Here is a 57671-nt window from a genome sequence, read left to right as displayed (position 1 = left end):
GTTTATTTGCCAAATCATTTAAATCAACATGATTATTTTTCATTTTACATTTAATTATATTTAAATCAGGATTATTAGAGGCCTTGCAAGTTGCTATATAAGTTTTTTTATCACTTTTTAAATTAAAAATCTTATAAGACATATAATCTTTTTCAATTTCAAGATTAGTATCCACAATAATTCTTACAGGATCAACTCCGTTTTCAATCCTTGAATTTAAAGATGGATTGTCCTTAATCAAAGTATTTTTTCCAACAATTATTGCATCATAATCACTTCTTAATTCATGAACATAAGCTCTTGATGATTCATTAGAAATCCACTTAGAATCATTAATATTAGAAGAAATTTTACCATCCAAAGTTTGAGCAAATTTTAATGCAATAAGAGGTCTGTTATATTTTATATTAAAGAAAAATTTTTCATTTAATTTTTTTCCTTCATCTTCAAGTAAACCCGTAACAACTTCAATATTGTTATCTTTTAAAACTTTAAGACCATCGACCTTTGGATTAGTATCAATATTTGAAATAATAACTTTTTTAATATTTCTTTTAATAATTTCCAAAGTACAAGGACCTTGTTTGCCCCAATGAGAACAAGGTTCCAAATTCACATACAAAATCGCTCCATCACAATCACTTTTCAAATTATTAAAACAATCAACTTCCGCATGAGTTTTTCCATACTCATGATGAAAACCTGTAGAAATAATTTTATTATCTTTTACAAGCACAGCACCAACAAGAGGATTAGTTAAAGTTTTTCCTCTCGCTTTTTTTGCAAGTTCAAAACATTTTCTCATATAGTATTTATCATTCATCTTGCCTCCTCCACAATTCTTGGCAAAAGAAAAAGTCCCTTCCAGGGACCTTGATTATTTCAAAAGAAAAATTAAAAATCTTCTCTCATCCAGACTATACTGTCGGTATAGGAATTTCACCTATTCAGCAAAAAGCTCGCGGACTTTACCGCCGGTGGGGAATCACACCCCGCCCTGAAGAATTGTGTTATTTTATTTACACTTTTATTATAATACAAATTTTATTTTTGTCAATCGTTTACATAAATAAAGTAAATATTACTATTATCTTAAAAATGAATTAATTTTTATTCCACATTTTCTATGAAAGGAAATTTCAACTGATCATTTACAAGAATATATACTCTAGATTCATCTTCATCAATATATTTTTTTCTGCTTGGAAATCCTATCCATTCATTTACAGTATCTTCCATTTGACTTCTTTTCTTAAAAGGAAGGTAAAGAGTGTAATCTCTACAAATTTCATTTTCACTCTGATCATTTGTTTGAAAACCATAAGGAACTTCAACAGATTCATATTTCTTCTCATCTTTGTCGCTAAATGGTACATTGCCTATATGCAGATAGTCTACAAGCTTTAAACTATAGGTTAAATCATCTATTTTTTGACTAACTTCAAATTTACCCAAACCATTTGTCAAATAAATAGTGCTTTCATCTTCGTATTTATAAGATAAATCAAAGGTTCCCGCTTCTTCTCTAAAGTGTATTTTTGTAAACCAATTACCCCCTTCTTCTTCTTCTTGTAAAATAAGTTCTTTACCTATTAAATCTTTAAGAAGATCTTGATTTTCTAAATTTTTGCTATAAGTTTCTGTAGACTTATTATTTCTTTTAGAAAAATCTCCTACAATAGAAGATCTTGATTTAAAAACCCTATCATAAAAATAATTTTTTTCGCCTCTTATTTCTTTTATAGAAATTAAATCCTCTTGCCCATAAGTTTTTATAGGTAAAAATATAAGGCCTAAAATAAATAATATTATAAGTTTTTTCTTTTTCATAAGTCACTCCTATCTTACATATTCAACCATAAAATTTTCTTCGCTCGCATCTTTTTTTCCTATTGCAAAAACTTTAAGCTCTCCATCTTTTATATGTTCATCATTAATTTTTGCAATACTTCTTTCATGATCTTTTATGTCATTAAGCTTTCTATGCGGTAGATAAAGAATATATAAATTATCCTTATCATCTTTTCCATACATTTTAGATTCTATATATTCTAGGGTAAAATCCATACCTTCAATATTTCTCATCTCACTTTCTCCTAGAGGAAGTTCATAATCTATCCTCCTTAAACTTATAAGATAGGATGTCTCATCAAGTTTTTCTTTTATGTCAAATTTCCCATTATAAAGTGAAACTTTACCTTGGTTATAATCTCCACTTCTAAAGGCTCCATCAAAATACCCATCTTTATAAAAATATATGACTTCTGCTTGACTTTGATAGGCATAGAAAAATTCTTTGCCCTCAAGCTCATCATATATTTTCTTATACTCATCCTTTTTTATATTTTTTACTTTCTTTGTTTCTTCTGATTTTTGGCTGCTTTCTACTTTCGAATTATCAACTTTTGTATTTTCCTCTGTGTCTTTTTTATTACACGCAGAAAAAATTAATAATATAGTTAGCACTATTAGTATTTTTCTTTTCATAAAAACTCCTTTTTGTACTTAATAATACTATGACAGAATAAATATTTTATTATATCTTCGATAACATCTATCTTATACCTATCTTAATTGTATTTTATTTGGAAATCCTCATTTGTTTTATGTATACAAAAATTTCCATCATTTGCAAGATATTTTTATAAGAAAGGTTTTCCTTATATATAAATTTTTTGCTAAAAGCAAATTTAAATATCTAGCATAAGCAATAGTTATATTTCTCTTTTCTATATTATATCATCAGTTTAGAATTTAGACTAGAAACCCTTTTTTGAATAATCATTATCCTTTTTCATTACTTTTATAATCTACTATCTTGTTATGGTATATCTTATAAGTGACTTGAGAGTTAAGAATGAGTAGAATTTTATTAAAATTGTACATAAATCCCAAAAACTTCCTATATATTTACTCTAAATCTTTTTTAAGCATAACTATATCTTTAGTTCTGTAATCTTCAGTAAATCCACAATCTAAAAAAATTTTTATAGCACTATTATCCAAAGCTATACTATCATACAAACTTCTTAATCCATTATTTTTTGCCAAACAGCATAACAGTTTCAAACCATCACGCCCATAACATTTTCCACGATATTTTGAATAGATAATTACATTTGCTAAATATTTATTCTCTATTTCATCTAAATGATAAGCTATCTCCCCAACAAAATTATTATTTTCATCAATTAAATATCTATAAAGCCTTTTTCCATCTGGCTTTTCAATCCAATAATTATACCATCTTTGCCACTTGGATTCTGGAAAATCAATAGTTCCTCCCCATGCATTATTATAAGACATAGTGTCTGAATCTGATAGTAGCCTTTCTCTAAACCATAAGTCCTCATATTTTGGAATATAAATCTTAACCATTTATTTTACTCCTTCAAATAAAAATTCATTTTTAAAACGCATTTGATAAATCACTTAGATGTAATACACAAAATCCTTGAATTTTTTATATTATATCATTTTATCAAAGCATTATTAAAAATAGCAATAGCTTATACACCTTATCGGAATAATATCCCTTATGATATAAACTTAAATTCATTATCAAAAAAAATAATTTTCACATAAAAAGACTTCTAAAGTTCCTTTTAAAACCTTAAAAGTCTTATAAATTATTTATTAAATTCTTTCGAGCAAATCTATTGATTCTGTATTCGTTATCTTAACAAACATATTTATCAATTTAATATATCCAATCTCGATATCGTTTTTAGTTGGTATCTTCAAATATCATGCTAGTGTTGATATGTCACAGGATATTTAGACGAATTTTTGTGTGATTGATTTTATTATTCCATAGACGACTTTAGAATCATTCCTTTTCGTTGTGTACAAAATAGTATGAATCCTAAGTATTCTTTTGTTAGTTTCCTATGATGTTTTTTGATTCTTCTATAATAAAATGAACGCTTTCAAAGTTGTCTAGTTTTTTGTTTTCGATGACATATTTTACTGCATCTTTTGCGACTCCAGCTCTGATTGTGTCGTATTGATTTACTTAGGAGAAGTATTATTTATGGCTTATTATAAATGACAAATCTGAGATTTTATCTACAAATTATTTTTTTATACTAAATCGATGTTTTTATTTTTTACATAAATTTCCACGATTTTATCCACAGATTGTAGATTTCCTAGGATTGCTTTTATTATACAATATCGATATGCTTAATACATACGTGCCGTTTTGCTAATTTATTCTTTAAAAATTTAGATATTATATCAAATTGACTTATTTTATAAATCTAAATCCATTTATACTCATATGGTATACCATCTAAAATATAATTAGGAATTTTTCAAACACGTCTATACTATAATGAAATTCTATCATATAATGTAGCTCCCCTTTATAGTAAAGTCGATTCTAGACAACAAATATCAAATCTTTTAATATAAATTCCGCCCTAATTATTTTTCACTTCACAAATTATTTCACATTTGCTTGATTACACAACATTTAATGCTCCACTATCTAGATATTTTGATTTTTTACTTTGTATGTAAGCAATGCTTGATCTCTGATAATAACAGCTGTGACTCTCACTATATGTCGTCATTTCTCTATTATCATTATAAAATCCATAAAACTCTTTAAGCATAAAACACGGGTACATAGTTATTAACTAAACCTTCTTTTAAATCATCTAAAATAAAATTTAAATTTTGAATATTAAAACTATAAAGTCTATCTAAAAAAATACTGATTATCATATACATAGTTATCATCCATTAATGAAGATTTTCTAAGTTTAAAGTAGAAAGTTGTCTTTAAAAGTTTATCATCAGTATAAGTGAATGAAGAACCAAAAACACAAGCTTTATTATAATCAGAATTTTCATTTATTCTTATAGTAGATAATAAATATATTAAATCCTTATTTTGTTGTTTAAGATTTGCTATAGTCGAGATTAATTCAATATAACTTTTAACTTGCTTATCTTTTAAACCAATTGGCATTGAAATAATTTTTTCAAAATTATTGTTCTTAACATACTCAATTTTATTAAAAATAATACTCTGATCCAAAAGAGTTAAATATTTAAAAAAATCTGTAGAAAAGCGGTTAGTTGTAAGCGAGTCTTTCAAATCTATTAACTGGTAAATTTTTTTATCCTCTAATCCATCTATGTCAATATTTATCCCTCTGTGAGGATTATATTTAAATTCTATCTTTTCTAAATCTTTCAACATTTACTTCACCCTTATTCGACTATAATAATTCTATTAAAATTATATATATATATATATATATTGTCAAATATTATTTCATTACGTAAGTTTTACATATAAATCTTAATATAGTAAATTATTTATAGATATAAATATAAGATAATTATTATATTAATTATGTGTTAATTTTTATTATTAATATAAATTACAATTGCAAAACAACATTATGTCTGCTATTATTATATATAATGAGTTAATATACGGAGGATATATGCGCCTTAATATAAATGATAAAGAAAAAGTAAAAAAATATTGGGATTTTTTTTATAATCACCCATCTTCAAGTTTTTACCAAGATAAAATTTGGGCATTAATAAAAAACGGATGGAATAGTGACTATTTTTATATAGAAAAAAATAATGAAATAATTGCTGTCGCACAAGTTTTATCTATATACAATTCAGAAGCAAAAAAAAATTTATTCTATTGCCCTCGTGGACCAGTATCAGATCTTTATGATATAGAAACAAATATAGAATTAATTAATGAAATCAAGAATTTTGCAAAGAAAAATAATGGATTTCTTGTGAAATTTGATCCTAATTATGAATATGATGAAAAGCTTGTAAATGAATATAAAAAACATGGCATAGAATTTTGTCACAAAATGTATTCTTATGTTCAATTCCCTTTTTCAATGATGTTAGATATTAATGGAAGAAAATTCGAAGATGTCATCCAATCTTTTTCTAAAAACGGAAGAAAACAAGTAAGGAAATCTTATAAACAAGATTTGGAGCTATATGTTGGAAATAGAGATGATATTAAAATTTTTCATGAAATAACTGCTGATATGTGCAAAAGAAAAGGTATAACATATAGACCTATAGATTATTATTATCGACTTTATGATAATTTTAAAGATAAGGCAAGGATGACTTTTGTAAAGTATAAAAATGAATTTTTATCTTGTTCTTTTTTGATAACATTCAAAGATTATGCAATGGCTCTATATGGTGCAGATAATCTCAGTATTGATTTAGGTCAATCTTACTTTTTAGATGCTGAAGAAATAAGATATTGTTGTGAAAATAATATAAGATATTATGATTTAGGTGGTGTTAAATCATTAGACATAAACGATGGTCTATATAGGTTCAAAAGAAAATTTACAAATAATAATATAATAAAATGGATTGGTAATATAGAATGTGTTATTGATGAAGATTCTTACCAAAAATTTATAGAAAATAAAGATGATAGAGACTATAGTCCTGAGCTTAAAGGAAATATTTCTGATTAATTTTGTCAGTAAATATTAATCTTTTTCTATAGATATTTAAATAATTTCTTTATTCAATTTCTACTTATAATTTGATTTTTAATCAAATTATAAGTAGAAATTTATAAATAGTTTTTTTCTCGTTTATAATTAAAATATAAATTTCCTTTCATAATTTTCTTATTTAGCATTCTCAGATGATAAAGCTAAGTTTAAAATATCAGATATTCTAGTTTTAAATAGTTTATGATTTATTATTAGAAAATTTTAATAAAATCCCCTTAATTTGTATTATTTTTTAATATAATGTTTTTGAAATCTCATCCCAAATCTCATTAAAACTTTTACCATCAAAAAGTTTATATCTAAACGCTTTATCTATGCTATTAAATACTTTTTCTTTTTTTAGAAATCCAATTGCTATATCCCCTGATATACTAACAATAGCATCTTTTTTATGATAAATAAATTCATATCCGTCTTTAAATTTTTTCCAATCAAATGGTGTAAATCTAGACTTTCCACTGAATATATCATGTAAATCTTCTATAAGATACTCTGTAAAATATTCATCATCAGAAATAACAAAATTCGTAGATTCCGGTTTCAAAGTCGCCAACATAGCAAGGTTATAAGACATACTCATTCTATCAATTTTGCTTGCCTCTACTTGTATTTGTCTTTTTTGGTTTTCTTTCGTAATTATAACTTCTGACCATAAATCAGCATGTTCTCCAAAAATATTAAAATAATCAAAGCCTGCTGTTACAAGTCTATCGATAGCATCTTTTAATATAGATTTATCTTTTATATGATGTCCAATAATAAAACAGTGTTCTCCCGAGCAAATTTCAAAATTCATATCATTGATATCACTTATACATATATTATTCCAAATCCATTTATTTTTATAGTGCATACTTTATTAGCCTAACTTTCATGGAGATAAATTTTGATTTTTATCTTAAGCCATTTACCTCGTATTTCTTTATCAATAACTTTAGCAAAAAGAATTTTTCCAGCATCCATAAGTCTAGAGAAAATAATATTATCTTGACGAGGGACATAGCCGATTTTATCTTTTTTCAATGTTTCTACTCTAATAGCTTGAGGATCATGTTCATTTTCTGGCTCACGATAAAAAACTAGTTTATCACCATCTTTGATATAAGATAAAATATTTTCAATTCCTTCAATGTGTGTTGTCCCAGCAACATAAGTATCAAAAAGATAAATATCACGCTCAAAAGGTTTTGGTAAATCAATTACTGCTTCCTTATTCAAAAGATACTCAATTATTCCTCTCTGATCTTTTTTTTCTAAATTATTCATATCTCATCCCTAATTAAATTATTTATATATTCTTCTTGCGTTCGTACTGCATCATCAAAACTTTTTAAATCTTTTTCTAACTGACTTAACCTCTCTGATTTTTTCTTCTCATCTTCCACGTAAATACTCCAAGTATAAGGAGGCATAGATTTAGTTAACTCAATGTCATTTTTAATTAGATTTACTAAATCAGTTAGTCTTATTACCTCTTCTTCCAAAGATTTACCATCCAAACCTATATCATCTTTCACATCTTCACTGCAAACTATATCAAAAATAATTTGTAAAGATTTTAGATCCCCATTTTTATAAAATTCAGTAGCATTATAAAATAACTCTTTCTCAGAATTTGTTATCGATAGATTTATGTCTGGGTGTAATTTCTTTACAATAGATTTATATAATTTTTTTAGGCGTTTTTCATCATCATCAGATAATATTTCAGATTTTGAACGTCTTAATGCAGTATTAATTTCTTCAATTTTTTCATTTAATTTTTTCTTATATTCTGTAAATTCTAAGTCTAACTTTTTATCGATAACTTCCATATTTATTTTTTCTTGACGATTCTTTTTCGCTTGAATCATATCTTTTTTTCTTTTCAAACGAAGATATTTACAATAAGCTTTGTAGATTTTGTACTCAAGACTTCCAAAAATAAGCATATATTCAGTTTTTATATTTTCACAAATTATATATTTAAGATTGTCCCTTTCAAAAACAAGATTTTCCAAAGTTTTTTTAAGCTTTCGGATTTTATCCTTTGATTTTTTATCATTTGGAAACTCAATAATTTGCCCCATATATACGCCTCCTAATATAATTATGTTTTTTAATAATAACTTTATACGAAGCTATTATAATAACATTAAGATGATATTAATAATTAGCATAATCAGTTACAATAATATATAAATTCCAGTAGCCAATGCTACTGTCTAGACGTAGCTCAATACTTGCTGATTAATTACGTTCCGCTACAGGACTAACAACTAATTTTGTGTAAATAGCTCTTAACAACAGGAATAAAGACATAATACGCTGCTGACCATCAATTATTTCTTGCTCACCATCTTTATTTTCATATGCAACAATATTACCAAGAAATACGAACCTTCACGTTCAGTTTCTCTACTAGCAGCCATGAATTCTCATAAATCTTCAAACAGCATTTCTACCTGTTCATCAGTCCAAGCATAAGAGCGTTGATATTCTGGAATAACAAAGGGTTTTACTCTTCCACTACCAAGTAATGCCTCCATGCTTTGTTTGTTAACTTCTATTGTTGTTGGAATAAATAGTCTTCCTCACTTCGTCACCATATCAAGGAGTGTCTTGTAGCTATCAACAACATCGTAAATAACCTCACCATTGCTGATTGCCTTAAAGTGTTCTCTTGCACAGTGAATCTTTGATTCTTCGATTAAACGAAGCTGCATTGAATCCATGGAACCTTTTGTCTCTGCAACAAAATAAATGTGCTTAACGGTTCCTTCATAAAATGCAATTGCCCAGTCAGGATTATAATGTCCAACTGGAGTTGAAATATAAAATCCGTCTGGCAATTTAACGTATACTGCTACATTTGTGTTTGTATCCAATTCAGTAGCAAACACCTGCTCGTTTGATGAATCATAAACGATATGGTCATACAAATGCTTTTTTGCTTTCATTGCATTTACACCTAAGCGCCCTTTGAGTGTAGGATCAGTAAATACGTCAGTTCCATATTTATCATCCATAACATCGTAAGTAATATGTTCAATTATAGCAGTTGCTTTTTCATCATTAATAAGTGCTGCTGCCTTAATGATGAATTCTTCTGGATTGTTCTTAAACTGATTAAAGGTTTCTGGCTGAATCCCCTGAAGAATCTGGATTACAGCTTTTCTTGTAAGTCCAATCTCATCTACAAGCTTTCCAATCAAGTCATATTTAACATTAGAATATGCAGCAACCACATTACCGTAGCTTGCAGATTTTTCCTTAACAAAGGATTCACCACTCACAAGGTCTTCTTTTGATTTAATCTGTTCCATAGCTCCGGTTTCAACCTTGAAATAAATCTTTGAAACGCGAAGTTTTCTATCTAATGAATCAATAGATTTTCTGACCAATTCATCTGTATCAAAATCAACAACATATACAGACTTAGAATTAATCTTTGCCCACAAAGCCTTGAACTCAGGCATAGCAAGTTTACCCTCATCAACCTCAAGTTCAACATTATTACTACGAGCATTTTCAGGCTTTATAGCTCTGCCGTCATAAATGGAATCAATAATTTCAATAACAGATCCTGCAGAATCAGCTACTTCTTCAGCAACCTTTAATTCACCATTAGCCTTATCCTCATAATATTTATCAGTAAGAACACCCTTCCTATCAATGTAGCCATTAACAATAAGATCAAAGTGGATTGCTCTACCTATATCACCATCAATAACCCGTTCATTGCCCTTGTCGTCCTTGATTACCTTACCAATGAACAATTCTGCAGTAACTGCCTTTGGTCTGTCAGAGATTGCTTCTGCGATTTCATTCTGAAGACCTTTAGCAAAGCTATCATAGCTTTCACTGGCAATTACAGTAAGCACATTTACGCTATGTACATCATTGCCGAGCACATTTGTATCCATACGTTCACCATCTTGATTAACACAAAGACGGAGACCACGTCCTACTTCCTGACGTTTGCGAACGTCACTTCTGCTTTGCTTCAAAGTACAAATCTGAAATACATTAGGATTATCCCATCCTTCACGAAGTGCAGAATGTGAGAATATAAAACGCACCGGAGACTTCTTCGGATTTCTATCAAGAAGAAGCTCTTTGTTTTTCATAATAAGGTCGTAAGCATCAACGTCATTCGACATTTTTTCTTTAGAGTTTTCTCGCTTTTCATTTGCCTTACTATCAATCATCTTTCCTTTTTTATCGATAGAAAAATATCCAGCATGTGTCTTATCTTCAGAGATAGCAGAAAGATACTTCATGTAGTCGTCTTCTCCCATGCCAATTTGAAGATTACTGATAACATCCTTGTATTCTTCTTCGAACATCTCTGCATAAATACCATTTATCGGCTGACCAATTGAATCATACTGCTTATACTTAGCAACCTCATCAATAAAGAACAGTGAAAGCACTTTAATGCCTTTATAGAACAATTCTCTTTCCCTTTGAATATGAGAAAGGATTGTTTCTCTAATTTGAATGCGGCGAAGCTGGTCTTCTGATACCTTACCAATTACGTCGCCTGCATAAAGTTTAATACCATTAATAAATTCTACAGAATCATCACGCCCATCAATTCTTGAAACAACAAATCCATGCTTGTACTCTTCCATCTGACCAGAATTATCATAAAGGTTATAACCCTCCGAAACAATACGAGTAATCTTTCTAATGCTAGTTGCACCTTTAAAATCAAACTGTATTGTCGCTGTAGGTGCAGCCTTTGAAAGATTTATACTTTCCAAGTAAATATAACTTTCAGTTGCATTACTACCAGATTCTGTAATCCCCTTAACAGCAATTTTTTTAACAAGACGCTTGTTGTAGGCTTCCATAGCATCCAAACGGTAAATCATATTATAAATACTATCTGACTTGTGAGTTGCAGAATAACGAAGAGTCATTAAAGGATTAAACTGTTTTAAATTTTCTTTTGTTTTCTTACCCTCTACAGATTGCGGCTCGTCAATGATTATGATAGGATTTGTTTTTGCAATAACATCAATTGGACGACGAGAACGAAACTCATCCAATTTCATATAAATTCTTCTTGCATCTTTTCCTCTTGCATTGAATGCCTGTGAGTTGATAATCATTACGTTAATAGAACTATCTGATGCAAAGCGGTCTATTTCGGTAAGTTGTGCAGAGTTATATATAAAGAAACGAATCTTTTTTCCATACTCTTCAGCAAAATGATTTTGTGTCACTTGAAATGACTTATATACACCTTCACGGATAGCGATGCTTGGTACAACAACTATAAACTTACTCCAGCCATAAGCATGATTAAGCTCATACATAGTCTTAATGTAAGTATAGGTCTTACCAACACCAGTTTCCATTTCAATTGTCAGATTATATTTACCTTCTAGTTTCTCTGAAGGCTTAATCTGATTTGCTCTCTGAATTGTATTTATATGTTCCAGAATCAATCTATCATTTAATTCTGGTACAATCTTTTGATTGCTCCAACCAGTGAAATCATCTTCATCTGTTAATGATTGCTGGATATGTCCTAAACCTCTATCCATCATATAAGAAGGAGTCAAATAAGGCTGACCAGCAAATACATCAACTACAGCTTTTGCAGCATCTGCTTGGAATTTCTGACGCCTAAATTGTAGTTTCATAGCTGAATCTCCTTAAATAACCTTTACTCTTGTGTCAGGTGCCATCAATTTAAAGATTTCTCCAACATTAATCTTTGAAGGACTGTTTTCAAAACTGCTGTCACGGAATACTGCACGAAGAGGCTGTCTCCTTGCAATTTCCTTAATCACACTATCCGGAACATTTTTATCAAAACAAGCAATAAGGTCGCCTTCGTTATAGTTATGAACTGTACATCCATCAATCTGCTCAGAGCTGTATGGAAGCGATAAAGGAAGTCCCCATTCAAGAAGACATCCGAACAATAAATCAAGGTCATTACGATCAGATTTAACATTAGATTCAAGAGTTGAAAGTATTTCTTGACTGTATTCTGATGGGCTGTAGTAAACATCATTCATATTGGTAGAATCGAGAATAAATGTTCTGTATCCATCATCAATATCTTTATTAATGGTTTCAGCGACTAAACTTATTCTATCTCTCCCCACATCACACAACGTTTCGTAACCAGCCTTATAAGCTCCTTTTTTCTCATCAACTTGTTCCTGTAATTGCACCATAATAAATTTTCTATTTCCTCCGTCCGCAGCATTTTGCTCCATAACAGCTTGAGCAGTTGTAGCACTTCCCGAGAAGAAATCCAATATAATAGATTCCTTGTCTGTTGCATACTTTATCAATTTTTGTATAAAAGCAACTGGTTTAGGATAGCTAAATACATCATTTCCGAAAAGCTTTTTTACTTCAACTGTTGCTGCTTGATTCATATACTCATTTTCAATGCCAAACAGGCTATTAACTGGTTCAAATAAGCTAGTAGCATCTTTCTTATAACGCTTAAATATGAATCCTCTTTCTTTTTCTCGATAATTCTTCTTAAATTTGATTTTTCCATCACTTATATATCGCTGTAATGTTTCTTTTGAGAAAGCCCAATATCTACCCATAGGCGGAAAATCCTTTTTATGAGTATATGGATTCTCAATCTCAAAATAAGTAGATGATCCACCGCTTTTAGCACTTGGGTCGCCCGCACACCATTCTCCATTCGGATCATTATCTGGATTAGAATAATTATCAAATGCCTTGGGTTCACCTTGAAGAACAACCTGATTTTTATCCTTAGCATATACTAATAAAACTTCATGTTGCAAATTTAAACCACTACCATTATCAGCTGTCATTGACTTTGTTTTTCTAATGATTTCTCCCACATTATTAGACTCGCCAAAAACTTCATCGCATATTTTCTTAAGATTAGCCTGTTCGTTATCATCAATAGAAATAAAAATTACACCATCCGATGCTAGAAGATTCCTAGCTATCATAAGACGAGAATATATCATTGAACACCAGTATGAATGAAATCTTCCATTTGATTCAGTGTTTCTATATAATTTTAGTCCTTCATCATCATGTAAACCTATAGATGAATTATATTCTTCAATATCGACAACAAAGTCATCTATATATATCAAATCACTTCCTGTATTATATGGAGGATCTATATATATCATTTTAATTTTACCAAGATAACTTTCTTGTAGAAGTTTTAATACCGATAGATTGTCTCCTTCAATATAAAGATTTTCTGTATCATTCCAATTTTTACTATCTTCTATACAAGGTCTCAAGGTCATTCTTATTGGTTTATTTGCTTCGACAATGGCTCCTCTTTTTCCAGGCCATGTAAATTCATAACTCTCTGAAAAATCTTCCATATCTGCAGATAACATTTGTTTAAGCAATTCGAAATTAACTTTTTTTACAAGATTTCCACTTTGGTCCATTCCTTCAGTTACACAATTTGGAAATAATCCGGCAAGCAATGCTATATTTTTTTCTTCGCCTGAAACGGTTTCAAAATTCATTTTTTCCATGATCCCCCCCTATTTTCTTGCTCTAGTAAACCAACCTTGTTTTTGACATATTTCTTTTTCAGTACCATAATTTCCACCCACATGAAACTTTCTGCAAGCTTCTCTTACGACTAAACCTATCTCATTTTCATTACCTATTACCCAAAGACATCCTCCATTTGGTCTTTTATCAACAATTTCAAGACCTTTACTCTTAAAAAAATCAACAAGCGTCTTCGCATTACTCTTTGATTTTGCTTCGTGTGATGATAACTGTTTTGTTTGAGGCATATTAGTTCTAGAGACAGCTATCCCACTATTCATTGTTTCAGTCATTATTTTAAATATTTTAGATGAATATTCTTGAAGTCTCATTGCACTTGCAACCATATTCTTGAATAAATCTATCTTAGAAAAACTATATATTTTAAATTTATTAGTATACCTTATTGAAGCATTTTCCTTCCATGAAGAATCTGTCCTTAATGCTCTTCTTTCTCTTTCTTCCTGAAGCCAATCTTCATGCCATCCAACAGCAATTCCTGTCTCAGTCGAGTCACACTGTAGTGATATCTGGATCGATTTTTTTTCGAGTTTTCTTTCATATTGACCTAAAGTATCGAATTCCAGTTTACAATGCTCGAAATACCTGTCTCGATACTCCCAATCGTAACCTATTGATTGATTCGTATAAATATCTATGAATATTCCATCGTTATCGTAAGTTTCAACTTTGTTTGGGCGCATTTCTATATTTTTGCAAACCAAACTTCCATTAAATTTTTCTACAAATTTTAGCATTGTTTCATCATGCTTGTCATACATTGACGGTCTATACATCAATCCCCCTCCAATTTTTTTAATTTCTTAATTTTAGCATTTAAGTCTATCTTTTTATTAAGCTGTTTTTCTTTACTAATTTTATCTTGAAGTGTTGCTATCTTCTTTTGAATCGCCTGCTTCTGTTCATTTCGTGCAACGTACTATTTCCGTAATGTTATCAAATACTTTTACTTCCATAGATTTCATCCTCTTTAAATAGTATGAATAATCAGGCTAATTTATATTTTCGACTGTCTACACAGCCACGCATTCTGTTATAGTCGTTCAGACATCCATTTATTTGGGCTCTTTTGATTCATCTGTTGTATCATCTGGAACAACTTCGACAATATCTCCTATATCACATTTTAAATACTCGCATATTTTAAGTAGCAAATCCGTTGTTATATTAGCTCCTTTACCTAGTTTTGCCAACGAAGCCGAACTAATGCCTGCATTCTTTGCGAACTCAGTTTTCTTCATGTCTTCTTCTACAAGTTTTACCCATAATTTTTTATATGATAGTTTCATTCCATCTCCTTCGGGAGGTATTTCCTCCAAATTGAATTAAATACTTAAACGTGCCTATACTCACCATAATATGTAGTCAACCTTTATGAATGATAAATTATTAATATAATCCATTCTTCAATGTATCCTCTTTAATTCGATCCTCTTCACGATAACTTGTCAAAAATAAAAACTTATTCTTATCAAAGCTAAATAAATAATAAACATATCTTAGCGTCAAAGTTTTACCCGTATTAGACATACCTTAAATAGCCTTAAATTTATATAAAACTCAATAGTTTCCCAATCAATGATAAGTTTTCCATCTTCAAAGTATACTCTATTTCAGCAAGGTTATTTAGACTAGGATTCGTCTCATAAATATTAATCTGAATATCAACATCATATATACCTTTGGATAAGCGACGAAAAATCTGATTAATAATATCTTGCATGGTCATCTCTATTTCAACTGTAATATATCTTCAAGCTAGAAAGCTTTGTAAATGATCTTTATCTAAATTATAAATATCCTATATTTCTTCAGCAAAATCAGCCTCATCGTACCTACTACAAATCAATCCATCCCTGTTCTTTAAAATATACTTTTTGCCTTTAAAAATTTGGTATTGCATATTTAAGAACAATTTAGTTACTTGATTGAACTTATCACTCACATACATTTTTTCTTCTCCGTCAGTCATCAGGTCATATAATGTGTCTCCAACAAGCTGCAAAACAAAAATCCCACCGCGTTCTGACAGTGACATATAAGTCTTTAATTTTCCAGCTATCTAATGAAAATACACTATCCACCCCCTTTAACCTTTTTGGTCAAACCACAGTTACGCACGGTCAAACTTAAAAATATCAGATTTTCCATAATTGAATCATACTTAAAAGAGTTAAAATAGATTTTTTAAAGTATAACACACTTTTTCGCGTTTTTCAATATTTTACAAGTTAACGCTTATAAATTATTTACGAATGCAAAATATTTTTTTATTACTGATTCAATGAAGAATATAGCATTCCCTTGGCAAGATATTAAACTGTTTAGATCAGATATTAATACTAGCTACCACATCGTTTGGAACTGAATCAGCAGTCTAGAATCCTACAGCCATAAATACAATGCTAGAATTATCAATGAGCTTGACCTGAAATTAATTATACTTGTATCTTTGAGTGAACTTCTTAGTGATAAAACAAAATATCAAAAACAGTTACAGCAAAACATTGCATCAGTCATCAAAATTTCTGCTACTATATTCACTGATGATATTTATAAGAAGCTTATGTAATTTCAGCATGAGCTTGTTAAAAGAGCCACAATAAATAAACCTATGATGATATTGCAAACCAGATTTTTGCGCTCAGAAAAAAATGCCAGCAAGCTTCAATGAATACGGTACAAGATAATAAACAGCTAAACCTCATAACTGAACTACAATACTTTATTAAAAAAAGGATACTTATCTTAAAGAATTTGATAAAATACTAGTAAGGTGATGGTTTAAACATATTATAATTTACCTTGACTACTGCACTATTGAGTTAAAATCAGAACTCAAGGTAAATGTTAAAATGATATGTATAGGTACAAAAAAATTCCCAAACACTGAGTTTTTTTCAGTGTTTGGGAATTTGGGTCTGTAAATAATTTTGTGTATCAACCTAAATCCTGATATAAGGGTAAGGGTTGATACATTTTTTATGTATCAATATTTGTCCATTCCTAAGAAATGGAGCTTTTCTTAATTTTACTTGAGCTTAATAAACTGTCAAATTTTCATGAAAATTTGCAGCTGATTTTACATGATTTTTCTGTTTTAATTTTTAGAACCTCCCTTCAAAAATATTGATAATTGGTATAGGATTTGATCCCAACCACGTATTCTACTTGTCCATTTACTTGAGGCATCTACCATTGCAAGGTACAAGCTTTTTTGTAGGGCATAGTCATTTGGAAATATTGTCTTGTTTTTAGTAACTTTTCTTAGTTGCCTATTGAAGTTTTCCATGGCATTCGTCGTATATATTAGTTTTCTTATTCCTTCTGGATATTTAAAATATGTGGATAGTTCTGTCCAGTTGTTTTTCCATGAGCTTACACACATTGGATATTTTTTACTCCATTTTTCTTCAAAGATTCCTAGATTTGTTAAGGCTAAGTCTTCTGTTGATGCTTTGTATACTGCTTTTAGGTCTTTCATTAATTCTTTTATGTCTTTGTAGGATACATATTTTGTTGAGTTTCTTATTTGGTGGATTATACATGATTTTCCCAACGCTTTTTGGGTGGATTTCTGCTTTTGGATATACTGATTCTATAACTCACTAAATCCTGGCAGATTGTCTGTTGAGAATATTAATACATTTTCTAATCCTCTTTCTTTTAGACCGTTTAATACTAAAAGCCAGTATTTGCTTGATTCATTTTCGCCTACCCACATGCCTAGGAGATTTCTTTAAAACCTTCTAGGTTGTAGCCTAGGGCAATGTATACTGCTTTTTTTACTACTATGTTGTTTTCTCTTACGTGATAGTGTATGGCGTCTAAAAAGACAATTGGATAGATTCTCTCTAGTGGTCTATTTTGCCACTCTTCTATTGTTGGTAGGATTTTATTGGTTATTTTACTTAACATTGTTTCTGATATGCCAAAGCCATAAATATCTTTGATGTGACTTGATATGTCTCTTGTTGTCATTCCTTTGCCATACATTGATATTATTTAGTTTTCTATGTTTGATATGTCTTTTTCATATTTTCTTAATGCTTGTGGTTCAAATGTTGCTTCTCTATCTCTTGGTATGTTTAAATCTATGTTGCCATATGATGATCTAACTGTTTTTTTACTAGTACAATTTCTTGTATTTAAGGAAAGTGGTTTTTCTCCATATTCATAGTCTAAATGTTCATCTAATTCTGCTTTTAAAAGTTCTTCCATTGTATCGCCTAAAAGGTCTTTTAAAGCTTCTTGTATATCTTGTGCATTTTGAGGCTGATATTCTTCAATTAACATTTTTGCTATTTTGCTTCTTCTTGTTTCTGGTCTTTTTCTTGGCATAAAAATTCCTCCTGATTAGTTTTTCTTTACCCTAACCAGGAGGTTATATACACATAATTTTACACATACTCTTTTTCCTAGCATGTTTCCATACAAAAAGGTACGTTTTCTAAAATCTAATTATTCATATATTTTTTTGTAACATTCTTAACCATCATTCTATACATGAGTACACCTCTTTCTTCCTACATAGTTTTGATCGCAACAAAACTTACTACAAATATGAATAATATAAATAATAGAATATTTCATTCTTACTTTTAAATTTTATATGAATACCCAATATTATTAACTTATTTTAAATCCCACAAATATATAATCTATTAAAAGTATTGCAGACGTAATTTAAAATGTGAATATAGCTCTTTAAGCATTGATGAGCCAAGTAGTTATTTATTTCATTCTCTAGATAGATTTCTAATGGCTCTGCTTCTTTTAAATTCATCTATATATTTTCATTAGGGATATAGACAGATTTAATTTAATTGAATTTTTCAGTACACATTGATACATTCAGACAAATGTTCTTCTATCATTGCCTTACTTTCTTAGCTACATACATCATCTATATATAGGGGAAGAAGATCTTCAATAATTTTAAAAGAAATTTTCATGATATTACTCCATTAACTTTTTTTGCCCTATAAAATATGCTCTTTGTCAAATCGTGTTGGTAAACAATAATTAACAAATTCATTTATCAGGGGTAGAAATTTCTACCCCTGATAAATTTTTCTAAATTATCTACTCAATAAATTCCTAGTAATAAAAATTCTAGTCCTAAAATTCACAAATCTCTTAAAACCAAAAGAAATTCGCTTTAAAGCCTTTATGAAGTTGTTAATACCCTCAATAACTCCATTAGAATACTCATATTTGAAAGAATTTTCGATTAAATCAATATATTTAAAACAAGTATCAATAGAAACTTTCATTATGTCACTAACCATATCCTTGAAATACTCCAAATGATTTTTAAAAAAATCAAAATCTCTCTTTTCAATATCTTCCCTAATTAACTGATAACAATCATAAGAACACTTTAAAATCTCATTACACCCAATACTTTCTTCAACAATATCCACACTAGAAACCATCCTATCAGGAAAATGAACCTGTTTTAAAAAATGAATAGGATCAAGTAACCTAAAAGGTTTTAAAAAGCATTTCCAATATCTCTTAAGTCTTTTGTATTCAAAAGAATAAGTAGAAAAACTGTTCATAGTATTAATCCTAGTATGATTAAAAGACCTAGTAAAGAGATTAACAATATGAAACCTATCAATAATAATCTTAATTAACAAATAAGTCTTTAATCAAAGAAATATAAGGGCTGTAGATATCAATACAAATAGATTCAACCTTATCCCTAACCGACTTATTAAAAGAATAAAAATATCTCTTTAAAAAAGAAGCTGCCTGTTTTCAACAATATCAATAATCTTATGATTATCAGCATCACAAAAAATGAAACTCATAGCCCCTTAGCATCACGAGTAGATTTAAACTCATCAAAACACAAATGCTTAGGTAAAAGATTAAAATCAACATTAAAAGAATTATCAAACTTAGCAAGTATTCTAGCAACAGTATTAGAAGAAACAAAATTATCAAAAGCAATGTCTTTCATAGAAAGTTTCCTAGTAAGATCACTAAAAATAGATTTTTTAAGTTGATTAGAAATACAAGAAAATAATGCCCACACTTCTTGCAAAACATCTTTTGTTTCTTTAAATCAATGATAAGAGGATAATCACCTACCTTAGAGAATCTAACATGAGATAACTTAAAACCATATTTAATAATCAAAGACTCATCCTTACAACCACAATGAGGACAAGGCTCATTTGAATACTTGAGTTTAGCATTAACAACAGAATAATTAACGCCCTTAATAAGTTTATGATGTATACCATCCAAAAAAGTTAAGTTATCATCTTTAATATTTAGTAAATTTGTAATAAAATAGTTTATAGACATATTTAATCTCCTTTCTAGATTTTACTTAATTTAATTGTAAGGTAAATGATTAAATATGTCTTTTATTTTACAAAAAAAATCGTATTAGTAAAAGTATCATTTACTTTCACCAACACGATTTATTATAGACCCATAAAATACTACTCTTGCTACTCATCTGATTTTCCAAATATTTCTCCAATTTTTTTAAAAGATAATTCTGCAAAATTTCTTAGCGTAAACACTTCTTTATAAGGCTCTTCTAATTTGTGCAAGATCGAGTGTAAATTTATTAATTGTTCTTTTTTCAAATTCTAGTACAAAATCTATTTCACAAATCAAATTATCATAGTTCTCATTATAGTCTTTATCCGTTGAAAATATCTTATCTTTACTGCAGATAACAGCAGAAACAACTCTAATTATCTTCACTAAAGTTAGCCTCGTAAATTAGAAGATAAATCACCTGTGTTTCAAGAATCTCAGACACCTTAGCAAAAATCTCAATCATTAAGTTCTATTGCTTCATCACTGGAAGATATGCTTAGAAACATTCAAGTTTTACTTTATTTATTTCATCTTCATTTGAATAGTCAATATTCTATATAATTATTCTCTTTCCATTAAAGATAAAAAAGGTTTTCATCCCCATCACAAGAACCATTATCTATGTGTTCATCAAACGCATTAATGTCTAATTAATAGTAGAGAAAACTTCTAATATGCTCTCTGCAGAATTTGAATCTATTTTGAATTTTCTGTTTGTTTTCTCTATTTCATCAAAAATATATGTTTTATAGACTAGCCTTCCATCGGAATAAATAGCTACAGAAAATCCATCGTCGTTGTCTCCAAGGCATCTCTAAGATGGTGTATTCATTTATACAAACATAATCTAAGAATAGTTTTCTTTTTTTATTCATTGTGATACCCGTAAATTAAATAAACTCCAACAGTTTCTTTTACATGCGGAATTCATATCCCATCTTCTTTATACCTACCTTATCAAACTGTACCGCAATTGAAGTTCCTTCGATGGCAGAGATAACTCCAATATCGAATGTTTTATGTTTCACCTGATTTTCAACAATATCTGCTGGAATCACAACTTGAGGCTTTGTTTCCGGTTTTTTAACTATGTGAACTACAAAGACTGAGTTCTTAATACCTTTCTTTTTTCTTCCGCCATCATTTTTGTATACTCAGCATCTACATTCTTTCCGTGCGCCTTATAATCTTATATATCCTTAAAGACAAGCATGGTAGGTCTTTTACATCATTATCGGGAATCGGACGGATATAAAACATCCAAACCTTACAGTCATTACCATCTTCATCTGGATAAATATCCATTTACGATTTCGATACCAATTCAATTCTTCCACAATAAATGTATTCACCGGCATCCATAACCTCAAACAGATGAATATCAACACCATTATAACCATAACCAGTAAGTGTCGTGTTCTGGGACCAATGAATATCCTGATCACCATTCATACACATACCTGTATAGTGAAGAGGACACCACCGATTCATTTATCATGATAAATACTCTTAGTATATCAGATATCAAAACCAGTGTATTAGTCGTTTTTGAACGACGCATCCCACCCATATTGCCACATTTGAAGGTGTCTATAATATCTGAGTTTTTTAATATCTCTCCAATACTTAATCCAGGATTAAACATATAGCTTTCTTACTCTGACTCTAAAAGTTTCTTATCTACCCAGTCATATTCTTCGTTATATTTCTTTATAATAAATAAAAGTAGTGCGTCCAAATAATCCATATACGTCTAATATCTCACATCCGGCTGCGGATGAATCATCCACTATTCACTTGAACGATCTCCTGCTTTTTTAAGTTTTTCATGTTTGCGAATGTATCGAATCATACTATCACGCTCTTTTATCATTTCTTGATAAGATGTGTATTTAAAATATTCCACATACATTTCCGGGCTAATCATCATAGACGTGAATCTCCTCTACTTTAAGCCTAGCAGCATTACCTCTTCGCAAACCTGGAGAAATATCTCATATAGCTCCCCATAATTCACATAATTTTTATGTGCTGCATAGAATACCGCAGTGCTCACCTTCTTATTTCCAACCTGGTCATATCGGAATGGTTTGATTTTAATATCCTTTAAATGAGGATATCTACCCTCCTGAATACCCAAGATAATATTTCCATTCTCAGGAAGGTAGTATATCCGATACAACCCACTAATTCATATGAGGTGCTGCACTTGGAGTACCTTGACCATATTGAGCTTTAAAATATGGCCCATCGCAATTTGGTCTCTCTTTAAAACCGTATGGGACCTTCGATCCTTGTGCCTTCTTTGATTCTGTATTTCTATCTGCCTGCTCAATAAAATGTGTATATGCATTTTCAAAAGCCTTAGCAGAAACCACCTGACTCAATTCACTTGTATGGTTAGTAGCTTTTGCAGACTTGCCAAGTTTTTGAATTTTAAATGATACAAAGACGTTTAACTTCACAAATACTCTATTCAATTGTCTCCAAATAGTAGAACCACGTATCATCTGATGCTGGTTTACAATGATACGAAGTCTTTTGAGACCACTCTGTCGTCGCATTGGATATTTTATATACTTTTTCCTCGACACTAATTCTGCAAAATAACAACTCTTGTAAACGTATCGTAACCTCATTCTTCTCTATCGATACGTTTACTGGTGTTATCTTAAGCGCACTTTTAATGCCCTCAAATAAATCACTATGACGAAGTGCTGTAATATCTACAACTGCAGCCCCTTATTCATATAAACCATTTGTCCATAATCCACTTATACTGCCTTCTGTTTCACATCTACATCTGCAATATACAGGACCAGAATATTGATAATTTTCACCTAAAACGACATAGCTTCCATCATCATCTTTTTCAAAAAGATGTGAGTGCTTTTCAAAATCTATGCCTTCATTAGTTCTGTTGTAGCAATAATCTGCTGGAAAAACCATTTCTGATCATAGGATATGTAGCAGTTACAAGACTATACAATTGATCAGGCATCATTTTCGATACAGTTACGTTTGAGCTGACATAGTCATTAATTACCTCTGTTACTTTTTCCTCGATTGTAATAACTCAGTCACCTCCAACTTATCTCTCAACTCTTCCAACGTTTCTGGCATACGTGTCAGATCAACAAAATACAGTCTAACTGTCGTTCCATCACCAGATTCAAATACTATATCATAATGATCACGCATCTCATCATTCAATGGATATAGAAGCCATATCTCTGATGTTTCATATTTCTTAGAGTACGCGTACATCTGATACATGTCACTATGAGAAATACCATAATTGGCACGCTCACTATTAATGAGACTTTTCCATTTTGTATCCATGATTACTGTTCTATCACCTCTCTTACAAACTATATCTGGCCTAAGTGCAAACTGACGTCTTGGCTCCATAAACAAATAGTATCCTTTGTCCTGGCTTGACACATCCCACCCTGCCGGTCTTAACACATTCTTCATCTGCTGCGCAACATAGCTTTCGTATACACTCTCCATTGGGAATAACAGAGCTCTTGATGTATTCTTGCCGGAAAATGTTGTAAATGATTTATTCATCAGAAATACCTTAGACCATTGCAAAAGCATTTCATAGTCTTTCGTATTTCTATCAATTTTCACCTGTGAAAAATCCTTCATATGATTCGTTGAGGGTTCCACCATTTCAAACGCTGTTAACAACTGTCTAATCTCTTTTGAGTTTTCAGCACTCGTTGTCAACTTCTGTAATTTAAGCAATGTCGCTTTCACTAGTTTGTTCTCTGATCTATTAGGATGGAATTCATCATAGGCTACATAGAATCTTTCCTTATGCGCAATGTTTGTTTTTATATGCTGACATGTAAGAAGCTTCCCTTTATAGAATTTGAGGTTATCTTCTTGTACAACATATGCAAATTTAATGCCACGCTTAACTAGCTGTCGTACTTCCTGTAGATACATGTTTATAAAAATCTCGTAGAGATTCATGCGTTCCACTTTTAAGTTGCCGTAGTTAAATACCTTACTAGGAAAATCCTTCATACTTTTTAGCATCTTCATGAAGATTCTTTTTGTTTCCTTATTACCGGCGTCTTCGCCAGAATCAAAACTAATCTTAGGAAGCACATGTACCTGGTAACCATTATTCATCTGAATCAGGCCTACGTAATTCTTGATAGTTATGACATCACCAACATTACGTTTATAGGAAATGCGCATGAAATCCAATGCATCAGCATCTTCTTCATCTCCAGAGAATTCATGGATAAATTCCACAAGGTCATGGAATATCACTACATCAAGATATTTATATTTTTCATTATTTTCAAAATCAGCATTTCCAGTAATTGTATCGAACTCTCGCACCTCTAGCAATTTATCCATTTATTTCACCACGATTTAAATAATCTGTTTGTAACTTTCAAGGTTTTCAAATGCCTCAGTGTTGATGGTGTATTTCTTGTCAGGAAGATCAATAACATCATCTGCATTGCCCTTGAATATATTTTTTACTTTAACCTCTTCATCAAGAATGAACTTTATTGAAGGATCTGTCTTTCCGTTATCTCCAAGAACCAATTGAATCTTCTGATAATCCTCATAGAAGTATTCCTGAAGGAGTGGAATAACAGATTTTTCAAAGATTACCTTTAAGGTTTCAATTGTTGGAGCTTTTGCAAGCTTCGTAAAGAATGCATGACCAATTGTGTGCTCTCTATCATAAAGGAAGGTAATACGTTCATTTATCTTTTCAAGCATAGCTGCAACATCAAGATCGTCTACCTTATCTGCACCGATATCTCTAAGGACATCTGCATCAGGCATCATTTCCACAAACTGAAATCTTCTACGAAGGGCAGTATCCATCAATGCGATAGAACGGTCTGCGGTATTCATTGTTCCGAGTATATACACATTAGATGGAACACTAAATGACTCACCAGAATAAGGAAGAACCGCCGCTACCTGCTCATCCATACTTTCACGTTTTGTATCCTCTATTAAGGTAATAAGTTCACCAAGTATCTTAGAAATATTACCTCTGTTGATTTCATCAATAACAAATACATGGGGTTTGGCTTTTTTATTTTCAGCATTAATCAGTTTGTAGAAGTTCTGAACTTTATATTTTGATTTTGCGATTGCATAATTGGAGAAACATCCACCAACAATGCCAATATCAGAGAAAGTAGCTGATAACCCGGTTACTAACCAGTTGACCTCACGTTTCCAATGGAACGGTTCACAGTCGATCTCTGATACTTCTTCATCATCAATCACACCCAGTGCTGCGATCTTATAGCCTCTTCCCAGTACAACCCAATCTCCCTTTTTCATTTTTGAAATCATGTTGCAATGACTCTTATCGTATTCATCGTTTGTTTCTACCATGATTACACCATTCTTTAGTAGATAATCTTCATAATCAAAAGGCACGTCTGAATCTCCAGCTCTATTTCTAATTATCCACAAATCTCCAAAACACTGAATATCATTATTCTCTGGTATACGAGCATCATCACAGAACTTTTTAAACACACCATCTTCAATGGTGTACCCAATATCAGAACCGTCATCTAATACCGGTTTGATACCTTCTATGAATTCTTCATATCCATAAGACTGATGGAATGTAGTAAACGCAACTCGACCCGTTGCTAACAACTCGCGATAACGAAGCATCACTTCGCCATAATCCATAGCTTTTACAATATCCAGAGCAAGCTGATCACAGATAGCCACAGCGTAAATTGCAGCGCTGTATGTTTTACCTGTTCCTGGGGGTCCATACAGGATCATATTTTTATCATATGCAATTACTGATTCTTCCTCCGATGTAAGATCAATGTGAGATAAATCCATTTCCTTTAACGCCTCCTCCAACTCACTTCTTAATTTCCAAGAATATCTAGTCTTATCCTTTTCAATTATATATCTTCCGACATACGGAATCGCATAATAGTGATGACGATCGCCATCAGATAAAAGTGGGCAATTCGTCTTTCTATGTACTCTCTCGCCAAAGTTACGGCCCCAGTTATTATATGAAACATCTGAGCCACCATAGATTTCAGATAGATTAATACATGTAGATTCACCGCCTAGTTCAATTATCATCTTAAACATTCTTAGGTTATCTTCATTTGTAACATTTGGATCCTTAAGCAATTCCATCCATTTTTCTTTTGTGATTCCCGGATCATATTCTTCTAAGCTTGGCCAGTATATAACGTCTTCGGCTTTCTTACCAATTAGTTCTAGCCACATCTTTTTCAACTCTGGTAGAACACTTGATTTGATCTCAATACCAGATCCCATTGGACTCCACTGCTGGTCAGGAAATTTTATTTTAAGGTCATCCTGCATCAACAATGGTTCTGTATCATAATCTTGAATCCAGTCGTATTCTGCATCTATATGATTAGCTTTAACTCCTGCTGCAGCTTTTTCAGGATCGTAGTGATCTGCTTCATAAGCTCCCTTTGCCACATATCCATGAGCAAGAATTCCTCTAGGTTTGGAACCTGTCTTTATTAAGAAAATTTCATCACCAACAACAGGTTGCTTACTTGCACAAGCCCAAGGCTCAATAAATTTATTTCCAAGCTTTGTATCTTTACACCATGCTTTGTAGTTTGCCCAATCCCAGTTTGCATGATTCCAGGTTAACAGCCATGCACGCCCAGTTGATGGTGTGGAGGATTTTCCAATAACATGTTCGTAATATGGAATGATCTTTTTTACTGCGGCCATTACATCAGCATCGTACTGTTCGTTTATTTTTTCCTCTACAGACTCAACATATACACAAAGCTGCACCTTTCGAATTTCGCCTGAATCAATCTTTGCTTTAATCTGGTCAACTGAATCTGTGATGATTGCTGGATTTCCCCACTCGTTACTTCCAGACACGTAAACCATTCCATCTTCTTTAGGAATATCTAAATGAGAATGGTATGATGCCATCGTTTTCTTATTGGCACCATCATTCTTTATTTCTAAACTGATGCGGTATCTTGTCATGCCATTGTTTTTCTCAACAAACAAAGAAATACTAGCAGGATTAGCTGTGTAATCCTTATATTTTATCTGCGCCCAGAGATACTTTCTGGTCTTCGTATTTGAGCCATCGAGCCATGAAATAGGCAAGCATTTATCCAAGCCAAACAATTGCTCGCAACGCGCTGCCATCTTCTTCATTTCAGCAACTGCTGCTTGTCCCTTTTCTTTAACCTTTAGAAGTCTATCCTTTTCTACTTGATCTACACCGGCTTCCTCTGGATTAGAGTATGGAACTTCCTGGTTATTATCCAAGTAATCTAATACTCCTTTGTAATCGATATTAATAGTTGTCATTTTCTTTATCACCTCTGGGTATTGTCTCCTTAACAAAGAAGAATAATTCTTCCATTGTCATCTGGAGACCGTTTATATCAAATTCATCTAAAATGCTTCATCCTTATAGGATATGATTTGTCAGAAAACTCATCCATGATTGAGAGTCGTCTTACAGTAGGATCAACCGCCGAATCAGCTCTCAAATAATTTTTTGTATGCTTTTCGTTATCAACATTAACCCACCGCGAAACTCTGGTAGAATCAACTTCACATGTTATCAACGATTGAGCTTTTTTCACTATATCTGACTGCTTAAGGAACATGTCTTCACGTATTGAATTCTGATTTATAGTATACTGTTCTGCAGCTAATAACGCTGCAGCAATCAAGACCACATCATTAACACTGTATTTATCCTCGGTGTCATCATTAGTTACCTGTTTAACTGTATATCAATATTTCTTAAAAAAATAATGGTATCTGTTCCTCCGCCAAATCCGCAAAGATAAAACTCTTCTCCGGTAACAATTGAGTAAGCCATAGCTCGAATATAAATAGACAAAAATTTCTCCCCTTCATAGATCAGATAATATGAACGTGGTTCCAGCTGTTCTTGATTTTCCTCTATGAACTTTTTAATCGCCTCTTTGAAGCGTTCTTTTTTACTTTAGACCATCCACATCAAACCCCTTATTTCTCTTACTAATATTAAAAAGTTTGCTATCCGTTTTTTTTAACTCACTCAAAACAGCCAACTTTTACCATTTCCCCAGGATATGTGACTGTTCAAAAACTACATCTATCTCATTTGCAATTAACATTAGCTCCTTTGTGCTTACTGTTTCTCGTTTCAAATTTTTATTTAAATTCTTTGGAGTATAACCGATTCTACGTGCCAAATCTTCAACACTTTTTCCTTTTTCTTTAGATAGATTTTTAATTAAATTAGACGTAATCATAATTCCATCTTATCTATCTAAAATTACTCTCTGAGAACATAATAACGTTAAATCATATTATAAACCAAAAGGTTGATATTTTCAATGTGCAACATGCAATGTTTGCACATCGTTAAAGGAAAAAAAGTAGAGCGTTTATGCCCTGCTTCCAAATTTCATTTATTCTCTTGCAATATCAATATCAATTCCTGCTTTAAAAATTACCTAAACTGGATCATCATATACTAGGATTTCCTTGACACATTTTCTTACTAGCTTCTCATCGTATTCGGCTAGTTTCATATCTGATTCATTGCAAATTCGATCAGCTCATCTATCTCGTTAGCAAGGATGTTATAGTCTTTTTTCGCATGAAAAAGTTTCACCAGTTCCTTCTGCTTTACCTTAAGTGTAATATTAATTTCTTCGAACTCTCCAGAATTGTCATATGCTAGAGCTTTGGAAATGTTCTCAATAAAAATCTCATTAATTAATGAGCATCTAATCAAAAGATTGAGCGCTTTAATCTTTGCCTCCTGAAGTTCCGTTTCCTTTACAGTAGGTGCATTGCAAGCTTCAAGCCCATTATCTACTCCGGTGCAGCATCTACATACATTAGATTTTTTGCATATATTGTTCCAAGTGATGCGTCTGTAGTATTCTCCGCTTATTTTTATACGCTAAATCTACAATTGCACAGAAATGCAATCTGCTATTTTATCTGGATGATTTGGATTTACTTTTTCAAACATTTTCTTTCTCTCTTTCTTTAAACAATGAAAATGCACTCGTGCCCAACGATAGAAACAAAGAAATCTATGATTTCGTCTTGTTTCATCGGAAGGGTGCAATATAATTACCTCCTTTGCCTTAGTAATTTCTCCATCATATCTTCTCCATAGTCTTCATAAACTTCTGTGCAGTTTTCTTTGACTATGTCATAAATCTCATACCATAGAAGATTAGCTGTTTTTTGAAACTGACTAGACATCTGTACAAATGGTGATGCAATAACTCCTCCAGTAGTAGGATGCTTTCCCAATAGTCCAAATTGACTTATTGCTTCTTCACATTGAATGTATCTTGCAAAAGCCTGGGAGTAGGATTCTAATAATCTTGGATTTACTAAGTTTTCACAGTTTCTCTGTTTTAACCATCCCCAAGTCTCTTTATATATTTCATCAGCACCAAGTGGTATACCATTCTTTTGCTTTGCAGATAGATAGTCACTAGGTGTAGGCATATCTGTTCCATCAAGAACTGCTCCATCTGGTAAGTCAACTGCATCTATTTCTTCTGGAGTAAATGTTGGAATATCATTCATTAGTATTTCTACTTTTTTACCTTTTTCTATTTTTTCAGCAGCAGGCTGTGGTTTCCCTCCTGCTTTTACTCTTCTTCCACCTCTGTATGTTCCGTCTTTAGCGATAGTATCACCTCCTAATACTTAAATATAAAATCTCCCTTCAATAAACAATATTGTTTACTGTAGGGAGATTTTAGTTTAACTATGTTTGTCTAAAAATAGAAAAGATCCTCAAATTTCTTTTCTAAAGCAATGCAAAGTATCAATGCTAATTTAGCAGTGGGGTTAAATTGACCAGTTTCAATTGAGCTGATTGTGTTTCTTGAAACACCCACCTCATCAGCTAACTGTTGTTGTGAATAGCCTTTTTCTTTTCTGACTTCTTTTAAATGATTTTTGAGAACTAGTTTATCATCCATAATCCATCACTACTTTAATGTTATAAGGTTAGCTACAAATAAGGCAATTCCTATAATCGCCATAAGTATCCCCATTAACAATTGCTTTCTTTCTTTTAATTTTGTATACTTAACAAGTTCTTTCGTTGCTTCAATACTAAAATAAATACTTAGTATTCCATAATTAAAGGAATTGAAGAAAAAAGCTTCAATTCCAAATAGGATGGCGGCAACAGCTAATCCGATTTGACTGGAAACTTCACCTGCTTTTTTAAAAATATCAACCATCATCTCATCGTGATATTTATACTCCTCACGACTTCTTGCTAAAACTTCATCTCTCTTCATATTTATTCTCCTTTATTCTTTTGACAAGTTTACTTGGTATTTATATTATATCATGCCAAGTTTTATTGTCAATAGATTAGAATAAATATTTTACTTTTCTAATGATATTCTTTAATATCCCCTTTGAACCCGTTTTTTTGTGAGTGAGAGGTCGGAACCATGGGTGTTAAATTTTGCTATATAGAAGTTGACTCCACCTCCCCTCAATACTTTTCATTATAAAATCTGTCTCTATCTCTGCATGAATTTTAGAGTGACAATACTTACAAACACTCATCAAATTAATTTTATCATGACTTCCACCAACTGATAAAGGTTTAATATAATGGACGTGTTCAACTTTTTTCATTATATTTTCTTTTAAACATCTTTCACGAATAGGATGCTTGTTTATATATCTTTTACGAATAATTCTCAATGCTTTACCATAACACTTATGTGTTTCTATGTTTCTTTTATATCGTTCGTAGTTTCTGTTAAATTCTTTCTTATTTTCTTTACAGAATCTTATATCATATAATTCAGGATAACCTAGATAGGAACATGTCTTTTAGGTTTTCTTGGCATTATATCACCCCATAGAAAAAGCCCTGGAGATAGAATCTCCAAGGCTTGGAATTATTTTTCTACTATAAACATACTACATTTTTATACTGACTTTCAATGACATATTCTATTCGATTGTTAATTAATCTCACTTAAATTAACTTCGTATTTATATTTGTCAGATTTATAGAAAATTTCAACATATTCTACAATATTATTTTTTCTATCCTTTGTTAATCTTTCAATATACAATAAAGGAGAATCTTCTTCAACACTCAATATTAGAGCTGTATCTTTGTCTGATTTTATTGCCTCTATACTTTCTTTTGCATTGTTTACGATAATCCCATTTTTTTCAAAAATCTTATATAGAGATGAATAGCAATCATAAAAATCATCTTTCTTCAGTCCGATAAATTTTAAAGGTATATAAGCTATGTTTAACCCATAAATCTCCCCCTTTATAAATCTCTGTCTAACTAACCTATAAACTTTATCATCACTATTTAAATTCAATTCTGATTTTATCTTTTCATTTGGTATTATTGTGCTTAAATCTATTAACTTAGAAGTTACATTATGATAAAAATTATCCCTACTAAATCCTCCATAAACTTTAATCTGAAGTATTTCCTTATTTGATTTCACAATTGTTGGCTTTCCCGATGACTTTTTTATTAATCCTTCATTTTCAAGTCTATCCATGGCTTTTCGTGCCGTTATTCTACTAACTCCATAATTCTCCATTATTTCTTTTTCTGAATAAAACACGTCACCTTCATAAAACTTTTTAGATAGTATCATTTCACGAAGATCATTGAAAATATTATTGTATAAAGACATAATCCTCCTATTTTTATAGATTTATTTTTTCTATTTCTCTCGCTAGTTCTCTAATTCCCATTTTATTTTTTTCTTCTAAAATATCAATCATATTCTCAATTTTGTCATTGATTTCATAACATATTGAACCAGCCATAGTACCTGTTATTATAGCCACAGTATCAGTATCATAACCAATATTTACAGCATCAATAACTGCTTCAAAAGGATTATTTTCATTAGCCTTTAATATGCCAAAGGAAATAGGTACTGCTTCTGAAACATGCAAGCCACTTCCTATTATATCATATAAATCCTTCATAATTGAATCTTTATCTTTAGATTGTGATGCAATTTTTAATGCTAACTTTATTCTTTCAGTCACACTAGCACCACCAACTTCTCTTGATACTAGTATTCCTTTCTCTTCTCCTATTATAGAGCCTTCTATACCTGACTTTATTATATCATTAATGTTAGAATTTTCTTTAAGCCCAGTGCTAATAGCAGACGCTACAGCACACGCTCCAGAAATCGCTAAATGATTATCATGCGTAACTCTAGTTATTGTTATGGCATCTTCAATAGCTTTATTTGGATTTCCCGGATTAAAAAGCCCAGCTGGTGAAATTTTCATTGCTGATCCATTTGTAGCTTTAGAAGAATAATCTACAGTTACAGCTCCAGGTGCTTTCTCTAATTCCTTAGCACCTGTTTTAAACATTTTTACTGCACTTCTAGTTGTTGGGCCTGCAAACCTATCAAAATATTGAGGCATATCTGACCATTCCAAAATTGCTAATTTTACAATTTTTTCATTTATAACACCGTTATTTTCTAAGATTTTTCTGCACAATAAATAAGTTTGAGAAAAATCATCTGTAACTTGTCCAGCTTCATTTCCTAACGCAAAATTTGCTTCATCTGGTTTTAAAAATTCTTGAACTTTGCCATTAAATTTTTTTCTTATTTGATTAAAAGATAAATTTTCAGTTGCAGCACCCATCGCATCGCCTATTGCCCCATATGCTAAGCTATTTAATATTTTACTCATCTATTTCTCCTTTAACTTTATTTTCTTCTTTCCAACCTAATAATAATGTCAATATCATGCCACCAAAGAAAGCTATAGCTAATCCAATACAATAAGCCCACAAAGTTGGTCCAGCAAATGCAGGTATTGTAGTTAAACCTCCGAAAACAAAGGCATATCCTACTACATTGAATGCTCCCATAAAAGCTCCACCCATCGCTGCTCCTAAACAACCAGCAATTAATGGTGTTTTAAAAGGTACTCCTAATCCATAGATTGCTGGCTCTACAATTCCAGATAAGAATACCGACATTATTGATGAAACTGAGAAATTCTTTAATTTTTTGTCTTTACTTTTTAGAAAGATTGCAAAAGCTGCCCCTGCCATACCAAAATTAGCTGTAGCCCCATATGCTATCAATGGAGAAGATCCAGTAGTTGAAATTTGTGGTATTATAACTGTTGTATTAGGTGCCCAATGTACACCAAACATTATTAAAATATTCCATATACCACCAACAATTGCGCCTGTAATTATGTTATTCCAAGATGTAATTACTTCTACAAATTTTGCAATTCCAATACTTATATAATTTCCAACAGGTCCTATAACTACTGTTAATAAAGGAATCATTGTGATTATTAATATAGTTGGGATTGCTACAAGATGTAAACTACTTGGTAAAACCTTTTTCAACTTATTCTCAATTTTACTCTGAACAAATACTAATAGTATTGGTGGGATCACTTGACCAGAATATTCAAATACTGGCACCGGTAAACCAAATAGTGAAACAACTGTACCTGGATTGCCATTCATTAAATTCAGAAATCCTGGCATTGATACTGCAGCCATAATTGCTGCTGCAATTGGCATACTACATTTAAGTTGTTTAGCAGTTGACATAGCTACTAAAATTGATAAAATACTAAAAACTGATGTTGCTGCTGATGTCAAAATAATATCAGTAGTACTTCCTCTTTCTAATATTCCTAATTCAATAGCTAAAATAGTAAAACCTCTTATCAAACCAGAACCAGCAAATAATGGTAATAAAGGACGAAAAACACTCACAACAAACGATATGAATCTATCTAATATACCTTGTTTTGATTCCTCTAATTTCAAATCATCCTCTATCAATATATCAACTTTCTTCTCTGAATTAATATTTGAGTTGTCTATAATTTGATTATATATACTTTCTACATTTGTTCCAATTATTATTTGAAATCTATTCTTATCATCAACGACTCCAACTACACCATCTAATTTCTTTATTTCATCAACTTTAACCAAATCATATGATTTAAAAGTAGGCCTAAGCCTTGTTGCGCAGTATGTCAATTTGATTATGTTATTTTCTCCGCCCATTAAATCAAGTATTTTTTTACCTAGAGAATTCATAGATACCTCCTAAATATAATAATGTTATAACGTTATAATCTTTATTTAAATGTAACATATTCAATCACTAATGTCAACGTTTTCAAAAAGAATATTTAATTATATATCTTTTCTAATTTGTCTAAAGCGATTTTGTATAGCCTATATATATGTCTAACATTATAATTCATATTCTGTGCAATTTTTCTTATGTATTATAGTTTAGATATCTTTTCTCAAGTAGCAATTTTAACTCTTCATCATTAATATCATTTATTAAACTGTAAATATTAGATTTTAACTCCATAAGTTTATTGATATCATTATTAATATCTTTTTATAAATGTAATATTTTACATATCAATTCTTCATGTTTAAATATTATACTAGTATTACTTGGTATATATGAAAATATCACCGTTGCTTTTGTCAATAGTTTATCTAAGGTTTCTGCAAGTTCCAACATTGAATTTATCATCTTGTCTAAATAAAAAGCTTGCTTTAAATATTCTTTTATATTCATTTCTTACCTCCATAAGTTTTGAGGTAAGTTATCCATATAACTTCTACTCATTTTAGATTTTCTTTTACTGCATCGATTAATGTAGCTTGAGTTTTATTTTTTCTTTCTAATGCTTTCTTCACGTTTTCATCAATTGTATCCTTTTCTAAGATGTGATGAATTACAACTGTTTCTTTCTGCCCCTGCATATAATGTCTAACATTGGTTTGCTCATATAATTCTAAGGACAAAATAAAAGAAAACCAAATTAATATTTATACACCTACTTGAAGGTTAAGTCTATGACCTACTGATGCTGGATTAATAATAGATAATGGGACTATATACTGATTCCATTCTTTAAAGTCCTTACTTGTTTTAAGATCCCTTACATCAAACCTATCTTTATTCTTTTCAAGTCTGACTTATACCAATAGGCTATCGGAACAGGTTTTCCATTTGCACCCTCTATTAAATTTTCTAAAGCATCAATTTTTCTATCATGAATACGGATCATATTTTTATCTTCATCATAAACTGAGCCTGATGCCATTTGCAGTAACTTATTAGAAAGGGCTGCAGAATTAACTGCATCTATATCTTTTTCCTTAATACTAACAACCAAGTCTTTTTTAAGGTCTCTAAGATATCTCTTTCTTTATCTGATAGATTTACAAGACTTCATTGTTTATCTTCTTTGGCATTTTTAGATAATCTTCAGCTTTCATAGAAACTGTTATATCTGATATCTTTTCATAGATTGCATCTTCAGCAAAAGGCAGTGGTTTGTAAGAATAAATGATTGGTCCATTTCTCTTATCTGGTTTGAAGTAGATTTCCCTGTACTGACCAATAAATCTTCCAAGTCTCTCTCCCATATCAAGCAGTCTAAACTCAGCCCATAAGTCCATTAGACCATTAGATGATGGAGTTCCAGTAAGACCAACTATTCTTTTTACCTTTGGTCTTACTTTCATCAAGGCTTTAAACCTCTTTGACCTATTAGACTTAAAAGATGATAGTGGCTTGAAAACAAGACCATCCAGCTACTTGATAAGCTAGGTTTATTCAAGTGTTAAATCAACCTAATCCACCTTCTTATCTTTTAATGAGTCAGTAATAACATTGACTTCAGGAATGTACTTCTCAAACTTCTCCTTTTTTCCCACTTACATTATTTCTTATTGCTGCAATAGATCTTTTTATTTGTCAAATTAAGCTTGGCATAGACCACTAATTCCTTAAAACATATAGATATATTTATAGTTTAAAGATTTTCTTGGATATTATTTAGACAAGTCATCCCTTATTAACAAGTTATTAGAATTTTCATTCATCACTCTATATCTTTGTCATTATGAATCTATGAGAATAAGTATATAAAATTATCTCATATATTTTCCAATATAAAAATTATTTTTAGTAATCTACTAGAAAATAATTGCAGATATGTATAATTCTAATAATTTTATATATGTACACCTTCTTATATAGTCATCATTCTTGCTATTATATCAAAGTTTGCATAGCAAGATATATCTTGGTAAGATTGATTTAGCATTATCTTAAATTTAGTTTTGGTGATATTAAAAATAAAATATCCTGGGAAAGTTACAATAACTTGTCTATTCTGTCCACTCTTCCTAAAAACATCTATACTGTCTACATGCCTCTATAATTCTTGATATTGATATGTTCCCACAAGGTATTTTCCAAAAAGAAAAATTGCTTTTAGGATTTCTTTTAAAATCCTAAAAGCCATTTATTTCAACACTTTTATAGCCTGTCATCTTATTTTCTTGACATCAATACTACAGTCTCCACATGTGTTGTCTTTTGCTTGGGAACATAATTTATTATCCTCGTCATTCTTGTAGGAGCACAATTTATTAATATCATTGTCTTTGGCATTTTTTCTTTTATCTTTAAAATTATTTGAATCTTGACTATATTTAACTCCTGTTTTGAAATAGAATGTTAAGTCATAAGGATGAACGATTCCGTCTTTGTCGATTCTGCCAACCACGACTTTATCAACTATGCTTTCAAATACTGTTCTGTTAAATTCTTCTATAATTTCTCTATTCTCTAACACCTTTTTAAATTGCTTTAGTCTTTCTTTAATAGAATTTTCATCTTTTATTGTTAGTTCCAGTGTTTTCTTTTCATCAAGTAATTCTTCTTTTTGTTTTGTCAGTTTTTTATACTTTTTAGCATAAACTTCTTCGTCTATACTATCTTCTAAATGAAGATCAACTAACTTTCTTTCTTGACTAATGATTCTGTTTAATTGGTTTTCTAACTTTTTCAAATCTTTGACTAAAGTATTATCATTTATTTCTTCTTCTACAATTTTTAAAAAGTCATCTATTACTGTTGAATCTGCATGGCATAATTGCCTATAGCTTTCAACAAAAGCTTTTTCTATTGCCGCTTCTTGTATTCCTTTTGAATGAGGGCAATATTTTTTACCTTTTTTTGTTGACCTTACACATTGCCAGTTAATTTTTTTGTAAATTGAACTTGTGTGCCAGGTTCTTCTTGAAAGTATTTCTCCACAAAATCCACATTCCAGCATACTTGAAAAAGCGTATTGTCTTGATAGTTTCTCTCTTTTTCTATCCTTATTAGCAATGGTGTTTCTGTTTTGTGCTCTCCTGAGTCTAATCTCTTGTGCCTTTTCAAAATCTTCTCTTGATATAATTGGCTCGTGATGATTTTCAATGTGATATTTATCAGATTCACCAAAATTTGCTAGTCTTCTTTTTGTTATGGGATCAACTGTGAAGGTCTTTCCCATTAGTATATCTCCAATATACTTTTCATTTTTAATTATTCCTAACACTGTAGTATCAGACCATTTTGTTTTACCTCTAGGGGTGAGATATCCTTGCTCTTCTAGTTCCCTGCCAATGACTGAGCCACCATTGCCCTCTAAATATCTTTTAAAGATGTATCTGACAATTTTGGCTTCTTCTTCATTTATAGAGATACTTTTTGTTATAGGGTCATAATCGTATCCAAGACAACCTTGAAAACCAATAAGCTCCCCCTTTTCCATTTTCATTTTCAGTCCTTTTTCTACATGGGCTGAGGTATTTTCTACTTCTTGTTGAGCTACTGAACTTAATATTGTTAATAATAGCTCTCCATCCATTGTCAAAGTATCTATATTTTCTTCTTCAAATACTACACCAACGTTATTTTCCTTTAGCAGTCTTACATATTTCAAAGTATCTAATGTGTTTCTTGCAAATCTTGATATAGATTTTGTTATTATCATATCTATATCTCCATTTTGGCAATCACTTATTAGTCTCATAAAATCTGCTCTTTTTGTTGCGGTTGTTCCTGTAGTTGCTTCATCTGCATATATACCAGCCAAAGTCCAGTTCTTATTATTTTTTATTAGATTTGTGTAATAATCAACTTGCGATTTATATGATTCAAGTTGGTCTTTACTATCTGTACTTACTCGACAATATGCTGCAACTCGTTTTAATTCTAAATGTAGTACCTTTCTATTTCTTGCTCCTGTATTTGAAGCTTTTATTAATTTTACTTTAGTATTCATTTTACCTCCTTCCCATTTTGTGTCTTTCTACAGTGTTAGTATATCACAAGATTAATTACTTTCTATCCATCTTCTTATAATCATTTTCTATTCTATTTTTTATTTTTGTATATTCCTTATCATTAATTAATTTAAGATCATAAAGTCTACATAACATAGCAACTCTCATACTATAAATCTTTATTGCTTGCATTTTACCTCCTATGTAAGTTATTTTTTTACCTTGATAAGTGGATTAAATTTGAAATATGCTAATCTCACATAATCAATTTCAAGAATATTCACACTTCAAAGTATTTTGATTTTTATAGAAAGATGACAAAATACCCCTCACTTTATAAAGTGAAATTTGCCCTCTTTGGTAACCAGAATTTTTATTTTTCTATAGTATTTTTGAGTTTTAATGTTAAATTGAACATAAAAAATGAGGACTTATGCACATAGGCATAAATCCTCTAATCTAAATTTTTCTATTCAAAGACTTTAAATCTTTCTTCCTATCAATTATTTAATTTCCATGATTCCGCCTTAGCTTTTGCATTTATAAGGTCAGAATAAAGTCCATTATTTTTAATCAGTTCTTCATGATTTCCACGTTCTACTATTTCTCCATCTTTTAAGACTAAGATTTGATCTGCATTTCTTATGGTTTTTAATCTGTGGGCAATCATAATTACTGTTTTGTTTTTTGTTAATGATTCTATTGCTTCTTTAAGTTTATCTTCATTTTCTGGATCTATATTTGCTGTTGCTTCATCAAAGATAATTATGTCTGCATCTTTTAGCATGGCTCTGGCTATGGAGATTCTTTGTTTTTCTCCACCTGATAGACTTGCTCCACCTTCCCCAATAATAGTGTCATATCCTTCTGGTAAAGCTTCTATAAATTCATGACATCTTGCTTTTTTTGCAGCTTCTACAACTTCTTCATGGCTTGCATTTTGTTTTCCAAATTTTATATTGTTTTCAATTGTATCTTCAAATAGATATACATCTTGAAATACCATGGAAATAGAATTCATTAAGTTTTCTATCTTATAGTCTTTTATATTTTTTCCACCTATTAAAATTTCGCCAGAATTTACATCCCAAAATCTCGCTATGAGATTACAAAATGTTGTCTTACCAGATCCAGATGGGCCAACAATGGCAGTCATAGTATTTTCTTTTATCTCTGCTGATACATTTTTTAAAATTGGTCTATCATCATAAGAAAAGCTGACATTTTTAAAGACTATATCATGATTTTTTATAGACTCTGTAATACTTCCTTCTCTCATATCAGGCATAGAGTCGATAAAACCTACAGAATCTATAGCATTTTCGCAAGCTCTTAGGATTGCCATGTTTGATCCTGCCCCGATTAAGCCTTCAAAGATAATAAAGGATGCCATAATCATAAGAATTGTTTCAGCAAGTGGAAGTTCACCAGATAAATTTAATTTTAATGATACATAGACCATAGCTACTGTTGTTATTCCCATTACAATTCTTTGGATAACTGTGTAAGGTGCTACAGATATTTCTAAATCTAAAAGTATATTTGATGTATCTTTTATAGACTTTCTCAAAGCCCTGTTATTTTCTCCACCAAGATTATAGGATTTTATAACCTGCATTCCTTGTAAAGTTGCTAATACTTCTTTTGTAAGTCTTGTTTGTGTTTCTGTCATTTTGTCTGCATTAGCTGATGATTTTTTCTCCATCATTGATGTAACGATGAAAAATACTACCACACCTGCTACAGCAACCAGTCCTACCTTTACATTAAAAATTAAAGTTCCAAGGACAAAGACTAAAGTATTTAAAACTCCACCAAGTACAAGAACCAAAAGCATAGGCACCCACATTTCTGCTTGGGAAAGTGAAGATGTAGCAATAGTAGTTAATCTTCCTAGTGAAAAGCTTGAAAAGAAACCCATAGGAACTCTTTTTATTTTTTCTCCTATTTCTATCCTCTTATGAGCTGCCATAAAATATCCAGCGTGTGTTTGTGCCATTTGTGATGATTTTTGTGTCATTATCTTTCCAACAAGGGATATAACTAATATTCCAAGACAAACAAAGATAGCCTTATAGTCTAAAGTTTTAGAAAAAATATTTACTAGCATATAGTAAATTGCACCAAACTCAAGGGCATTAAATACTGCGTGCAAAAATCCAGCGAGAATAGATTTCTTAATATATACCTGTTCTTCTTTTGAAAAATTCCATATCTTTTTAAACACATTAAGCATTTTCATCACCCCTTAAATTTGCAGCATACATTTCCTTATAAAGTTCTGATGACTTTAATAGTTCTTCATGAGTACCATAAGAATTTAATTTGCCATCTTTAATAACAAATATCCTATCTGCATCAACAATTGTCTTTAGCCTATGAGCGATTATGATTAAAGTTTTACCCTTAACTAGATTTGCCAAGGCGTTTTGTATGAGAGCTTCATTTTCAGGATCTATATAAGAAGTTGCTTCATCTAAAATTACGATTGGTGCATTCTTTAGCATGGCACGGGCAATAGATATTCTTTGTCTTTCTCCTCCAGACAGATGACCTCCACCTTCACCAACTCTTGTATCATAACCATTAGATAGATTCATAATAAAATCATGGCAGGCAGATTTTTTACATACATCTATAATTTCTTCGTCAGAGGCATTCTTATTTCCAAGCCTAATATTTTCCTTTATAGTCATATCAAAGAGGAAATTGTCTTGGGATACAAAAGAAATAAGTGAAGACAAGTTTTCGAGCGACACATCTTTTGTTTCTACTCCGCCAATTTTAATAGATCCCTTATCTACATTCCAAAATCCAGCAATGAGTTTTGCTATTGTGGACTTGCCTGACCCAGAAGGACCAACAAGTGCTGAAACAGAAGATTCTTTTATTTCCATAGAAAGATTATCTATAACCTTATTTTTTCCATCGTAGGAAAAGTCTACGTCTTGAAGTTCTATATTATAGGATTCTATTTTTTCTCCCTTGTCAATATTTTCTAACTCTCTTGAATCTAAAATCTTTCCTATTTCAGAAGTTATAGTTGATATTCTTGACATATCATCCATATAGTTCATTATTTTTAAAATGCTAGAAACTGTAGCAAAGGATAAGACGATTAAGGTAATTAAATTTCCTAAATCAATACTTCCATTTATATAAAATAAAATCCCAAAGGGTATGATTGTAATAATTCCCATAGGAGAAAGTAATCTACCTATGGCAACCCTATTCATAGATTCACCCATCCAGTTATAATAAAAGCTTGCATTATCATAAACTGCATCAGCGTATTTTTTATAAGATGATTCGCTTTGATTAAATGTCTTTATTACTTCTATCCCATTTATATACTCAACAATAGAATTATTCATGTGTTGACCAATAGCAACTGACTTTCCAAACATTTCCTTATAATGAGCATTCATAACAGACATCATGGTAGCCATTCCCACCACAAAAGGAATTAGTGATAGCAAGGTCAATCGCCAATCTAAGGTAAACATGTAAATAAACAATAGAATAGGTCCTACTAAATTTGCAGTAAATTCTGGCACTAAGTGGGCAAGGGATGTTTCCATAGAATCAACTTGCTCAACAATTATATTTTTAAATTCCCCTGAAGATCTTGATAATACATCTCCCAATGGCATCTTGAAAAGTTTCTTAGAAATATCATTTCTAATTTCTCCTAATGAGTTAAAAGTTGCGGTATGGGAAATACTTGTTGATATTCCTGCTGCCACTTCTTTAATAACAAATGTTATTAAAATATTTATGCATAGTGGAGTGTATAAGCTCATATCCCTTATGCCATTAATCAAATTCACAATAATTTTCGCCATGTATATATAAGAAAAAAGACCAGCCACTACTCCAATTATTGCCAGTAAGATTGACATAAAATATGAGCCTTTTCTCTTTTTTACATATTGTTTTATTAGATCCATCAAATCCCCTCCTTAATAAATCCTCGTAATAATAAGATAGGTCTATCCATTCACTACTTTATAGATAGACCTGCCTTAAATTCAATTTATTAACCTATTCTCATTTAGCTTTTACACTATAAATATTGAAAAATTGTGGTGTACTTGTAAAGTCATATCCATCAATTTTGTCATTTCTATATAAAATCATTTCTTTTGAATAAGAAAGAGGCAAATCCATAGCGTTTTCGTTTGAATATACTATAGCTTTTTGTATATTATCTTTAATCTCCCCTTCATCTGTAGAAGTGGAAGCCTTCTTTATTGCGTCAATATATATATTGGAATCTGAAAGTGCTTTTAATGGCATTAAATGTGGATCCATTTCAGTTACTGATTCTTGTAAGAACTTGTGAGGTTCAGTATAAGAACCCTCTGTATTCCATGTTGTCAAATGGAATTCTCCCTTTATACCATCTGTCCACCATGACATTTGATCTTTTTCAACTATGTCAACATCTATACCTACTTCTTTTAATTGCGTCTTTATTGCAAGTGCAGTTTCCTTAGCAAGTACTAAATCTGACCAGTAAACATATTGAAGCTTTAATGGACTTCCGTCCTTTTCTCTTATTCCTGTATCTTTATTAAGTTTCCAACCCGCTTCATCTAGCAAGCTATTTGCCTTTTCAGGAGCATAACTATAATTAGTTGGATAATTTGCATCACAATAAGTCACATTTTTAGGGAATAAAGTTTCAGCTACATCTTCATATGAGTATGTTAAACTGTCGACAATGTCTTTTTTGTTAATTGCATAATTAATTGCTTGGCGAACTTTTAAATCTTCTAATTCTTTTTTACTTGGATTTAAAATTAGATTCTTAGTCAAAGTCCTATTTTTATTGACTTTTCCAGTAACATCCTTAATTTCAGAACCTTTTTTGAAGTCATCATAATTTATTAAATCTGCTCCATAAATTAAATCTATTTCCCCTTTATTTAAGGCTTGAAGTCTTGAGGAAGCATCGGGAATATATTTGACAATAACTTCATCATAGTAAGGTTTTTCCCCATGATAATTTTCATTTCTAACAAATTTTGTATATTCTCCAGATTTAAATTCTTCATATACATAAGGACCTGTTCCTATATTTTCGGTAAATGTCTCAAAGTTTCCCTCAGTAAATGACTTTGGAGATGGCATCCCCAATACATTTTGGAAACAAAAGCCATTTATATAAAATTTAGACGGATTTTCATAATGAACAGCAATCGTATTATCATCAATAACTTCTGTTGATTTTATCTCTGCAACAGCCCTAATGCCTGCAAAGTTAGGATTAGACTTATCAAAGTCTAATATTTTTTTCACTGCATCAGCATTAAAATCTTCACCATCTGAAAACTTTACCCCGTCCTTTAATTTAAAGATTAAAGTTTTGCCATCATCTTTATATTCAAAGCTTTCAGCAAGTTTTGGTACAATTTCACCGTTTTCATAAGCTACTAGGGTTTCGTAAATTAAACCACACGCCATATTATTTTCCTTATTCATTGTTAAAGTCGTAAGGTTTGTCAGTTCTTTAGCAGTACATAAGGTTAAAACCTTCTTGCTTTCATCTTTTGTGTTTTCACTTGCTACATTTGAATTTTCTTGTGCTTTTTCTTGATTCTTTTGGCAACCTCCTAGTAAAATTGAAAAACTAAATACAAGTGCCAATAAAACCATCATATTTTTTCTAAGTTTGATCATTTCTATCTCCTTTGCAATTTTCCTTCTCTCAATATTTTTCCTTTCTTTATCTCTATGATATAATCTGAAATCTGTTTTGCTTGATTTATATCATGAGTGATAAAAATATAAGAAATACTATGCTTAGATTGATAATAAAAAAGTAAGTTTAGTACTTTTTCAATCGTCAATAAGTCAAGCCCAGCCGTGACCTCATCTAGTATTAAAAAATCAGGATTAACCATAAGGGCTCTTATGAGCGACAATCTTCTTTGCTCGCCTCCAGATAGTTGGTGAACGGGCACATCTAATATTTCCTTTTTTAAATGTAAATCCTCGCAAAATAATAACACCTTTTCCTTTCTTTCCTTTTTCGACAAGTTTGTTAAATTAATAAGCCCTTCTTCCAAATTTTTAAAAGTGCTTATACCAGGATTTAAAGTACCAGATGTATCCTGGAAAACAGACTGGATATTTTTTCTATATTTTCTTATTTTTTTTAATTTTAATTTTGAGATATCTACAGAATCATAGAGTATAGATCCTTCATCTATTCTTTCTAATCCTATTAATGCTTTTGCAATGGTGCTTTTACCAGATCCGCTTTCACCAATTAAACTTAAGTTATCTCCCCTTTTAAGTGAAAAGGAAATTTGATCTAGAGCTTTAAATGTCCCCTTTACTGTTTCAAAAGAAAGACTAACATTACTCATAGCTATTTCGTCCACTCCCATTCACCTCCAGAATCTAATATCTTCTTACTACATTCAACAAATTTTCTTGTCCATTCCTCTTTAGGACTTTCAAATATATCTTTACTACTACCCTTTTCTATAACACACCCATTTTCTATCACATAGATGCAGTCGCTATATTTTTTAAGAATTTCGGCATCGTGTGTTATTAATAAAATTCCTTTCCCTTTGAAATTTGCTTTAATCAATTCAAAAAATAATGATGAGTTATAATTGTCTAAGGCTGATGTTGGTTCATCAGCAATTATATAATCAGTATTTAGTCCCATAGATATCGCTAAAATCACACGCTGAATCATGCCTCCAGAGAGTTCAGTTGGATATGAATCTAAAACTCTTTCATATTCAAGATTGACGCTTTTGAGCTTATCTTTTGCTATACTTAATGCTTCTGATTTATTTATATTAAGATTAGCAATATATATTTCAACCATTTGACTTTTTATCTTTTTTCTTTTGTCAAAAGAAATCATGGGAAGTTGAGGAATAAAAGCGATGTTTCTATTGTTGCTATTGATATTATCTTTTTCCAATATATCGAAATCATCTATAGTAATAGTTCCAGAACTTACTTTTAAATCCTCTGATAAAATCCCAAGTATTGTGTTTACTAATGTAGTCTTTCCAGCACCACTGGGTCCAGTGAGACCAATAATTTTTCCCATAGGAATTCTAAGAGAAATATTATTTAAAAGATTGTTTCCTTTTTTATCTTTAACTTGTAATTGATTAACCAAAATCATATCTTCACCTTCTATTCGCTTCTTTTGCAATAATATTAAAAGACATTGTAGTAATAAAAACTGCAAAAATAGGGTAAATTATGAGTTCTGGCTTAATAAATATTGAATCTCTCGCTTCTAAAATCATAGAACCCCACTCCACAACATTTTCTCCAAGTCCAATTCCTATAAATGAAAAACCAGTAATTGCTAAAATCATATCCGCACAGGACAGACAAATATAATGAACTAAATCTAATAATATATTTGGTAGTATATGAACTAGAACCAACCTAGTCTTTGAAGCACCAAGTGAAATCATACAAGTGCAATAAGCTTTATCATATTCAATATTTATTTGAGTTCTAACAAGTCTTAAAAATCTCAATATATATGAAACAACCAGAGCGATTAATGTAGTTTTTATTCCATTTCCCCAAGATGCTATAAATATGATTAAATAAGCAATTGGTGGTATAGCCGTTACAGCATTAATAATCGAATCTACTATTACATTCTTTTTCATGGTAACTTTTGACGTTAGTGTACCTAAAAGCAAACCTAAAGTAAAAACAATAATTGATGCCGTCATAACCATAAATAATGTAGTTTTCCCCCCGTACAGTATTCTCGATAAAACGCACCTGCCCATACTATCATTTCCCAAAAGATACTTAGAACTTGGATTTGCAAATCTAAGGGGAAGATTAACTTCTAAGGGATCATTAGGGGCAAAAAAACTTCCAAAAAATATAAATAAAATCACTAGGAAAGGAAATAATGTCCTTTTGTTTATTTTCATTAATCTCCCCTTTCCTTTATCAAAAGATCGTTTATCAAATCTGATATTATATTAGCAAGTGCAATAAATAATGCTAAAAAGAAAACCAACCCATGAATCATCGTTGCATCACGATTTATTACAGAATTTACAATCAAATATCCAAATCCTGGAATAGAAAAAACTCCCTCAACTATTGCCACATTTGCAATCATAAGTCCAATACTCTGAAAGAAATTTGGAATTAACTTTACTATCGAGTTTGGCAATATATGTTTCACGAACAAAGTAAATTCCTTTAGACCATTTGCTCTAAAAAACATAATATAATATTCACCATTCTCTTTGTCTAAAGCATCTTTAAATAGTGGATAATAAAAAGAAGCCCCAAATATCCCTAAAGTTATTGCAGGAAGTAGATAGTTTGTAATGCCAATATTACCTGCTACTGATAGCAAATCCCACTTTACTGCAAATATATCAAGTAAGATAATAGCAATATAAAAGCTAGGAATTGAAACACCAATAAGGCATAAAAGATTTATAAGCTTATTGATTATCTTGCTCTTCCATAAGAAAGTAATACATCCCAAAGATAATACTAAAATTACCTGCAATATTGCGGAAAAGAAAACAACAGATAAAGTTTTTGGCAAAGCCAACATTATATTATCCCAGACTGGTTTACCATTGCTTAAAGACTGTCCTAAGTCTAGAGAAAAAAGATTTTTAATCCAGTTAAAATATTGCTTATATACAGGTTTGTCAAAACCAAATCTTATTCTTACGTCTTCAATTTGCTCAGGTGATGGACTTCCGATATGTCTTTTAGCATATGCAGTGGCTGGATCGACGGGAGATAATTTCATTAAAACAAATGATAAAACACTAACAATTAATAATGTCATTATTAGCTCATAAAATTTTTTTAAAAATGTCTTTTTTGTATTCATTTTTATACCATAATTTAAGATCAGCCTAATAATTCAGGAAATTTATTTTTCAAATAATCTTCTAACATCTTTTTGATTGTTTCTTTATTTTCAATAAAAATTTCTTTTTGATTTAAACTTTCATATCCTAAAATCAAAGTATTTACAAAGGTCACTAAAAACTCATCTTCAAAAATAGATGAGAGCTTATCGTTTGGAGGAAATGCAGACGATAAAATTTCTGTGTTTGTTTCTTTTAAATTTTCAAACATTTCACACAATCTTTTATCTTCATTTTGTAGTTTCAAAAAAATTGCATATATGCTTTTAAATTCATTTTCATCATAAATTCTTTCCATCATCATCTCAGTAATTGCGTCTAAAGTCGTTAACTTAGATGTGTCGATAGTTTTGTTTTTTTCTCCTCTATATTTGATACCTGATTTCATAAAATCATAAATCATTTCATAGGTTGAACCATAATGATAGTAAACACCACCTTTACTTAAACTGACTTTTTCTATAACATCTTCCATAGTTGTATTTTGGAAACCCTTTTCTAAAAAACATGTCTTTGCCGCTTCCAGAATTTCTAACTTCCTTTTTTCTCCTACTTTCAATTTTTTATCATTCAAAACTTTATCTCCTGTCAATAAATAATTCCGACGCTACCGTCAGTTTTATTGTAACTCATTTGATAATTAATTTCAATACATGAATTATTTTAAAATTTAGTAATCTTATTTAAGATATTTGCTTGAACGCCCTTTATACTTCTTTATTAATTTCTTTAAATGCGGTATAATTAATAAAACTTAATACACGCTTAACGCTTATAACTTTAATAGCAAGCACAGTAAGTGAGTACCCACTTACGAAAAATTGATGAAGCAGAACCTTTATGGACTGCTTCTTTTTTTATCAATTTTTAGCTTGTTAGGGAGAACCCTAAGACCCCAATAATTTATAATAAGGAGATATACTATGGATAATAGAAAAAGAAATAATCAACTAAAAATATATTTAACAGATGAAGAAAAAGAAATTTTTGAAAAGAAAATGAAACTTGCAAATTGCAAAACTATGTCCCACTTTCTTAGAAAATGTGTATTAGAAAAAGAAATTTATGTTGTAGATTTAGAACCATTTAGAAACCTACAATGGCTACTTTCAAATGCAACAAATAATATAAACCAGATTGCAAAAGCTACTAATACAACTGGTATTATTTACAAGAATGAAATCGAATCAATGAATAAACAGATAGAAAAATTATCAAAAGAAATATGGCAGATCCATTCCCTACTTCTAAATAAATCAAAAGAAAGTTCTGGTGATTAGTATGGCAATTACAAAAATACATCCTATAAAATCAACTCTAAATTTGGCAATAGATTACATTACTAAGAGTGAAAAAACTGATGAAAAAGTCTTAGTATCTTCATTCAAATGTCATCCATCTACTGCCCATATTCAATTTATAAAAACATGAAAGATCATATTCTATAGCATATTTTGAAACAAAAACCTGCTAACAAAAGTCAAGCTTAAGCTGAAATTAATTTCAGCTTATTTTTTTGTGCAAATACTATATGATCTTTGCATATCCAGCTTCCATGCTATTATCAAAATTATACTTTAAGGATGTTTTCTTGGTGCTTGAAGCTAAAGCTAATTTCCTCCACATGAATTCTTTCGTTCGCTCAATTCACTAAAGTAAGCAATAAAAAAGAATACCCTTTTGCAAGAGTATTCTTAATAAAAATACAATATCGTTAAACTTTATAAAATAAGAAAAAATCATTTATTCATGTAGACTAGGATGTAGATATATAGGTGATTTTATCTTACTATTTAATCAATTGGGCACTTAAAGCATTTTCTAAAACATATTTATATTTTGAGAAAGTTTCAGAATCAAGCAACTGATATTTGTCATTCTTTAGCTCTATAATATTTATTTCGCTTTCAAATTCAAAATTCCTTCTTTCAAACCCAATTGATGAAAAAATCAATTGGGTATAATTTGATGAATTATCTAATATATATTCAATTAAGGATTGTGCCTTATCATAATCCATCTCCGCATTCTTAGGGCTATCTAATACCATAGGTAAATTCAAGCATTTATTATTAAAAATTTTTTAATATCATTAAGTATAAAATACCATATAACTGTTGAAATTGGTTTATTACTTCCACTTGCACAAAAAACTCGATTAATTGCTTTATATTGTGCTTCCTCTAACTCATTCAATCCAAACTTTAAGACTTCCCTATCAATCATATCATAATATTTTTTATTGATATCCGATTTAATTTTAGATACTTCCTTCAAGTCTTCCTCAATATTTTCTAGCTTCTCTTTAAGTTCTCCTTGCAAATTAAACTCATTAAATAACTCTAAATTTAAACTATTATATAATTCATTTAGCCCCATATAGCTGCTATAATTTTTATTTCTGTCTTAGCTATACCAATGTTTTTCTTGTATGATTCCAACTTATCTAAAAACTCTTTATAACTACCCTCTATTTGTAAAATTGATTTTGAAATCTTTTCTATATCCTCATATATGCTGTCCTTTATATATAACGAATCCTCAATTGAATTGTATCTTTTACTTCTAAGATCAGTTGTATCTTTCAAAACTGAATGGCATTCAGGACATATATCTGTATTTAAAATATACTTTATTTCTTTTTCCTTTTTATTCTTAAACCTTTCAATTTGGTTCAATGCAATTTCAAGCTCATACTTTTCATTTCGTAAATTTGTAAGCTCATACCTAAATTTATTAATAGAATTCAGAATATAATCATATTCCTTTGTTCTAATAGAAAGCTCCCTTTCAAGCTCTTTTAAATTTTCAGGCACAACAATATTACCTAATAGTTTAGATACTTTTTCTTTCATTCTACTAGTTTCTCTGTATGCGTCTTCTGAATCATTTATACGTTCCAATAAATTTTGTTTACTTTCAACATGTTCAAAATAATTCTTATCATATATTCCAAATTGTGCATATATTACATCAGGTTTAAAATTTTGATATTGTCCTAATCTCTTAAAGGAACTAAAGTATGTTCCATCATAATAATCTTGGTCAATAAAATTCATTACATATGTATATGCTGGTGGAGCAATCTCCAGCTTCTCAGTCCTTCTATTCGGTAAAAATATTTCAAAATCCCAAATATTGCTTAAAAAATATGATAACTCAATTATAGTTGATGTTTGAAATAATATCTTAAAAACATCATTAAATACTTTGAATAACTTTTTATGGCGATATATAAAATATATATTATCGTTAACCGAAAACTCTAAAATATATACTTTATCTTCATTTTTCCATTTTTTATCGAAGTGGGCATCAGCACCCAAAGTATGATATAAACTACGTAACAAGACTGACTTCCCTCTATCTGTTCCATCAATGTTACTAGAAGTAACAATATTTAAACCTTTTTCAAAACATGTAACAAAAGCTTCTTTAGTTAAAATATCAAAAATATATATTTTATTGAAAATAACATCCATTAAATATCACCTCCCTCTGTGTATAAATAAAATACCATTAAATAAAATACTTTTTTCATGTATTTTGTGTATTCTATAGGGAATTCACTATCAAATACATTATTTAAAATATTAAAAAGATCATTTTCGTTTCTTATCTTATCTATATTCCCTTCAATATACTCAAAAATTGATATCTTTAATACATTCAACTCATGGCTTTGATCAATTTCCAGTAAATTAGTTAAAGCTTGATTATATAATCTTCTTTCTGATGGGAATAAAGTTTTAATATAATCTTTAACCTGTTCAATGCCTGTTATAGATTTTTCCTATGAGATTCAAGCATTTTATTAAACTCATTTTTAGAAATTCCTTTTAATTCTAGTACATCATTATAATTAGTGATTGCCATCTCATAAGAAGCTTTTTCTGAGCTGTATCAGATACTAATCGAAATAAAGCATTAGGATTATTAGGTTCTTCATTTTTATTTCTTGGAAAGCTTCAATTAACTTTCCAAGCAAAGCATAATGAGGATTTGTTAAGTCCATACTTTCACATACATAAAAACATTATCAAGAATGACTTCTGATAACTTTAGTTCTTCTTGCAATTTATCTTCAATAAAATCTATTACTGTTTTGTCCAACTCACCTAAACAAACTTCTTGCCTTAAATCTTCTTTACTATCAATTTTCAAATGTTTATTACAAACTACAGCCAGCTTTATATTATGATTTGGGTTGTAAAGAGCATACAATGTTCCCAAAATAGATCTACTATTTCCTTTTCTCTTAGTTAGTGTTTTAGAACTATGATTACCTCTATTTATTGTTTTCACCTGGTAAAAATCAAGACCATTATCACGATGCAATTCAATATCACATTTGAAATCAAACACAATTGTATAGTCATCGTACAGCTTATATGCATCAATTAATTTACCAACTCCCCACAACAATTCAACTCTAAATCTATTTTTCGTTCTACTACCTGCTAAATCTAATGGTAAATTCATATAATAGTTCGAATATTCCAATATAATCACCTCACTTTTATGTCGTCATGCATTTATCATGTAACCTTTATAATATTTAATTAGTTTTTTCAAAAATCACTCTATAATCTTCTGTATGCCTTCTAATTCAAAATATCAAAAACAGAACATCTGTAATTAAATTTTGTCTGTCTTAATTTATAAAATGTAATTTTCCTAATTTTGCTTTTCCATAAATTCACTATTTATCATACCTAATTCTTTTATTTTGTAATAACATTTTATAATTAAATGATATCACTACATCCTACTTAAATATTTATTTATTCTATTATATCATTAAATATACGTCAAAATAAAACGTTCTCCTTGATATAAAATTTATGCTTAAAAAAATAAAATCATTTCACTTCTCTAATACTTAATATTTTTATCTATGATATGCCAGACAGTATCTGTTAAATTACATCTCATTGATTCTATTTGAAATAATTCTCACTACACCAACAACCTTATCAAAGCTCAAATCCCCAATATACTTATTTTCACTGAGATATACTTCCCACAAGGATCTTAGGTATGAATCTTCTTTTATGTCCTCAATTATTTCCTCATAGTCTTGCATTATCTCATGACTTCCTCTTTTGTCGGAAGTTCTTTCTACTGCTTCTTTTAAAATTTCATAGTTTATCTCATCTTTTTTCAATTTGTAGAGAGTGTATATGTCGTAAAAGTCTCTCATTCGTGTTGTTGTTATATTTCTTCTGATTATGGTTTCATATTTTTCAGCTAAAATTGTTTCTAATGGATATGCCATTATTTTTATATTTTCTTTGCTAAAGATACAGGGATAGGTATATTCTATTTCCCTTGGTGTTATTGCATCTCCTGTTGTTAAGTCTAGTTTCATTGGGTTTTTAGTTTTCCCAACATTTGCTATTAGTGAAATTCTAAAGTTTTCGTACTCATCTTCTTCTCTTATATAAGAGATGTCTTTTATTTCAAATCTTATTCCATCTTCTACATTGATATTTATAATTTCTTCTACAATGTCTTTTATTTTCTCTTCTTTTAGGGCTATGCCTTTTATGGTTGTGTCCATGTCCATAGTTGTTCTATTTTCAATACCAATTAAGGAAGATATTAAGAATCCTCCCTTTATTACAAAATTATTTTTGTACTTTGATTTAGATAGCCTTTCTAAAAATCTTTCAAAGAAATATATTTGCAGAACTTCTTGCGACTTTAGATTTTTCTTCTCTGCAAGACTTCTTATCTTGCCCTTTATACTCTCGATATTAATCACGATAATACCTCCATGTATTTTCTAATTTCATCTTCTATTTTAAATAGTCTACTGTATTTTATGAGTCGTCTTAGATTTTTATTTGTTGATTTAAAGTATCTTTTTAAGGCTTCTGTAAAAATCTGTTTATCTATTTTTTCTCTTTCGATTATGATATCGCAAATTGTTCGATCTATATCGTAAACTGGAATAAGGTTGCCTTGTGGTGATTTTATTTCTGTCTTTCCAATTTCGTATAGGTCTTTTTTTACATAGTGAACTTGTAGATCTTCGTACCTCTTTTTGATATGGCTGGCATTGTAGCCTTGGGGTACAGATATATGAAATACATTTGGGGTCCTATCTGATAGGTCGTGGAGGTATAGGGCTGTTTGATGAGAAAATATAATTCGATTGCTATTGGATGATATTAAAACAAAATCGTCTATTACCTTTCCTTTTAATTGATACAGTCCTGGTCTTAATCTTTCTAATTGTCCGATTTTTGTTAATTCTGATAAATTATGCCTAGTATATCCAAGTTCTTCTGCTTCTTTGTTGGTTATTACTAAATTTTCTTGGATAAATTCTTTAAGTGTATTCATAGTCCGCCTCCTCTCGTTTACGCTTTTATTATATGTTATAAAAGCGAATATGTAAAGTTGGCTTATAATTTTCCATTTTTAAAAAAGAATGTAACGAATCCTTATTCCTCTTCTAAAATTATTCTTTCTTAACTCAATATTCCTAATATTATTATAGTTTTTTTCCGATTTTCGGATTTCTAGAAATCTGTTATTCGGAGTTCTTGAATTCCGATTTTCGGAAGTCTGGACTTCTGCTTTTCGGAAATCAGATTTTCTATTATTAGTAATATTTAAAATTTATATGTACCTACTTTTTAGAAAAAAAAGAGCAGCCTTTTACGCTACTCTTGTAGAAAGTACAAAATGAGTTAATTATATTTTTTGTGTTTCCTCATACTAGTCTCAAAACTACTCTTACATCCATGTAGTTTTTTTGAGTCTTTTTGACGTATCCTTCTTCATCTTTATCGAAGACAAAATGCTTATAAAACTGCTTAAAATGCAGGATTTCTAGATTTACATCTTTTGTATCAACGCTATAGTCTCCACATGCCTTGACCTAGGAAATTGGTCGAAGGCTTGGTATTTTTTTATTTTGTAGCCGTTTTTTATGAAGATTTCTAGGTCTCTTACTTGGGTTTTTGGGTTGCAGGATATGTAGACAAATTCTTCTGGAGCTATGTCTATTATTTTTTTGATTGCTTTTGGGTGAATGCCTTCTCTTGGTGGATCTATTACTACTATGTCGTATTTTCCTTTTACTAAGTCTATTTTTTCTAAAACGTCTCCTGCTATAAAATCTATATTTTCTATCTCATTTTCTTTTGCATTGTCGAAGGCTTTTTCTACTGCTTCTTCTATTATTTCTATTCCCATGGCTTTGTTTGCAAATTTTGCAAATAGTTGAGTTATAGTTCCTGTTCCTGAATATAGATCTAGGACGTTTTTGTTTTTATCTACATTTGCTAATTCTATTGCTTTTTGATAGATTTTTTCTGCTGTATATACATTTGGTTGGAAAAATGAAAATGGAGAAATTTGAAATTTTAAATCATTCATTTTTTCTTCGATATATTTTTTCCCAAATAAAAGTTCGATTGAATCTACTTTTACTGCATCTGACAAACTATCGTTAATCACATGATAAATTGAAACAATTCTCCCCTTGGTTTTTGCATTTAAGAGATTATGGGCAAATAAATCTCTTCTCATTGGATCAAAAGATTTGTCTGAGCTTGTCACAAGGACTACCATAATTTCTCCAGTGTGAAGTGCTTTTCTTACTATTAAATTACGCAAAAGTCCTGTATGAGCTTTTTTGTGATAAAAACTTGTATTTTTTTCTCTAAAATATTTTTGTACATATTTTCTTATTGTTTCAAAATCGCTATCAACTATATTACATCCATCTGTATCGACAATTTCATAAAATCTATTTTGCCTGTGAAGTCCCAAAACAAGTGGCCCATCCTTGTAAGAATCTCCAAAAGTATATTCCATTTTATTTCTGTATCCTTTTATTTTTGGACTTCTAATGATTGAAAGATCTGCAATATCAATATGAGAATTTTTCAAAAGTTTTTTTATCATATCATGCTTTAATAAAAGCTCTGTTTCATATCCCATTTTTTGGTAAGAACAACCACCACAAATTCCTGCATGAGGGCAAAATTCTTTGGCATTTTCTATTTTGGATTCTTCCAAAACTTCCATAAATTTTCCTTTTTTATTCTTACCCCTGTTTTTAGTGATTTTTACCCTTACTTTTTGTCCCAAAACTCCGCCCTTAAATTGGACAGTTTTTTCTTCGTCAATTTTTCCTATCGAAATATTTGGATAAGACATATCTATTATTTCTACATCTTTTATTGGTTTTTCTCTCATTTATTCTCCTCTATTCCAAAATCTTTCAACCAAGATTTTTAATTCTTTTTTATTTTTTACTTCTCTTATATTTGACCAATGTCTAGGATAAAGCCTTCTGTACTTATCCCACAAAAATCTATCATCAACCAAATAAATTATTCCCCTATCCTTTTCTCCTCTGATTAGCCTTCCAGCTGCTTGGAAAATTTTATTTAAGCCCGGATAGGTGTAGGAATAATCAAAACCATTGTGAGAAATTTCGTCAAAATGATTTTTTATTAAATTTCTCTCATCGCTTACTCCTGGCATTCCAACCGAAATTACCATTGAACCAATTAGCCTATCGCCTTTCAAATCAACTCCCTCAGAAAATATTCCACCCAAAACCAAAAATGCAGTTTTTTCACTTTCGTAAGTGAAATTTTGCAAAAATTTGTGCCTTTCTACTGGGGACATGGACCTTTCTTGAACTAAAATTTCGTCATTAAAATTTTCCTTGTAATATTCATAGACATCCGTTAGATATGAAAATGAAGGGAAAAATATAAAATAATTTCCTTTTTTTGCACTTATAAATTCGTGGATAAGGTCAGCTATATCCATTAAATTATTATTTCTATCTTTATACCTAGTAGAAATTGGACTTGCAAAAATGGCAAAATTTTTCTTATCAAAGGGAAAATCCAAATGAACTTTCAAACTATCATCTACTCCAAGCATTTTTCTGTAAAAATCCATTGGAGAAAGAGTTGCAGAAAAAAATATGCTTGCCCTTGCAAGTTTATACTTTTCTTTCAAAACTTTTGAAGGATCAATGCACTTAATTTCATAAATTTTTTCCATAGAATTTTCATCATAGGTCAATGTTTGATAAAAACCCTCCCTAAAATTATCAGAAATTTTTAGATGATGGTTTATTTCAAAAAACATATCTTCTATTTTATCATAATCTTCTCTTTTTTTATCCTTGATCAAAACTTTTTCCAATTTTTTTGATAAAGCTATGAGTTTTTTGTCAAAATCATCATTATTATCAGTCGAATAATAAAACAATTTTTTCCCATAATTTTTATACATTTTTTCAAACTCATCCAAAATAGAATCAATTGATTTTATTATTTTTACATCTTTTTTACTATCCATAGATTTTCTTAATTCCTTAAAATCAGAATCAACAAAATCATGAGAGAACATCTTTCTTGACCTTTCCAAAAGATTGTGAGCCTCGTCAATTAAAAACAAATATTCATCAAGGCTATCATCAAAAAATCTTCTCAAATAAACATTTGGATCAAAAATATAATTATAATCGCAAATTATTATGTCGCAGTACAAAGAAATATCAAGCTCGAATTCAAGGGGACAAAGCCTGTGTTTTTCTGAATAAGAAGTGATAACATCGTAGTCCATTATGTCTTCATTTTCCAAAATATCTTTTAATCCATCATTTACCCTATCAAAATGCCCCCTTGCAAAGGGACAGTCTTCAGGATTGCAAGAAATTTCATCATTTAAACAAATCTTCTCCTTGCTTGTAATTGAAACTGCCTTGATTGATAGATTTTTTTCTTTTAATAAATATAAAGATTTTAAGGCTTCTTTTGCCGTAGTATTTTTTGAAGTAAGGTAGAAAATTTTATCATTCAAACCTTCTCCTAAAGATTTTACAGCAGGAAAAATTGTAGAAATAGTCTTTCCAGTTCCAGTTGGAGCATCTACAAACAAATTTTTCTTATCAAGAATCGCCCTATAAACAGCAACCGCCATCTTCCTTTGCCCTTTTCTGTAACCATCATAGGGAAAAGTCAAATTGTTTGCACTAATATTTCTTTTTTCAAGATTTTGGGATAAAATTTTTGAAAAATTAATGTATTCTTTTAATAAATTTATGTAAAATTCATAAAGCTCGTCAAGACTTTTTTCTTTTTCAAAAGTTTT

The 57671-nt window shown here is 30.3% G+C and carries 58 protein-coding genes, 3 pseudogenes and 1 riboswitch (2 of these 62 only partly in view); of the genes and pseudogenes, 3 read left to right on the top strand and 58 right to left on the bottom strand.

Annotated features, from left to right (window positions below):
• The 5 genes from ribD to I6H46_RS07525 form a co-directional block, all read right to left on the bottom strand.
• Positions 1 to 823: the 5' portion of a bifunctional diaminohydroxyphosphoribosylaminopyrimidine deaminase/5-amino-6-(5-phosphoribosylamino)uracil reductase RibD gene (gene ribD, locus I6H46_RS07545; RefSeq protein WP_200225766.1), read on the bottom strand. The gene continues 257 nt to the left of window position 1, outside the view; only the first 823 of its 1080 coding nucleotides appear in the window; it begins with the start codon at positions 821 to 823; its stop codon lies beyond the left edge, outside the window.
• A 73-nt stretch (positions 824 to 896) separates the two neighbouring features.
• Positions 897 to 1009: riboswitch (FMN riboswitch) on the bottom strand.
• 101 nt (positions 1010 to 1110) lie between these two features.
• On the bottom strand, positions 1111 to 1830 hold the full coding sequence (locus I6H46_RS07540) for a hypothetical protein (protein ID WP_200225764.1): 720 nt from the start codon (positions 1828 to 1830) through the stop codon (positions 1111 to 1113).
• A gap of 9 nt (positions 1831 to 1839) precedes the next feature.
• Positions 1840 to 2487 carry a hypothetical protein gene (locus I6H46_RS07535; RefSeq protein WP_019117770.1) on the bottom strand — a complete coding sequence of 216 codons (648 nt, stop codon included), beginning with the start codon at positions 2485 to 2487 and terminating at the stop codon, positions 1840 to 1842.
• A 423-nt stretch (positions 2488 to 2910) separates the two neighbouring features.
• Positions 2911 to 3378 carry a GNAT family N-acetyltransferase gene (locus tag I6H46_RS07530; protein ID WP_019117771.1) on the bottom strand — a complete coding sequence of 156 codons (468 nt, stop codon included), beginning with the start codon at positions 3376 to 3378 and terminating at the stop codon, positions 2911 to 2913.
• A 1327-nt stretch (positions 3379 to 4705) separates the two neighbouring features.
• A complete protein-coding gene (locus I6H46_RS07525; protein ID WP_019117772.1) occupies positions 4706 to 5212 on the bottom strand; it encodes a hypothetical protein in 507 nt (168 codons plus the stop codon).
• 250 nt (positions 5213 to 5462) lie between these two features.
• Between I6H46_RS07525 and I6H46_RS07520 the strand changes: the two genes are divergently transcribed.
• Positions 5463 to 6494 carry a lipid II:glycine glycyltransferase FemX gene (locus I6H46_RS07520; protein ID WP_200225762.1) on the top strand — a complete coding sequence of 344 codons (1032 nt, stop codon included), beginning with the start codon at positions 5463 to 5465 and terminating at the stop codon, positions 6492 to 6494.
• A gap of 277 nt (positions 6495 to 6771) precedes the next feature.
• Here I6H46_RS07520 and I6H46_RS07515 read toward each other — a convergent pair whose 3' ends face one another.
• From I6H46_RS07515 to I6H46_RS07295, 45 genes and pseudogenes are all read right to left on the bottom strand, one after another.
• A complete protein-coding gene (locus tag I6H46_RS07515; protein WP_234287342.1) occupies positions 6772 to 7335 on the bottom strand; it encodes a hypothetical protein in 564 nt (187 codons plus the stop codon).
• 68 nt (positions 7336 to 7403) lie between these two features.
• Positions 7404 to 7805 carry an HIRAN domain-containing protein gene (locus I6H46_RS07510; protein ID WP_019117776.1) on the bottom strand — a complete coding sequence of 134 codons (402 nt, stop codon included), beginning with the start codon at positions 7803 to 7805 and terminating at the stop codon, positions 7404 to 7406.
• A complete protein-coding gene (locus I6H46_RS07505) occupies positions 7802 to 8608 on the bottom strand; it encodes a hypothetical protein (protein ID WP_019117777.1) in 807 nt (268 codons plus the stop codon). Before I6H46_RS07505 ends, I6H46_RS07510 begins: the two co-directional genes overlap by 4 nt.
• A 160-nt stretch (positions 8609 to 8768) precedes the next feature.
• Positions 8769 to 8900 carry a DUF262 domain-containing protein gene (locus I6H46_RS10625; RefSeq protein WP_407648128.1) on the bottom strand — a complete coding sequence of 44 codons (132 nt, stop codon included), beginning with the start codon at positions 8898 to 8900 and terminating at the stop codon, positions 8769 to 8771.
• 56 nt (positions 8901 to 8956) lie between these two features.
• Entirely contained in the window at positions 8957 to 9067 is a 111-nt protein-coding gene (locus tag I6H46_RS10620; RefSeq protein ID WP_019117778.1) for a GmrSD restriction endonuclease domain-containing protein, read from the bottom strand.
• Between the two features lie 45 nt (positions 9068 to 9112).
• Positions 9113 to 12175, bottom strand: coding sequence for a type III restriction-modification system endonuclease (locus I6H46_RS07495; protein WP_019117779.1), 3063 nt, complete (start codon positions 12173 to 12175; stop codon positions 9113 to 9115).
• Positions 12176 to 12187: 12 nt separating this feature from the next.
• A complete protein-coding gene (locus I6H46_RS07490; RefSeq protein WP_019117780.1) occupies positions 12188 to 14038 on the bottom strand; it encodes a site-specific DNA-methyltransferase in 1851 nt (616 codons plus the stop codon).
• A 9-nt stretch (positions 14039 to 14047) separates the two neighbouring features.
• Positions 14048 to 14857 carry a hypothetical protein gene (locus tag I6H46_RS07485; protein WP_019117781.1) on the bottom strand — a complete coding sequence of 270 codons (810 nt, stop codon included), beginning with the start codon at positions 14855 to 14857 and terminating at the stop codon, positions 14048 to 14050.
• 279 nt (positions 14858 to 15136) lie between these two features.
• The gene (locus I6H46_RS07480) at positions 15137 to 15370 is read right to left on the bottom strand and encodes a helix-turn-helix domain-containing protein (RefSeq protein ID WP_019117782.1); all 234 of its coding nucleotides are present in this window, start codon (positions 15368 to 15370) and stop codon (positions 15137 to 15139) included.
• A gap of 512 nt (positions 15371 to 15882) precedes the next feature.
• Complete coding sequence (locus I6H46_RS07475; protein ID WP_004838672.1) at positions 15883 to 16053, bottom strand: hypothetical protein; 171 nt, start codon at positions 16051 to 16053, stop codon at positions 15883 to 15885.
• Positions 16054 to 17181: 1128 nt separating this feature from the next.
• Positions 17182 to 18422, bottom strand: a pseudogene (locus tag I6H46_RS07470) (IS256 family transposase).
• Between the two features lie 740 nt (positions 18423 to 19162).
• Positions 19163 to 19726 carry an ISL3 family transposase gene (locus I6H46_RS07465; protein ID WP_004838669.1) on the bottom strand — a complete coding sequence of 188 codons (564 nt, stop codon included), beginning with the start codon at positions 19724 to 19726 and terminating at the stop codon, positions 19163 to 19165.
• A pseudogene (locus tag I6H46_RS10615) lies at positions 19716 to 19784 on the bottom strand (hypothetical protein); the annotation flags it as partial. The gene I6H46_RS07465 and the pseudogene I6H46_RS10615, both read right to left, overlap by 11 nt.
• A 112-nt stretch (positions 19785 to 19896) precedes the next feature.
• Positions 19897 to 20052, bottom strand: coding sequence for a hypothetical protein (locus I6H46_RS07455; RefSeq protein WP_200225760.1), 156 nt, complete (start codon positions 20050 to 20052; stop codon positions 19897 to 19899).
• The gene (locus tag I6H46_RS10610) at positions 20049 to 20402 is read right to left on the bottom strand and encodes a transposase family protein (protein ID WP_004838667.1); all 354 of its coding nucleotides are present in this window, start codon (positions 20400 to 20402) and stop codon (positions 20049 to 20051) included. Before I6H46_RS10610 ends, I6H46_RS07455 begins: the two co-directional genes overlap by 4 nt.
• A 149-nt stretch (positions 20403 to 20551) precedes the next feature.
• The gene (locus tag I6H46_RS10125; protein ID WP_234287441.1) at positions 20552 to 20626 is read right to left on the bottom strand and encodes a hypothetical protein; all 75 of its coding nucleotides are present in this window, start codon (positions 20624 to 20626) and stop codon (positions 20552 to 20554) included.
• Positions 20627 to 20630: 4 nt separating this feature from the next.
• Entirely contained in the window at positions 20631 to 20813 is a 183-nt protein-coding gene (locus I6H46_RS07440) for a hypothetical protein (protein ID WP_019117788.1), read from the bottom strand.
• Positions 20814 to 22218: 1405 nt separating this feature from the next.
• Positions 22219 to 22359 carry a hypothetical protein gene (locus tag I6H46_RS07430; RefSeq protein WP_019117790.1) on the bottom strand — a complete coding sequence of 47 codons (141 nt, stop codon included), beginning with the start codon at positions 22357 to 22359 and terminating at the stop codon, positions 22219 to 22221.
• A 256-nt stretch (positions 22360 to 22615) separates the two neighbouring features.
• Entirely contained in the window at positions 22616 to 22894 is a 279-nt protein-coding gene (locus tag I6H46_RS07425; protein WP_232618486.1) for a hypothetical protein, read from the bottom strand.
• Between the two features lie 277 nt (positions 22895 to 23171).
• Positions 23172 to 23378, bottom strand: a complete 207-nt coding sequence (locus I6H46_RS07420) for a DUF7225 domain-containing protein (RefSeq protein WP_019117792.1) — start codon at positions 23376 to 23378, stop codon at positions 23172 to 23174.
• A gap of 102 nt (positions 23379 to 23480) precedes the next feature.
• Positions 23481 to 24809: an McrC family protein gene (locus tag I6H46_RS07415; RefSeq protein ID WP_019117793.1), complete on the bottom strand. Its 1329-nt coding sequence runs from the start codon at positions 24807 to 24809 to the stop codon at positions 23481 to 23483.
• Positions 24810 to 24824: 15 nt separating this feature from the next.
• Positions 24825 to 27782 carry an McrB family protein gene (locus I6H46_RS07410; protein ID WP_019117794.1) on the bottom strand — a complete coding sequence of 986 codons (2958 nt, stop codon included), beginning with the start codon at positions 27780 to 27782 and terminating at the stop codon, positions 24825 to 24827.
• An 83-nt stretch (positions 27783 to 27865) separates the two neighbouring features.
• On the bottom strand, positions 27866 to 28063 hold the full coding sequence (locus I6H46_RS07405) for a hypothetical protein (RefSeq protein WP_234287341.1): 198 nt from the start codon (positions 28061 to 28063) through the stop codon (positions 27866 to 27868).
• 459 nt (positions 28064 to 28522) lie between these two features.
• The gene (locus I6H46_RS07400) at positions 28523 to 28723 is read right to left on the bottom strand and encodes a helix-turn-helix domain-containing protein (protein ID WP_019117797.1); all 201 of its coding nucleotides are present in this window, start codon (positions 28721 to 28723) and stop codon (positions 28523 to 28525) included.
• Positions 28724 to 29558: 835 nt separating this feature from the next.
• Positions 29559 to 30026, bottom strand: a complete 468-nt coding sequence (locus I6H46_RS07395) for a P27 family phage terminase small subunit (protein ID WP_431604211.1) — start codon at positions 30024 to 30026, stop codon at positions 29559 to 29561.
• 194 nt (positions 30027 to 30220) lie between these two features.
• Positions 30221 to 30427, bottom strand: coding sequence for a helix-turn-helix transcriptional regulator (locus I6H46_RS07390; RefSeq protein ID WP_004816384.1), 207 nt, complete (start codon positions 30425 to 30427; stop codon positions 30221 to 30223).
• 9 nt (positions 30428 to 30436) lie between these two features.
• The gene (locus tag I6H46_RS07385) at positions 30437 to 30754 is read right to left on the bottom strand and encodes a DUF6442 family protein (RefSeq protein ID WP_019117802.1); all 318 of its coding nucleotides are present in this window, start codon (positions 30752 to 30754) and stop codon (positions 30437 to 30439) included.
• Positions 30755 to 30920: 166 nt separating this feature from the next.
• Positions 30921 to 31172 carry an HNH endonuclease signature motif containing protein gene (locus I6H46_RS10120; RefSeq protein WP_234287340.1) on the bottom strand — a complete coding sequence of 84 codons (252 nt, stop codon included), beginning with the start codon at positions 31170 to 31172 and terminating at the stop codon, positions 30921 to 30923.
• Between the two features lie 266 nt (positions 31173 to 31438).
• On the bottom strand, positions 31439 to 32143 hold the full coding sequence (locus I6H46_RS07375; RefSeq protein WP_019117804.1) for a GntR family transcriptional regulator: 705 nt from the start codon (positions 32141 to 32143) through the stop codon (positions 31439 to 31441).
• A 13-nt stretch (positions 32144 to 32156) separates the two neighbouring features.
• Positions 32157 to 33176 (bottom strand): ADP-ribosylglycohydrolase family protein, encoded by a 1020-nt coding sequence (locus I6H46_RS07370; protein WP_019117805.1) that lies wholly within the window; start codon positions 33174 to 33176, stop codon positions 32157 to 32159.
• Complete coding sequence (locus I6H46_RS07365) at positions 33169 to 34563, bottom strand: PTS transporter subunit EIIC (RefSeq protein ID WP_019117806.1); 1395 nt, start codon at positions 34561 to 34563, stop codon at positions 33169 to 33171. The genes I6H46_RS07370 and I6H46_RS07365 overlap by 8 nt, the downstream gene beginning before the upstream one ends.
• Positions 34564 to 34879: 316 nt before the next feature.
• Positions 34880 to 35065 carry a hypothetical protein gene (locus I6H46_RS07360; protein ID WP_019117807.1) on the bottom strand — a complete coding sequence of 62 codons (186 nt, stop codon included), beginning with the start codon at positions 35063 to 35065 and terminating at the stop codon, positions 34880 to 34882.
• A gap of 47 nt (positions 35066 to 35112) precedes the next feature.
• Positions 35113 to 35253 carry a hypothetical protein gene (locus tag I6H46_RS07355; protein WP_154645831.1) on the bottom strand — a complete coding sequence of 47 codons (141 nt, stop codon included), beginning with the start codon at positions 35251 to 35253 and terminating at the stop codon, positions 35113 to 35115.
• A 179-nt stretch (positions 35254 to 35432) separates the two neighbouring features.
• Positions 35433 to 35669 carry a hypothetical protein gene (locus tag I6H46_RS07350; protein ID WP_004838644.1) on the bottom strand — a complete coding sequence of 79 codons (237 nt, stop codon included), beginning with the start codon at positions 35667 to 35669 and terminating at the stop codon, positions 35433 to 35435.
• Positions 35670 to 35715: 46 nt separating this feature from the next.
• Positions 35716 to 36021: a DEAD/DEAH box helicase family protein gene (locus I6H46_RS07345; RefSeq protein ID WP_200225757.1), complete on the bottom strand. Its 306-nt coding sequence runs from the start codon at positions 36019 to 36021 to the stop codon at positions 35716 to 35718.
• 809 nt (positions 36022 to 36830) lie between these two features.
• On the bottom strand, positions 36831 to 38618 hold the full coding sequence (locus I6H46_RS07340; RefSeq protein WP_200225755.1) for a recombinase family protein: 1788 nt from the start codon (positions 38616 to 38618) through the stop codon (positions 36831 to 36833).
• A gap of 55 nt (positions 38619 to 38673) precedes the next feature.
• On the bottom strand, positions 38674 to 38811 hold the full coding sequence (locus tag I6H46_RS07335) for a hypothetical protein (protein ID WP_186821912.1): 138 nt from the start codon (positions 38809 to 38811) through the stop codon (positions 38674 to 38676).
• A gap of 307 nt (positions 38812 to 39118) precedes the next feature.
• Complete coding sequence (locus I6H46_RS07330) at positions 39119 to 40855, bottom strand: ABC transporter ATP-binding protein (RefSeq protein WP_200226309.1); 1737 nt, start codon at positions 40853 to 40855, stop codon at positions 39119 to 39121.
• Positions 40848 to 42569 (bottom strand): ABC transporter ATP-binding protein, encoded by a 1722-nt coding sequence (locus tag I6H46_RS07325; protein ID WP_019117945.1) that lies wholly within the window; start codon positions 42567 to 42569, stop codon positions 40848 to 40850. Before I6H46_RS07325 ends, I6H46_RS07330 begins: the two co-directional genes overlap by 8 nt.
• A 100-nt stretch (positions 42570 to 42669) precedes the next feature.
• Positions 42670 to 44304 carry an ABC transporter substrate-binding protein gene (locus I6H46_RS07320; protein ID WP_019117946.1) on the bottom strand — a complete coding sequence of 545 codons (1635 nt, stop codon included), beginning with the start codon at positions 44302 to 44304 and terminating at the stop codon, positions 42670 to 42672.
• A 2-nt stretch (positions 44305 to 44306) separates the two neighbouring features.
• Complete coding sequence (locus I6H46_RS07315) at positions 44307 to 45017, bottom strand: ATP-binding cassette domain-containing protein (protein WP_019117947.1); 711 nt, start codon at positions 45015 to 45017, stop codon at positions 44307 to 44309.
• On the bottom strand, positions 44999 to 45781 hold the full coding sequence (locus I6H46_RS07310; protein WP_019117948.1) for an ATP-binding cassette domain-containing protein: 783 nt from the start codon (positions 45779 to 45781) through the stop codon (positions 44999 to 45001). Before I6H46_RS07310 ends, I6H46_RS07315 begins: the two co-directional genes overlap by 19 nt.
• Positions 45782 to 45785: 4 nt before the next feature.
• Positions 45786 to 46562, bottom strand: a complete 777-nt coding sequence (locus tag I6H46_RS07305; RefSeq protein WP_004816322.1) for an ABC transporter permease — start codon at positions 46560 to 46562, stop codon at positions 45786 to 45788.
• A complete protein-coding gene (locus tag I6H46_RS07300) occupies positions 46562 to 47494 on the bottom strand; it encodes an ABC transporter permease (protein WP_019117949.1) in 933 nt (310 codons plus the stop codon). The genes I6H46_RS07305 and I6H46_RS07300 overlap by 1 nt, the downstream gene beginning before the upstream one ends.
• Positions 47495 to 47514: 20 nt before the next feature.
• Positions 47515 to 48108, bottom strand: a complete 594-nt coding sequence (locus tag I6H46_RS07295) for a TetR/AcrR family transcriptional regulator (protein ID WP_019117950.1) — start codon at positions 48106 to 48108, stop codon at positions 47515 to 47517.
• Between the two features lie 349 nt (positions 48109 to 48457).
• Between I6H46_RS07295 and I6H46_RS07290 the strand changes: the two genes are divergently transcribed.
• Together I6H46_RS07290 and I6H46_RS07285 are read left to right on the top strand one after the other, a co-directional pair.
• Entirely contained in the window at positions 48458 to 48814 is a 357-nt protein-coding gene (locus I6H46_RS07290; RefSeq protein ID WP_200225753.1) for a plasmid mobilization protein, read from the top strand.
• A gap of 1 nt (position 48815) precedes the next feature.
• Positions 48816 to 48962 (top strand): annotated as a pseudogene (locus tag I6H46_RS07285) (relaxase/mobilization nuclease domain-containing protein); the annotation flags it as partial.
• 361 nt (positions 48963 to 49323) lie between these two features.
• Here the strand turns inward: I6H46_RS07285 and I6H46_RS10115 are convergent.
• The 8 genes from I6H46_RS10115 to I6H46_RS07255 form a co-directional block, all read right to left on the bottom strand.
• The gene (locus I6H46_RS10115; protein WP_234287339.1) at positions 49324 to 49554 is read right to left on the bottom strand and encodes a hypothetical protein; all 231 of its coding nucleotides are present in this window, start codon (positions 49552 to 49554) and stop codon (positions 49324 to 49326) included.
• Positions 49555 to 49592: 38 nt separating this feature from the next.
• Complete coding sequence (locus tag I6H46_RS10110) at positions 49593 to 49913, bottom strand: hypothetical protein (RefSeq protein ID WP_234287338.1); 321 nt, start codon at positions 49911 to 49913, stop codon at positions 49593 to 49595.
• Positions 49904 to 51016, bottom strand: a complete 1113-nt coding sequence (locus I6H46_RS07280; protein ID WP_234287337.1) for a hypothetical protein — start codon at positions 51014 to 51016, stop codon at positions 49904 to 49906. Before I6H46_RS07280 ends, I6H46_RS10110 begins: the two co-directional genes overlap by 10 nt.
• Positions 51017 to 51539: 523 nt before the next feature.
• Complete coding sequence (locus tag I6H46_RS10105) at positions 51540 to 52016, bottom strand: dsDNA nuclease domain-containing protein (RefSeq protein ID WP_234287336.1); 477 nt, start codon at positions 52014 to 52016, stop codon at positions 51540 to 51542.
• Positions 52017 to 52458: 442 nt separating this feature from the next.
• Positions 52459 to 53301 (bottom strand): nucleotidyl transferase AbiEii/AbiGii toxin family protein, encoded by an 843-nt coding sequence (locus I6H46_RS07270; RefSeq protein ID WP_200225748.1) that lies wholly within the window; start codon positions 53299 to 53301, stop codon positions 52459 to 52461.
• Positions 53298 to 53885, bottom strand: a complete 588-nt coding sequence (locus I6H46_RS07265) for a type IV toxin-antitoxin system AbiEi family antitoxin domain-containing protein (RefSeq protein WP_019117957.1) — start codon at positions 53883 to 53885, stop codon at positions 53298 to 53300. Before I6H46_RS07265 ends, I6H46_RS07270 begins: the two co-directional genes overlap by 4 nt.
• A 498-nt stretch (positions 53886 to 54383) precedes the next feature.
• Entirely contained in the window at positions 54384 to 55751 is a 1368-nt protein-coding gene (gene rlmD / locus I6H46_RS07260; protein ID WP_200225746.1) for a 23S rRNA (uracil(1939)-C(5))-methyltransferase RlmD, read from the bottom strand.
• Positions 55752 to 57671, bottom strand: partial view of an ATP-dependent DNA helicase gene (locus I6H46_RS07255; RefSeq protein WP_200225744.1) — the 3' portion only. 411 nt of this gene lie beyond the right edge of the window; 1920 of the gene's 2331 nt are visible here — the last part of the coding sequence; its start codon lies beyond the right edge, outside the window; it ends in the stop codon at positions 55752 to 55754. It lies immediately after the preceding gene.

It is taken from the genome of Anaerococcus obesiensis, assembly GCF_016599815.1.
GTDB lineage: Bacteria > Bacillota > Clostridia > Tissierellales > Peptoniphilaceae > Anaerococcus > Anaerococcus vaginalis.
This window is presented reverse-complemented; position numbering and strand designations above follow the sequence as displayed.

Excerpts from the sequence above, each read along its gene's own strand:
- I6H46_RS07480 (WP_019117782.1), bottom strand. The coding sequence starts at position 15,370 with ATGAAACTATCATATAAAAAATTATGGGTAAAACTTGTAGAAGAAGAC.
- I6H46_RS07515 (WP_234287342.1), bottom strand. The coding sequence starts at position 7,335 with ATGAATTTTGAAATTTGCTCGGGAGAACACTGTTTTATTATTGGACAT.
- I6H46_RS07280 (WP_234287337.1), bottom strand. The coding sequence starts at position 51,016 with ATGGATGTTATTTTCAATAAAATATATATTTTTGATATTTTAACTAAA.
- I6H46_RS07455 (WP_200225760.1), bottom strand. The coding sequence starts at position 20,052 with ATGAAAGACATTGCTTTTGATAATTTTGTTTCTTCTAATACTGTTGCT.
- I6H46_RS10110 (WP_234287338.1), bottom strand. The coding sequence starts at position 49,913 with ATGGGGCTAAATGAATTATATAATAGTTTAAATTTAGAGTTATTTAAT.
- I6H46_RS07395 (WP_431604211.1), bottom strand. The coding sequence starts at position 30,026 with ATGAATGATATTCCAACATTTACTCCAGAAGAAATAGATGCAGTTGAC.
- I6H46_RS07290 (WP_200225753.1), top strand. The coding sequence starts at position 48,458 with ATGGATAATAGAAAAAGAAATAATCAACTAAAAATATATTTAACAGAT.
- I6H46_RS10620 (WP_019117778.1), bottom strand. The coding sequence starts at position 9,067 with ATGGAGGCATTACTTGGTAGTGGAAGAGTAAAACCCTTTGTTATTCCA.
- I6H46_RS07385 (WP_019117802.1), bottom strand. The coding sequence starts at position 30,754 with ATGAAGAGAGATGAAGTTTTAGCAAGAAGTCGTGAGGAGTATAAATAT.
- I6H46_RS07375 (WP_019117804.1), bottom strand. The coding sequence starts at position 32,143 with ATGTCTTTATACAATAATATTTTCAATGATCTTCGTGAAATGATACTA.
- I6H46_RS07535 (WP_019117770.1), bottom strand. The coding sequence starts at position 2,487 with ATGAAAAGAAAAATACTAATAGTGCTAACTATATTATTAATTTTTTCT.
- I6H46_RS07390 (WP_004816384.1), bottom strand. The coding sequence starts at position 30,427 with ATGGATGATAAACTAGTTCTCAAAAATCATTTAAAAGAAGTCAGAAAA.
- I6H46_RS07305 (WP_004816322.1), bottom strand. The coding sequence starts at position 46,562 with ATGAAAATAAACAAAAGGACATTATTTCCTTTCCTAGTGATTTTATTT.
- I6H46_RS07325 (WP_019117945.1), bottom strand. The coding sequence starts at position 42,569 with ATGGATCTAATAAAACAATATGTAAAAAAGAGAAAAGGCTCATATTTT.
- I6H46_RS07495 (WP_019117779.1), bottom strand. The coding sequence starts at position 12,175 with ATGAAACTACAATTTAGGCGTCAGAAATTCCAAGCAGATGCTGCAAAA.
- I6H46_RS07370 (WP_019117805.1), bottom strand. The coding sequence starts at position 33,176 with ATGAGTAAAATATTAAATAGCTTAGCATATGGGGCAATAGGCGATGCG.
- I6H46_RS07540 (WP_200225764.1), bottom strand. The coding sequence starts at position 1,830 with ATGAAAAAGAAAAAACTTATAATATTATTTATTTTAGGCCTTATATTT.
- I6H46_RS07420 (WP_019117792.1), bottom strand. The coding sequence starts at position 23,378 with ATGGTTTTTCCAGCAGATTATTGCTACAACAGAACTAATGAAGGCATA.
- I6H46_RS07355 (WP_154645831.1), bottom strand. The coding sequence starts at position 35,253 with ATGCAGGGGCAGAAAGAAACAGTTGTAATTCATCACATCTTAGAAAAG.
- I6H46_RS10105 (WP_234287336.1), bottom strand. The coding sequence starts at position 52,016 with ATGAATTTACCATTAGATTTAGCAGGTAGTAGAACGAAAAATAGATTT.
- I6H46_RS07530 (WP_019117771.1), bottom strand. The coding sequence starts at position 3,378 with ATGGTTAAGATTTATATTCCAAAATATGAGGACTTATGGTTTAGAGAA.
- I6H46_RS07410 (WP_019117794.1), bottom strand. The coding sequence starts at position 27,782 with ATGACAACTATTAATATCGATTACAAAGGAGTATTAGATTACTTGGAT.
- I6H46_RS07365 (WP_019117806.1), bottom strand. The coding sequence starts at position 34,563 with ATGAATTCTCTAGGTAAAAAAATACTTGATTTAATGGGCGGAGAAAAT.
- I6H46_RS07400 (WP_019117797.1), bottom strand. The coding sequence starts at position 28,723 with ATGATTACGTCTAATTTAATTAAAAATCTATCTAAAGAAAAAGGAAAA.
- I6H46_RS07300 (WP_019117949.1), bottom strand. The coding sequence starts at position 47,494 with ATGAATACAAAAAAGACATTTTTAAAAAAATTTTATGAGCTAATAATG.
- I6H46_RS07520 (WP_200225762.1), top strand. The coding sequence starts at position 5,463 with ATGCGCCTTAATATAAATGATAAAGAAAAAGTAAAAAAATATTGGGAT.
- I6H46_RS07315 (WP_019117947.1), bottom strand. The coding sequence starts at position 45,017 with ATGGGAGTGGACGAAATAGCTATGAGTAATGTTAGTCTTTCTTTTGAA.
- I6H46_RS07310 (WP_019117948.1), bottom strand. The coding sequence starts at position 45,781 with ATGATTTTGGTTAATCAATTACAAGTTAAAGATAAAAAAGGAAACAAT.
- rlmD (WP_200225746.1), bottom strand. The coding sequence starts at position 55,751 with ATGAGAGAAAAACCAATAAAAGATGTAGAAATAATAGATATGTCTTAT.
- I6H46_RS07345 (WP_200225757.1), bottom strand. The coding sequence starts at position 36,021 with ATGAAAGTAAGACCAAAGGTAAAAAGAATAGTTGGTCTTACTGGAACT.
- I6H46_RS07490 (WP_019117780.1), bottom strand. The coding sequence starts at position 14,038 with ATGGAAAAAATGAATTTTGAAACCGTTTCAGGCGAAGAAAAAAATATA.
- I6H46_RS07265 (WP_019117957.1), bottom strand. The coding sequence starts at position 53,885 with ATGAATACACTTAAAGAATTTATCCAAGAAAATTTAGTAATAACCAAC.
- I6H46_RS07320 (WP_019117946.1), bottom strand. The coding sequence starts at position 44,304 with ATGATCAAACTTAGAAAAAATATGATGGTTTTATTGGCACTTGTATTT.
- I6H46_RS07415 (WP_019117793.1), bottom strand. The coding sequence starts at position 24,809 with ATGGATAAATTGCTAGAGGTGCGAGAGTTCGATACAATTACTGGAAAT.
- I6H46_RS07335 (WP_186821912.1), bottom strand. The coding sequence starts at position 38,811 with ATGCAAGCAATAAAGATTTATAGTATGAGAGTTGCTATGTTATGTAGA.
- I6H46_RS07485 (WP_019117781.1), bottom strand. The coding sequence starts at position 14,857 with ATGTATAGACCGTCAATGTATGACAAGCATGATGAAACAATGCTAAAA.
- I6H46_RS07505 (WP_019117777.1), bottom strand. The coding sequence starts at position 8,608 with ATGGGGCAAATTATTGAGTTTCCAAATGATAAAAAATCAAAGGATAAA.
- I6H46_RS07510 (WP_019117776.1), bottom strand. The coding sequence starts at position 7,805 with ATGAATAATTTAGAAAAAAAAGATCAGAGAGGAATAATTGAGTATCTT.
- I6H46_RS07360 (WP_019117807.1), bottom strand. The coding sequence starts at position 35,065 with ATGAATATAAAAGAATATTTAAAGCAAGCTTTTTATTTAGACAAGATG.
- I6H46_RS07340 (WP_200225755.1), bottom strand. The coding sequence starts at position 38,618 with ATGAATACTAAAGTAAAATTAATAAAAGCTTCAAATACAGGAGCAAGA.
- I6H46_RS10610 (WP_004838667.1), bottom strand. The coding sequence starts at position 20,402 with ATGTCTATAAACTATTTTATTACAAATTTACTAAATATTAAAGATGAT.
- I6H46_RS10115 (WP_234287339.1), bottom strand. The coding sequence starts at position 49,554 with ATGGATTATGATAAGGCACAATCCTTAATTGAATATATATTAGATAAT.
- I6H46_RS07330 (WP_200226309.1), bottom strand. The coding sequence starts at position 40,855 with ATGCTTAATGTGTTTAAAAAGATATGGAATTTTTCAAAAGAAGAACAG.
- I6H46_RS07475 (WP_004838672.1), bottom strand. The coding sequence starts at position 16,053 with ATGACTGACGGAGAAGAAAAAATGTATGTGAGTGATAAGTTCAATCAA.
- I6H46_RS07525 (WP_019117772.1), bottom strand. The coding sequence starts at position 5,212 with ATGTTGAAAGATTTAGAAAAGATAGAATTTAAATATAATCCTCACAGA.
- I6H46_RS07430 (WP_019117790.1), bottom strand. The coding sequence starts at position 22,359 with ATGATGATTAGCCCGGAAATGTATGTGGAATATTTTAAATACACATCT.